Source organism: Sphingosinicellaceae bacterium, from assembly GCA_019285715.1.
GTDB lineage: Bacteria > Pseudomonadota > Alphaproteobacteria > Sphingomonadales > Sphingomonadaceae > Glacieibacterium.
Map to the genome: position 1 here is coordinate 2,490,636 of CP079108.1, position 57,671 is coordinate 2,548,306.

Genomic DNA, 57,671 nt, shown 5'->3' on the forward strand with positions numbered 1-57,671 from the left:
GCCGCGTGACGCGACCTGCGGGCTGTGGGTGACGATCAGGACCTGGGTGGTTTCGGCGAGGCGTGCGAGGCGGTCGCCGATGGCGCTGGCGACGGCGCCGCCGACACCGCGGTCGATCTCGTCGAAGATCAGCGTGCCGGCGGTGCCAGCCCCGGCGAGTGCGACCTTCAAGGCGAGCACGAAGCGCGACAGCTCGCCGCCGCTAGCGATCTTGGTCAGTGGCCCGAACGGCGCGCCGCGGTTGGTCGAAACCTCGAACTCGACACGGTCGCGGCCGTGCGCGCCCTCGCCGCCGGCATCGAGCAGTGCGATACCGGTCCGGAACCGCGCCGCGTCGAGACGGAGCGGCACCAGTTCGCCAGTGACTGCCGCGTCGAGCCGTAGCGCGCCCGCAGTCCGCGCCGCGGTCAGCGCTGCGAAGGCAGTATCATAGGTCTTGCGGGCGCGGCTCACGGCGACGTCGAGGCTGGCCAGCCCCGCCTCCCCGGCATCGAGCGCCTCGGCGCGCGCCGCCAGTTCAACCGCCAGCGCGGGCAGCGCCTCGACCTCGACGCGGTGCTTGCGGGCGACGGCGCGGAGCTCGAACAGCCGGGCCTCGGCGGCGTCGAGGCGCGCCGGATCGACGTCGAGCGCGCGTGCGGCGGCGGCGAGATGGTCCTCAGCCTCGCCCGCCTCGATGATCGCGCGGTCGAGACTGGCGAGCGCTTCGGCGAGGATCGCGTGTTCGGGGGCAATGCGGTCGAGGCGGCGCGCCGCCGAACGGAGGCGGGCGAAACCGCCGTCGGAGCCGTCGAGCAAGGTGCCGATCGTCGTCAGGTCGTCGGCGAGGCGGACGCCCTTCTGCATGGTCGCGCGGGCCTCGGCGAGCTCGGTTTCCTCGCCGGGCTGGGGGGCAAGCTTGTTAAGTTCAGCGACGGCGTGGGTCAGCCATTCGCGGTCACGCTGGGCCGCATCGAGCGCGGCAGCGGCAGCATCGCGCGCCTCGATCGCGGCGCTCCAGGCCGTCCATGCGGTGGCCGTCGCAGCGACCTCGGCACGGAGACCGGCGAAGGCATCGAGCAGCGCACGATGGCCGCGCGGGTTGAGCAGGCCGCGGTCGTCCTGTTGGCCGTGAACCTCGACCAAGCTCGCGCCGAGTTCGCGGAGCAGTGCGGCCGACACTGCGACGTCGTTGACGAAGCCGCGACTGCCACCGTCGGCCTTCAACTGGCGACGCAGGATGATCTGGTCTTCGGTACCGTCGAGGCCGTTGTCGTCGAGCAGCGCGCGCGCCGGGTGGCCCGGGCCGACCTCGAAGCAGGCGGTGACCCGGGCCTGCGCGACACCGCCACGTACCAGCCCGGGATCGGCGCGGCTGCCGAGCGCGAGGCCGAGGCTGTCGAGCAGGATCGACTTGCCCGCCCCCGTCTCCCCGGTAAGGACGCTGAGGCCATCGGCGAAATCGAGGCGCAGCGCCTCGATCAGCACCACGTCCTGGATATCGAGCGCGATCAGCACGCGGGATTGCCCCAAAAACTAGTATTGCCCGGGCGTCTGCCCGAGCGGGGAACACCGCTGCGCCGCGCCGCGGTCAGGTGGCCTTCGCCGCTTCGGCGGGCTTGTTGGCGACGGGCTTGGCAGCGACTTCCTTGGCCTTTTTGCCGATCAGCGCGAACGAGCGGTCGTACCATTTCGAACCCGGATAGTTGTAGCCGAGGACCGCCGCGGCCTTCTTCGCTTCCTCGGGGATGCCGAGCGACAGGTAGCACTCGACGAGGCGGTGCAGCGCCTCCGGGATGTGGCTCGTGGTGTCGTATTTCTCGACGACGGTACGGAAGCGCAGGACAGCGGCGAGGTACTGGCGGTTGTCCTGGTAGAAACGCCCGATCTCCATCTCCTTGCCCGCAAGGTGGTCGCGGGTCAGGTCGATCTTGAGCTTGGCGTCGGCGGCATAGTCGGTGTTCGGGTAGCGGCGGATCAGCTCGCCCATCGCGTCGAGCGCCTGCTGGGTGATCTTCTGGTCGTGGTCGACGTCGGAGATCTGGTCGTAATAGCTGACCGCGACGATGTAATAGGCGTATGGTGCCTCGCGGCTGCCGGGATGGAGCGACAGGAAGCGCTGCGCCGATTGGATCGCCTCGTTGTACTGGCGACCGACATAATAACTGTAGGCGCTCATCAGCTGGGCGCGGCGGGCCCACACCGAATACGGATGCTGGCGCTCGACCTCGTCGTACATCGCCGCCGCCTGCTTGTACTGGCGCTTGAGCATCGTATCGCGGGCAACATTGTACAGCGTCTCGACGTCGCGGGCGATGTAGGCGCGGTCCTTTTTGCCCTTCGACGACGCACAGCCCGTCAACACCAGCGCGGTGGCGAGCAGCGGCAACAGCAGTTTACGCAGGGACAATGAGGTCATAGGCGCCGCTCTTACCCGATGCCCCGGCGCGCGCCAAGCGATGAGCGCTTCAGCCGGCGGATGCGCTAGCGCCCCCGCAGCCGCTGGCGGAATTCGTCCATCTCCCACAGCTCCTCGCGGCTGAACGGCAGCAGCGGCGCGAGCATCGCCAGGGTCGTCCGGCCGAGCCGGTCGCGAAGCTCGCCGAGCCGCTTGAACAGCACGCGGTCGCCGTTGCCGAGCGCGTGCGCTTCGCCGTTCGCCTGATGCCCCATCATCTCCTCGGCGCGGAGCACGAGCTCGGTGTGAACCTCGAGATACTCGCGGATCAGCTCCGGCGGGGCGCTGCCGTTGGCCCGGCTGGCGAGCGCCTCGACCAGCCGGCCGCTGGCGGTATCAGGGAAGTTTCCGCCGCGCAGTTCATCGAGCGCGGCGCGGTGACTGACGGTTTCCTCGGCCAGCCATTTGCGCGCCTCGCGCTCGCCGAAGCGGAAGACGATGATGATGGCGGCGGGCAGCACGAGCAACGCGCCGACCATGGCGATCAACGGCCGGTCGGGGAACTGGTTGAAGGCACTGTGGATGGCGACTGCGACCAGGAACCCGGGCACGAAGCGGCTGGGACGGAGGTGCCACGCTGCCTCGTGGTCGCGCGCGAGGCCCTCGTTGAGCTGATGCGCCAGCACCGCGAACAGCGCGGTCGCACCACCGTGCATGACCGCGGTGCCAAGGCCGCGGACCATCCAGACGCCCATCGCATAATGCGCGTTGTCGGGGTTGGCGAGGTAGATGCAGTTCTCGAAGACCGAGAAGCCGGCACCGATCGCGAAGCCCGAGATCGCCGCGTCGAGCTTGAAGCCGATGCGGTTGCGGGCGAATAGCCAGACCACCATAGCGCCCTTCAGTGCTTCCTCGAGCCACGGCGCGACGAAGCGGCTGTAGACCGTGAAGCCAAGCGGCAGCGTGTCGAGGACGCGCCCGCTGATCGGGTAGGCGATGAGCCCGGCAATGACGCCGAGCGCGAGCAGCACTACGACAGCGCGGATGTGGATCAGGTGGAAGACGTCGAGCCACTCGAATGCCAGCAGCAGGAGCAATACCGGAGCAAGGGCAACGGCCCAGTTAAGCAGTATCGGCAGGTCCATACGGACCCGATACTAGAGTATCTTGAGCGACGCGAGCAGTTCGGTACGCCGGTAGTGGCCGTCACGGAACCCGCTAGCGGCCCCGAACGACAACGTCATCGGGAGGCGCAGCGCAACGGTAAAGTTGAAATCGACCTGCCCGCCGATCGACTGGTAGGTCTGCGAGCCACCGGACGCCCGGTCGGCGGCGAGGATGCCCGCGAACAAGGCGGTGCGCGCCGAGCTGAGGAACAGGCTCGGGGTGCCAACCTCGGCGAAGCGCACCGGCGGCAGGTTCCACTCGGCCATTGCCTTGCCGAAGGTGCGCGCATCGATGCCGTCGATGTCGAAGCCCGGGAAGCTTTCGAGTTCGCGGTAGCGCTTGACCTCGCGGTCATCGACGTAATTGTTGCGGAAACTGCCGAAGTAAAAGCTGCCGAGCGGGCTCAGCGCCTTGCCGCCGGCGACGCCGGCGCTGGTGTAGATCCACACCGATGAATTGTGGATCGGCAGCGGCACGCCGGCGTCGAAACCGGCATGGATGCGTGGGTAGACGTTGGACTTGGCATAGTCCGCGTCGGCGACGACTTCCCAGCCGATGCCCTTCTCGTGGTCGACGGCACCGAGCGACTTGGTGGTGTTGGTGTAGCGCGCGCCGAGTTCGGTAGAGAGCAGCGTCCTGAAATTGGACGGGACGTTCTGCGCCGTCGGGAGCTGGTCGAGGCCGAAATATGCCGCTGCGGTCCCGAACACGTCGAGCTGGCGCGGCGGGTCGTAGATCTTGGCTTTCTTGTAGTTGAGGATGAACGCGTCGCCCTTGCGGCTGCGCTCGACGGGTCCGAACAGGTCGTAGAAATCGGCGTCGTTGTGCCAGTAGCGGAAGCGCCAATCGAGCAGTTTGAGCTCGAGGTCGATGTGGAGCCGCTCAAGCGCTTTCATCTGGTTGTAGGGCGAGACGCTGATCGTCGCCTTGAACTGGCGGAACTGCAGCGGGTCCTCGAAATTGAGGTGATAGCCGAACGTGACGTCGCCCTTGTAGCCCTCGATGATCGGGTAGGCGGCGTCGAGCTTGAGCGCTTTCGACGGCACGTAGTGGCCCCGCTCGGTGACCAATGCGTCGAGGTCGATGCGCGACGGTGAGCCGACCCCCCAGGTCTTTACCTCGGCGCGCTGCCTGGCGATCTCGGTGCCGAGGAAGACGACGGTACCAAGGTCGTCGAGCGGCTTCGGCGTCATCCGCGACGGGGTTAGGCCCTCGCCGGTGTACTCGTCGACGATGAGCGTGCCATCCGCCATCGGGATCGGTCGGAACAGCCCGGTCGAGGAGTTGCTGACCGCCTCGCTCTTTCCGCTCGCGATGTCGAACCGGAAGATGTTGGAAACGCCGGTATAATAAGCGCTGCCGTAGAGCGCCTTTCCGTCCGGCGTAAAGACGAAGCCCTCGGGCGTCGACGGCGCGAGCACGAGCTTCGCGACATCGCTCGGCGGCTGGCCCGCGAGCAGGTCGGCGGTCCGCCACACGCGGACCGACTGCTCCCCGTTGATCTCGCCGACCGAGGCGGAGATCATCGTGCCGTCCGGCGAAATATCGAGGTCGAACGGCGTCGTGCCGTAGGCGAAGGTGTGGACCTGGTTGAAGCCCTGGTGGGGCATCGGGATACGGACCAAGGTCGCAAAGCCGTTCTGGTGGCGAATACCCCAGATCGACTTGTCGGCAGCGTTGACCACGAGGTCGCCGATGCGGGCGTCGCGCAGCAGCATCCGCCGCTTGCCGGTGTCGACGTCGACCTCGACAATGTCGCGGAGCGCGTAATTATCCTCGGTATAGAAGACCTTGCGCGCCGCTGGGTCGAACGCGATCGAGGTGACGCGGTACAGCATCATGCCCTTGATTTCGCCGAGCTTGCGGATCTTGCCGGTGTCGAGCGACAGCGACCCGACGAACCCGATGACACCCGGATAGCGGAAGGCGCCGATCAGGCTGTTGGTCTTGGCGTCGTAAAAGGTCCGCGACACCGACCCGAGGCCGTGCGGCACCAGATGCTCGATCGGGGTCAGCGGATATTTCGCCAGCGCCGCGAGGTTCTTCGTCTGGAAGCCGTGCTCCCACGTGATCCAGTCGCCCCAGACGGAATCGAGCGACTTGCCGTAGATCTTGCGGAAGGCGGCAGAGTAATAACCGGTGCTGCCCTCGTCGCGCCGCAGCCACTCGATGACCTTGGCGGGCGAATAGGTCAGCGCGAGGTAGCTGAAGAAGCGCGTGCCGTAGAGGTAGTCGTTGACTCCGACCTGGAAGTCGACCGACGTGCCCTCGGATTCGAGGCCCAGCGGCGAGTACAGTCGGGCGTTGTCGCGAACCTTGGCGCGGAACACCATCTCGTCGAAAGCGCCCTGCCCGCGCCCGAGCCCGCCCGCCATCCATGTCTCCATGAACACCGCGCTGCCCTCGAGCCACCAGCGCGGCACGTTCACCCGCGGCGTCGCGAGGTAATTGTACAGGATCGATTCCGGATGCTCCTGCACCGGCATCGGCTTGCCGTGCAGGAACTTGCGCCAGCCGGCGTCGTGGGTGTTCCACACGTCCATCGTCGCAACGTGCGCGAGCTCGTGGTTGGTCAGCGTGAAGAAGCGCTCGCCGGGCGAGAAGGTCTCGAAACTCAGGCTGAGCGGCGCGACGTCAAGCAGGATGGCGTTGTTCGGCGACGACCGCGCCGCCGCGTTGCCGTAGTCCGAAAAGTCCTTGAGCAGCGCGGTCGTGCGGTCCCACGGCTTCCAGTTGAACATCTTCTCGTGGAGCTGGATCGCGTTCTCGAAGCTGCGCGCGACGTAGGGCGTCAGGTACGTCTGGCCCGGGTCGAAATAGAGCAGCGACAGGTCTTTGGTCTCGAGTGTCGACAGGTCGATCGCCGGCGCGTGTCGCGGCTTGGCTGGCGCTGTGGCCGGGGTCACGACCGGGGCGTTCGGCGACGGTGCCGGATCGGCGACATCAGGTGCCGGCTGGACGACTTCCTCGTGGATCGTCGGGGTCACCGGAGGCGGCGGCGGCGTCCCCTCGACGGTCTGCGCGTCCGCAGCGACCGAAACGGCAATGGCGCACCCGGCAAGCAATGCCGGAATGCGCCATCCGTACCGCGTGTGCCCCCCGGCACACGTCACGCTAGAGTGACTTCACTGCGAAGCGAGCGCGGTCGAAAACGAAGGGCTGCGCAGCATCGCCCCGAACGCCGGGCTCGAGGCCAGCGCCGCGAAGGCGGGCTGATTGGCCAGTGCCTGGAACGCCGCACCGTGCCGGGCGAAAGCGGCGAAAGCTTGCGCGTTCCCGGCGAGCGCGGTGAACGACGCCGGGTTGGCGGCCATTGCCGCGAAGGCGGACGGGTTGGCCGCCATCGCGCTGACTGCCTGGGCGCTGAGCGCCTGGCTCGCCACGCCCGAAGCCGCCATCGAAGCGACGGCGGACTGGGCGCGGAACGCCTGGGCGGCGTTTGCCATCGCCGCGAGACCCTGGGCGTTCGACGAGGCAGCGCGGAAAGCCTGCGCGTTCGACGCCATCGCATCGAAGGCGTTGACCTTGGACGCAGCCTGGAAGGCATTGGCATTGGCGGCGAGCGCCTGGAACGCGGCCGCGTTCGAAGCCATTGCGCTGAAGGCCGAAGCATCGGCCGCAAGCGCCGACATCGCTGCCGCATCCCGCGACATCGCCTGGAAGGCAGCCGACTGACGCGCCATCGCACCGAAGCTCGCCGGGTTCGCCGCCGCCGCCTGGAAGGCCGCCGGGTTCTTGCCGAACGCTGCGAAAGCCGCCGGGTTGGCGGCCATCGCCTGGAACGCCACGGAGTGACGCGCCATCGCCGCAAACGCCGCCGGATGTGCCGCCATCGCAGCAAACGCTGCCGGCTGAGCCGCGAGCGCCTGGAACGCGCTGGCATGCATCGCCATCGCCGAGGCCATCTGAGCGTTGAGGCCCTGCGCCGCGCTGCCCCGCGCTGCCATCTGGGCGTTCATCGCGTTGGCGTTGTGCGCGTCGGCCGACATGGCGCTGCTGACGCGCGCATCCGCCGACATGGCGTTGCTGACGCGGGCATTGGCAGCCCCAAGCTGTGAGGCGAATGCGCTCGCCGAGGTGGCCATCGCGGACAGTGCCTGGGCATTGCCGGCGGCGGCGCGGAAGGCATCGGCGTTGCTCGCCATGGCCGACAGCGCCTGGGCGTTCGTCGCAGCGCGGAAGGCGCTGGCATCGCTGGCGAGGGACTGGAAGGCCTTGGCGTTGGACGCGAGCGCCGTGAACGCGGAGGCGTCGGCGGTAAGTGCGCTCATTGCCGCTGAATCGCGTGCGAGCGCCCGGAAGGCATCGGCCTGCCCCGCCATCGCGCTGAAGCTCGCGGGGGTTGCCGCAGCTGACTGAAAGGCGGCCGGGTTCTTGCCGAACGCCGCGAACGAAGCGGGGTTTGCGGCCATCGCCGCGAACGCCGCGGGGTGATTGGCGAGCGCTGCGAAGGCGGCCGGGTGAGCCGCGAGGGCAGCGAACGCCGCCGGCTGCGACGCCATTGCAGCGAACGACGGTGCGTGGCTCGCCATCGCGGCAAAGGCGCTGGCCTGGCGGGCGTTGGCGGCCGAAGCGGCTGCCGACGTTACCTGCGCCGCACCGAGCAGCGCCTGGAAAGCCTGCGGGTTGCGGCCGAGCGCGGCGAAGGCGGACGGGTTGGCGGCGATCGCGGCCATCGCGGCGGGGTTCTGCGCGAGTGCGGCAAATCCCGGATCGGAGGCGAGAGTGCGGAAGCTGGGGTTCTTGACCATCACTTCATAGACGTCGGTCTGCATCAGCTGCGGCACCGAGGTGTCGCCAAGCTGAACGTCGGCGCTGGTGATCTGGCTCGACACGTAACGGTTGGCGGGGGCGATGGTGCCGCTCATCGGACCCATCGGCGGATAGACGCGCCCGATCGAATAAGCCGACGCTGCAACAACGACCAGCGCGCCTGCAGCTAGCAAACCCTTGCGATTACTCGAGAGAACTGTGCTCATCTGGAAACTCCACGAGATTGAACTGGAAGGACGCTGTCTTTGACAAGATGTCGACGCAACGTACCGCCGGGGCACAGCCCAACCCGACTCGGTACAAAAACGCCTGCCCGATGATCAACTATGGCGCATTATGAGCCGAATGTGAACAGGAATCGTAATCTTGGGATCTTGACAGTAATTATTGTCAGGTGACGAAGCCGACCAACTCATGCGAAGCGGCACTTGCGATTTCGACCGTGAACAAGGTGGCCGCTGTAATGACCAATCGATGCCGATAGTTAGCACAACCTACGATGTCGTCATCGTCGGCGCCGGACACGGCGGCGCACAAGCTGCGATTGCGCTGCGCCAGGCCGGCTTCGGTGGCACCGTCGCGGTCATCGGCGAGGAACCTGAACTCCCTTACGAGCGGCCGCCGCTGTCGAAAGACTATCTTTCCGGCGACAAACCCTTCGACCGCATCCTGATTCGCCCCGCGAACTTCTGGGCCGACCGGGATATCGCGATGCTGACCCACCGCCGGGTCACCGTCGTTGACCCCGCCGCCCACACCGTCACCACCGCCGAGGGCGCGACGTTCAACTATGGTCACCTGATCTGGGCGACCGGCGGTGCGCCGCGGCGGCTCAGCTGCGTCGGCCACGACCTGATCGGCGTCCACGCCGTCCGCACCCGCGCCGATGTCGACCGGCTGGTCGAGGAACTCGCCGAAACCACCGAGGTCGCCGTCATCGGCGGCGGTTACATCGGGCTCGAGGCGGCGGCCGTGCTGACCAAGCTTGGCAAGCACGTCACCGTCCTGGAGGCGCAGGACCGCGTCCTGGCGCGCGTCGCCGGCGAGCCGTTGTCACGCTTCTACGAGGCCGAGCACCGCGCCCACGGCGTCGACATCCGGCTCGGCGTCATCGTCGACTATCTCGAGGAGCAGGACCGCCGCGTCACCGGCGTCCGCCTCGGCAGCGGCGAGACCGTGCCCTGCGAGATGGCGATCGTCGGCATCGGTATCGTCCCCGCCGTGCAGCCGCTGCTCGAAGCCGGCGCGGCGGGTGGCAACGGCGTCGATGTCGACGAGTTCTGCCGGACCTCGCTGCCCGACATCTACGCGATCGGCGACTGCGCGGCGCATCACAACGACTTCGCGGCGGGCGCGCGAATCCGGCTCGAGTCTGTGCAGAACGCCAACGACCAGGCCACCGTCGCCGCCAAGTCGATCGCGGCAAAGGCCGGGGCAGCAGCCTCGCCGCCCTATCACGCCGTGCCGTGGTTCTGGTCGAACCAGTATGACCTCCGCCTGCAGACCGTCGGCCTGTCGACCGGCTTCGACGCGACTGTCCTGCGCGGCGACCCCGCGGCGCGCAGCTTCGCGCTGGTCTACCTCCGCGCCGGCCAGGTCATCGCGCTCGACTGCGTCAACGCCACCAAGGACTATGTCCAGGGCCGCGCGCTGGTCGCCGCCGGGGCTCGCTTGTCACCCGACGCGATCGCGAGCGCCGCGACGCTGAAGGAACTGCTCCCCGCCTGACCGTTACTTATCCCCAACTAAATTGAAGCTATCCCCAGCTATCGTGCACCGTAGCTTGTGTCCCGATTGCACCGACCCACAAGCCCTTGCATAAATCCGTCATGACCGGGGGGCGAACGATGCTCGAGCGCTTACGCGGCGCCTTTCGCTGGGGCCGCCCCGTCATGCCCTCCGAGCGACCGTCCCGGTGACCCGCGACGTCCCGGACGACGCGCCCCTGACACGGCTGTTGCCACTCATCCTGCTCGCCTGCGTGACGTGGGTCGGCGTGGCTGGCGTACGCGGCTGGATGCACTGGACCGGCAGTCTCGGCGACGGCCTCGACATCGCCGCCGCCGTCCTCCCGCCGATCGTCGGCGCACTGTTTGCCGTCGCCCTGTTCCGCCGCGCCCGCCGCCCCGAGTACGCCGGCGTCGAGAACCGGCTCGCCGCTGCCGGTTCGGAGGCGATGGCCATCGAAGGCCGCCTGCGCGCGCTCGACGCGACGCTCGGCGGCAGCCTCGCGCAGGCCGAGCGCATGGCCGAAGCGGCGTCGGCACACGGCAGCGGCCTCGGCGCCAGCGCCACCGCACTCGGCCTCGCCGCAACCAGGCTCGTCGATGCCGGGGAGGACGCCGACCGCGCCGCCGCCCTCCTTGCCGAGCGCATTCCGGACCTCGGGCGGCAGGTCGGCGAGCTCGACGCGGTCCTGCGCCGCCTCGGCTCCGATACCGCGCAACAGATCCTCGCCATCGACACGCTGCTCGCCAAGGTCGGCGTCCGCAGTCGCGAAACCGGGGCCGAAGCCGGCGCGGTGATCGGCGCGATCGTGAAGCAGCTCGCCGCCGTCGACGAGCATTCGAAGGACACCACGAGCGCGCTCGCCAAGCGCGCCTACGCCCTCGACGCCGCCATCGACGGCGTGCTCGAACGCAGCGTCACCGCGCTCGACGACGTCGGCACACGCATCGCCGGGCACACCGACACCCTCGAGCAACGCCTCGGTGCCGTGCGTCTGGCGCTCGACGAGGCCGGCGAGCACGGTACCCGCGTCATCGGCGAGCGCCTCGACCGGCTGATCGATGCCGCCGACCGGCTCAAACAGTTGTTCGCGGCGCAGGAAGTGCACAGCGCCGGGTTGATCGAGCAGACCGACCTGCACCTGACCACCCTCCCCGCGCGCCTCGATGAGGCCCGCAGCGGCAGTGAAGCCGTGCTCGCCAGCCTCAACACCGGCATCGGAGCAGTGAACCGCAACCTCCAAGGGCTGCAAGGTCCGCTCGGGGCTTCCGGCACGGCGATCGGCGCGCTGGCCGAACAGCTCGACCTGCTCAGGCGGATCGCGGACGAGCTCGGGGTCGGCCTGGCGGGCCGCCTGCCCGCCACGGTCGCCGAACTGAGGAACGTCGACGCCGGGGCGGTCGCGCTCGTCCAGCGCGTCGACGGCCTGCGTGACACGCTCCTCGCCAGCAGCGAAGCGACCCGCACCATCCGCGAACTGGTCGGCGCGACCCGGCTCGAGATGGCGACGCTCGGCGAAGCGGACGCACGCCAGGTCGGCGAGCGCATCGCCGCACTCGACCTCGCCACCCGCAACCTCGGCGAGCAGATCGTCGCGCAGGGCGAGCTGAGCGCCCGCACCAGCGCCGGTGTCGTCGCCGACCTCGACGCGGTCCAGACCCGTCTCGGCGCGGCCAAGCTCGACGGCGACGCACGCCTGATGGCGCTTGCGGACCACATCGGCTCGGTCCACACCGCGATCGACGATCTCGGCCGTCCACTCGGCAGCGCGCGCACAGTGCTCGACGATATCGACGGCCAGATCGCGAACTTCAGCGGCAACCTCGCCGCGTTCGGCGACGGCCTCGACGCCCGACTGGCAAACTCGTCGAAGGCGCTCGACGCCCTGACCGCGGATGCGGGCGGCCTGCTCGAGCGCACCGACGCGCTCCATGCCGCGATCGGCCAGGGCGCTGCGGCGATCGGTGGTGCCGCCGAAGCCTTCGCGCGTGAACGCGGGCATCTTGCCGAGGGCGCCGAGGTGCTGGCCGGGCATTTCGACCGGGCGCGCGCGGTCCTCGAAGGCATCCGCACCGGGACCGCCAAGGCCACCGAGGACGCTTCCGAGCGCCTCGGCCCGATCTTCGAGCGCGCGCGCGGCCTCGCCGAACAGGGCGCGGCGGCGATGCACGACATGCTCGGACGGGTCGTCGCCGACGCCGAACGCGCGCTCGAACGCTCGAGCTCGACTATCGTCGAAGCGGCATTCGCAACGCCGATCCGGACCCAGCTCACGGCCATCGAGGACGCCGCGGCCCGGTTGGGCACCACCGCCGAAGCCGCGGTCGAGCGCGTCGGCGGCCAGACCCGCGCGCTCCACGAAGCGATCGAAAACGTCGCGGACAAGGTCGCCGAGATCGAGGTCCGCATCGAGGTCCGCGCCCGTGACACGCTGTCGGCGCGCTCGACCCGGCTCATCGAACAGCTCGGCGAGGCCTCGGTCGACGTGTCGAAACTGCTCGCGGTCGATGTCGGCGAGAACGCCTGGGTCGACTATCTCGGCGGCGACCGGAGCGTCTTCGCACGGCGCACGGTGAAGCTTGTCGACCGCGACATGGCCCGCAAGATCGCCCGTCACTACCAGCACGACGCGGCCTTCCGCGACGAAGCCTCGCGCTACCTCGACACCTTCGAGAAATTGACCCGCCGTATCCTCACCGACCCGGACGGCGACGCGCTGATGGCGACGATCGTGTCATCCGATCTCGGCAAGCTGTATGTCGCGATCGCGCGCTCGACCGGGCGCCTGACTCCGGCCGCAGCCGCCGCCTGAGCTACAACGCCGCGATCGGCCCGCCACCCGTCGCCCACACCCACCAGATCACGCCCCCGGCAATCGCCACCGCATAGGGCAGCGGCTCGCCGCGCCCGAGCAGCCGCGGGCCCTGGACCCCGGCGAAGGCCGCGCCGTGCCGCGCCAGCAGCAACACGACGGCGAGCACACCACCGCACAGCGAGATCGCGAAGAACAGGATCGGCAGCTGGAAGACGCCCGACCATCCCGCCAGCGCGGTCATCAGCTTGACGTCGCCGCCACCGAGCCAGCCGCGGCTGAAAGCCAGCAGCCCGAAGGCGAACATCAGCACCGGGGCGAGCAGGTGCGGCCACCAGACGAAGCCCGGATGGAGCAGTCCGTGGACGGCGGCGAGGACGATGATCGCCACCGATACCCAATCCGGAATCTCGAACCGCGCGACGTCGAAGGCTGCTGCACCGAGGACGATGAAGAAGGCGATCAGGGCGGGGGCGAGCGCGATCAACGCCGGCGCGTCGCTCGGCAAGACGCTCACTTCAGTGCGACGCCGGGATCGATCGGCTTGTGCGCGAGCTGCTTCAGATAGACCAGGTTATCCCAGGCGATGCGGTCGAACTGCGGATTGGACTGCATGGCGCGGGTGAAGAAGGTCTCGGCGATTCCGTAATCGCCGCGCGACATCGCCGCGAAACCGACGGTGTTGAGGTCGCGCGCCATGGTCAGTTTGGTCGAACCCTTGAAGGCGTTCTTGTAGTCGCCCTGCATCGCCTGCGCGAGCCGCAGGTTGTTGCGCGCCACGTCGGACTTCGGATCGATGGCGAGCGCGCGGGCCGAATCCGCCGCGGCCTCGACGAAGCGCCCGCGCAGCAGCTGCGAATAGCCCCGGTTGGTGTACGCCGACGCCGACGCCGGCTCGAGCGCCAGCGCCTTGGCGTAGGCGGTCTCCGCGTTCGGCCAATCGCGGCCACGGTCGGCGGCGACACCGCGCGCGATCCAGCCGCGCACCGAGCCCGGGTTGATCGCCAGCGCCGCATCGAGTGCGGTGATCGCCTGTGCGTTCTGCCCGAGGCGCAGCCGCGCCAGGCCGAGCCCCAGTTGCGCGTTCCCCCCGAGCACCGGGTCGCTGGTCAGTGTCGCGAAGCCGTTGGCGGCATCCTCAGGCGATCCCGATGCGAGAGCGTATTCGGCGCTGAGCCGGACGACCTGCTGCGGCGGCAAGGTCGCGGCGCTGCGCGCGATCAGGTCGCGCGCGACATCGAGCAGGTCGCCGGTGATCGCCGCCTCGATCCGGCCGATCAGCAGGTCTGGCGATGCCGGCAGCACCTCGACCGCGGGGACCGATGGCGCGACTGCAGCGCTGACCACCGTCGTGGTGAGCGCGAGGCAAGTGCAGGCCAAAAGCCGGGAAATCCTCATGCGACGACACCGCGCGAGTCGGCTCTCATGCGGGTCGCGAAGGCGTTGAGCTGGGCATCGTCGCTGTCGAACTCGGCGCGCGCGACGCGTCCACCGGTGGCGAAGGCCGCGAGCGTGCTGCCACCGACGTCGCCCGCACCGAGACGGCGCTGGTTGAGCGCGACGACCCGCGTCGCTTCGGCCCCGAGCGGCGCGCGCATCCGGGCCCGCGCGAATGCTTCGGCGACGTCGAAGCGGGATCCTGACGGCAGCCGGGCAGCGGCGGCGGGCGCGCTGGCCAGCATCGGCACGGCGAGTGGGGCGACGGCGTCGGCCGCAGGCTCGGCCGCGGCGAGTGCGGTGGCTTTGGCGAGTTCCGTCGCCTCGGCAAGTGGCGTGGCCTCGGCGCGCTTCTCGGCAACGACCTGGGTCAGCAGGGCGTGATCGTCGGCATCGGTCCAGGCGGCCGCGACCATGACTTCATGGGCTTCCGGAGAGGCGCCGCGCTGGCGCGGGCCATCGTCAAGCACGAGCCGCTGCTCGCCCGCCGTGGTGACCTCGATATGCGCGCTCGGAGGGGCTTCAGCGACCGTCGGGGCTTCGGTGCGGGCGGCCCGCAACGCCACTGCGATCAGTGCCAGCGTGTGCTGCGCCGACGCCGCCGAGCCAGCATCCTGCGAGCTCGCAGCCGCGCGCAACGGCTCGATCGCGGCGACCAGATTGCCCTGCAGATAGAGAGAATAGCCGAAGTTGTTGAGCAGCGTCGGCGAATCCGGCTCGAGTGCCAGCCCGGCCTCGTAATAGACCCGCGCGATGTCGGGGCGGCCGAGCCGATCGTAGCTCACCGCGACGCCATTCAGCGCGTCGGCAGAGTTCGGCATCGCGATGATCGCTTGCCGGAACTGCGCCAGCGCACCGCTTACGTCGTTGAGCGCGAGCAGCGACTTGCCCATCGCATAGGCATCGCCCTCGGGGACCGGTGTCGACGCGGCCGCGACGCGCACCCCCGCCATGACATCGAGCTTGGGCAGGCGGCCGCTGCCATGGGCGTGCGCGACGGCGACGTCGGCAAGCACAAAGCCGACCATCGCGCCGAGGCGGAGCCTGGCGGGCGTGCTGAGCCGGGCCGGGCTATTTGTTGTCACGCGCAACTCCCGCGAGGTTGGCTTTGACGTTGATGATCGCCGGCAGCATGAGCACCGACACCATGGTCGGCAGCAGGAACAGCACCAGCGGCACCGACAGCAGCACCGGCAGGCGCGCGGCCTTTTCCTCAGCGCGCATCCGGCGTGCCTCGCGCATTTCGGCGGCGTAGATCTTGAGCGCCTGGCCGACGCTCGAGCCGAGTTTGGCGGACTGGTTGAGCAGCGTCACGAACGCGGTGAGTTCGGGCAGCGCGGTCCGCCGCGCGAGATTCTTCAGAGCCACCTCCCGCGTCCGCCCGGCGCGGAGTTCGAGCGAGACGTTGGCGAGCAGTTCGGACAGCAAGGGGTGGGAGGTGACGATCTCGGATCCGACCCGCGAGAAGCTCGCGTCGATGCCGAGCCCGGCCTCGACGCAGACCAGCATCAGGTCGAGCGTGTCCGGGAACCCGTTGAGGATTTCCTTCTTCCGCTGCGCCGCCTTCGAACTGACGACCATGTTCGGGATATAGAGCCCGGCCGCCGCCGATCCGACGACGATCATGTACAGCTTTGTCGCCGGCGGCATTCCGACGGTGTACATCACCAGCAGCGCGAGCAGCGGCAGGACCAGTGTCAGCGTCGTCTTGATCAGCACGAACGCACGCACCGCGTACGACTGGGTATAGCCTGCCAGCATCAGCTTCTCGGCAAGCGCGTCGCCCTTGGTATCGGTCAGCGACAGGCCGCGCTTCTCGACCTGCTGGACCAGCCGTGCCCACATCGAGCGTGAATCGTCGTGGACGAGAGTCTGGCTGCCGGACTTCCCGGGGTTGCCCTCGATCGTCACCGCGGTCGTCGACAGGCGCTGCCGCATGTCGACCTTGCCGGCGAACATCGGCGCGACCGCCATCACGACGAGCACGACGATGCCGAACACCACCACCAGCATCATCGTCATTGCCAGATTGGGCAGCGCAAGGTCGGACATGGCGGTCATACCTCGATCTTGATCAGCTTGTTCATGATGACGATGCCGGTCGAGTACCAGCACACGATCGCCATCACGGACGGCAGGAAGATCGGGTCGTCGACGACGTTCAGGTAGAAGCTCGGCTGCGTCGCGAAGACGAAGCAGAAGGTCGCGACCGGCAGCACGCTGAGCAGGATGCCGGTCATCTTGCCCTCGCCCGCCAGCGCGCGGACCTTCAGGACCATCGAGGCACGGTCGCGGATGACTTTCGACAGGCCGTCGAGAATGTCGGCGAGGTTACCGCCGGTCTCGGCCTGGATCGCCACCGACACTACGAACATCTGGATGTCCTGGGTACGGACCCGTCGCGCCAGGTTGGAGAGGGCGCCGCGCAGGTCATAGCCGTAATTCATCTCGGCGATGACGATGCCGAATTCGGATCCGATCGGATCGGGAACCTCAGTCACCAGCAGTTCGAGCGCACTGGTCACCGGGTGGCCGGCACGGAGGCCGCGAACGAAGATGTCGAGCGCGATCGGGAACTGCGCCTCGAACTTGGCGATGCGGGCGCTCGCCTTGCGCGACAGCAGCCACAGCGGCATCAGGATGCCGAGCACCACCGCGAAGATGACGAGCAGCAGGTAGCTCGCCGCGGAGTGGAGCTGCCCGGTGATGCCACCGATCAGTGGGAACAGCAGGCCGATGGTCAGCGTCGCGCTGATCATCAGGACGATGAGCTGGTGGACCGGCATCCGCATCCCGGCCTGGGTCAGCCGGACTTCGAGGTAGTCGACGATCGACGGCGGCGCGAAGATCGAGCTCGCCTTGGGCCCGTCGCGGCGCAGCGTCGACAGCACCTGCTCGTTGCTGGCGCCCTCCTGCATCATCTTGACGCGCTTGTTGACGCGGTTGTGCGTGTTGTTGCGCTCGCCGAGATAGGCGAACAGCCCCTGGGCCAGCAGCATCGTCCCCAGGAAGACGACTGAGTAGAAGATCAGCTGGGGATCGAAATAATTCACGCCGCGCCCTCCAGCGAGCGGTACGGATCGAAGATGTTCGACGGCAGGTGGATGCCGCGCGCGCTCAAGATGTCCATGAAGCGCGGTCGCACGCCGGTCGGCTTGAGCTCGCCGATGACCATGCCCTCGTTGTCGATGCCCTTGCGCTCGAAGCGGAAAATTTCCTGCATCAGGATTGTCTCGCCCTCCATGCCGGTGACTTCGGCGAGCGAGGTCAGGCGGCGGCGGCCGTCGCTGAGGCGCTCGAGCTGGAGCACGACCTGGATCGCCGAGGCGATCTGGGCGCGCGCCGACTTCGGGCTGATGTCGATGCCCGACATGCCGATCATCTGCTCGACGCGGCTGAGCGCATCGCGCGCGGTGTTGGCGTGGACGGTGGTCATCGAGCCGTCGTGGCCGGTGTTCATCGCCTGCAGCATGTCGAACGCCTCGCCCGAGCGGATTTCGCCGAGGATGATGCGGTCGGGCCGCATCCGCAGCGCGTTCTTGACGAGCTCGCGCTGCGCGACTTCGCCGCGGCCCTCGATGTTGGCGGGGCGGGTCTCGAGGCGGACGACGTGACGCTGCTGGAGCTGGAGCTCGGCCGAGTCCTCGATCGTGACGATGCGCTCGGAACCGTCGATGGAGGCCGACAACGCATTCAGCATGGTCGTCTTGCCGGAGCCGGTACCACCCGAAATCAGCAGGTTGCGACGCGCCGTGACGACACCGCGCAGGACGATTGCGGCACTTTCGGGCATCGCGCCGAAGCTGACCAGCTTGTCCATGTCGATCGGAGTCTTGGAGAATTTCCGGATCGACAGCACCGGGCCGTCGACCGCCAGCGGCGGAATGATCGCGTTGATGCGGCTGCCGTCGGGAAGCCGTGCGTCGACCATCGGCGAACTCTCGTCCACCCGGCGCCCGACGTTGCTGACGATCTTGCCGATGATCCTGAGCAGGTGCGCGTCATTGGCGAAGCGCGTGCCGACTTCCTCGATGCGGCCGCGGCGCTCGACGAAGACGATGTTGGCGCCGTTGACCATGATGTCGGTGATCGACGGGTCCTTGAGCAGCGGCTCGAGCGGCCCGAGCCCGAGCAATTCGTCGAGGATGTCCTCGACCATCTGCTTGCGCTCGACGAGGTTCAACGCGTGGTTGACCTCCTTGAGCATGTCCGAGACGATCTCGCCGATCTCGCGTCCGACCTGGTCGCGGGTCATCGTCTCCAGCGCCGCGAGGTTGATCCGCACGATCAGCTTCTGGTGGAGATCGACTTGAGTTCGGTCATCTTGTCGAGGCGGGTCGCTTCCGGCGCGGCCTTGAGCTTTGGAGCCGGCTTTGGTGCAGCGGCGTCCGCAGCGCTATCGACCGCGACATCGGCGACGGGGACCCGGCGGCTCGGCCAGATCATAGCGCCGCCTTCTCCAGCAGGCTGGCCGCGAGCGACCCGACCATCGCGCGCAGGTCTTTCTCGACGCGGGTCTTCGCGGCGAAGGGCTTGCCGCGATCGATCGCGCTGCTGACGGTCGGATAGTCGTTGGCAATCGCGTAATCGATGCGGCGGCCCATCAGCGCCTGGGTGTCGCTGAGGTCGATCTTGCCGAACATCGGATGGGTGACGCGATTGACAACAACCCGCAGCCGGTCGCTCATGCCGTTGCCGTCGATGACCTCGGCTTGGCGCTTGGCCTGGTGGATGCCGGGCACCGACAGGCTGGTGACCATCAACGTCAGCTCGGACATCTCGATGACGCGGAGCGACCAGTTAGTCCACGCCGCCGGCAGGTCGACAAGGACGATGTCATAGCTCGCCATCGCCAGCTCGAGCATCTTCTCGACAAGCTCGGTCGACAGCATGTCGAGCGGCACCATGTCGGGCGGACTGGCGACGACGCTCAAGCCCGAGGCGTGCTGCTCGGCGATCGTCTGCAGCACCTCGGCGTCGAGCCGGTCACCCGCCTCGATGACATCGAAGACCCCGAGCTTGGGCTTGAGGTCGAGGTACAGCGCCGCATTGCCGAACTGCACGTCGAGGTCGATCAGGCAGACCTTGGCGCTGGCGGCCCAGATGATGCCGGCCTGCGTCGCCAGCGCGGTCGTGCCGCAGCCGCCGATGGCCCCCAGGAACGAAATGATCTTGCCGCGCTTCACCGGCTTGACCGCCTGCTTGGTCAGCGCCTGTTCGCGCGCCGGATCGACGGTGTGGGCGAACTCCTCGGCGGTGAAGGGCAGCGGCAGCACGTCGACGGCGCCAGCGCGGAGCACCAGGCGGGTCGCGGCCACGGTCAGGTCACGGACCCCGGCGATCACCGGCAGCTTGCCCGCATACTCGCGCGCAAAGGCTTCGAACTCGTCGAACATCACCGGGTTGAACGGGTCGACCTCGACGATGATGACCTCGGCGCGGCGCAGCCCTGGCGTAGTCGCGGACACCGCCTCGATGCCGATCGGCTCGACGCTGAGCAGATAGTCGCCGCGGGCGGCATCCGCGATGCCCGGGGAAGTCTTCGGCTCGAGGATCAGCAGCACGCGGGTCGGCGCAGCGCCGCCGGGCGCGACCACGCCGGGACGGATGGAATGAACCTGGCTCATGCGCGGTACGCCACTGGAAACACCTGGTTCATCAGTTCGGCGACCCCGTGCCGAGCAGCGGCACCATGATCGTCGGGGCGTCCTCGGCCCCGCCCTGCCCGCCGACATCGGTCTTGCCGTTGGTCTTGAGCAAGGGCTTGAGGTGCCCGGTCTCGTAGCGGATCATCGCGTCCGCGGAGCGCCGGCCGTTGCCCGAGGGTGGCGGCAGACCGGCGTAGTTCGGGTTCGGGTTGATGATCTGCGCGTCGCGGTTGTTGCGCACCGTCGCGCCGAACTCCGGATCGGAACCCGCCAGCGCCGGCACCGCGCCGAGGACGACCGCCGCCAGCGCTACCACATAAAGCTTGCTGTTCATCACTTCACCACATGGCCAAAGTCGGCGTCGAGCCCGCCCGGCTTGACCCCGTTGAGGAGCACCACCGGCCCGCGCTTTTCGGTCTTGCCGTTCAGGAACAGGTCGACATCGCTCGGCTGCTGGATGCGGTCGGTCGGCAGCGCGATCTGCACCGGGCGAACCGGCCGGACGATGTGCGGCGTCACCACGATCACCAGCTCGGTCTCGTTGCGGTTGAAGTAGGTGGAGCGAAACAGCGTCCCGATGATCGGCAGCTTGCCGAGCAGCGGGATTGCCTTGACCGTGTCGTTGAAGTCCGACTGGATCAGCCCGGCCATCGCGAAGGCCTCGCCGTCCCTGAGCTCAAGCGAGGTCTTCGCCCGCCTGACCTTGAGGCCCGGGATCTGGATACCGCTGATCTGGATGCCCGCGGTCTGGTCGAGCGAGCTGACCTCGGGCGCCACCGACAGGTTGATCAGCCCGTCGCCGATCACCGTCGGCACGAACGCCAGGCTGACGCCGAACTGCTTGAACTCGATCGACAGGCGCCCGAACGCATCGACGCCGGTCGGCACCGGGAACTCGCCGCCCGCCAGGAAGCTCGCGCTCTCGCCCGACAGCGCCACCAGGTTCGGCTGCGCCAGCGTGTGGATCAGCCCCTGCTGCTCGAGCGCGTCGATCTTCACCGAGATCGCCGGCCCCAGCAGGTTGACGATCGCGGAGATCGGGTTCGAGGCCGGGTTGATGGCGGGGGTCGTGTAGCCGCCGTTCGGGCTGACGACGGCCGGCGTCAGGCTCGAGTCCACGCCGACGATCGCGTTCTTGAAGAACGTGACGTTGCTGATCCCCAGCTGCTTGACCGTGCCGCGCGTCATCTCGGCGAAGCGCACCTCCAGCAGGACCTGCTGCGCCTGGTTGACGCTCATCAGGTTGAGCACCTTCTTCGGCGCATAGGTCTCGGCGATCGTCGCGATGCGCTCGGCGCTCGCGGCGTTCTCGGTGTTGCCCTGCAGGACGATGCTGTCGTTCGACACGCTGACCGAGATCGCCTCGTTCGGCATCAGGTCCGCGAGCTGGCGCTTCAGCCCCATCGCGTCCGGCCCGACGACCACGTCGACGACCGCGACCATGGCGCCCTTGCGGTCATAGATCGTCAGGTTGGTCGACCCGATCTTCTTGCCCATCACATAGATCGAGCTGATCGAGGTCGGCAGCACGTCGGCGATCTCGGGGTTGCCGATCAGCGCCTTGGCATAGGCCCGGTCGAGCCTGAGCGTCTGCGACTTGTTGAGCGGCACCTGCAGCACCGCGCCCGAGCGCCCCTCTGACACCGCTCCCGGGTCGGGGCTCGCGGCCGCGGCGGGCAGCGCGAAGCCGGCCAGCGCGGCGACGACAGCAAGGCGAAGCGGCGAATTGTGCATGATCATTGCCCCCCCGGGACCGCATAGCTCGTCGACGCGACACCGCGGACGATGGTCACCGACGGTGCCGCGGCATGCTTGACGGCCCTCCCGCCCCGGCGCGGCGAACTTACCGCCACCGCCGTCGCCGGCCCGTCGTGGAGGTCCTCGACATGCATCGACGAGATCGCGTTGCGGTCCTTGTCGGACAGCGGCCGCAGCACCAGCGTCAGCACCCCGACGCTCTGCCCGAGCGTGAGCTTCGACACCTGCACCGGCGTCACCTCGAGCGTCGCCGACTTCACCAGCTCCGGCTTCTCGGTGCTGACGTTGGAGTTCTGGCCGATCGCGAGGACACGGACGTCCTGGACCAGCAGGTCGGTGATCGGCGGCAGCTTGGTGTCCTCGCCCGCCGTGGCCGCGCGGACCAGCGTCGCCTGCGGGCCGCGCCGCGCGATCGGCTTGCCGTCGATCCCGATCGAGTTCGCCGTGACTGCATTGGAGGCGCTGTTGATGACATGACCCGCCGCGGCACCGAGGCCCGCTGCACCGGACGCGTCGGTCGACACCGACCCGCCGGGCGCGACGACGTCGAAGTGCGGCGCCTTTTCGGGCGGCGTCCGGGTTATATAGACGTCGACATGGTCGCCCGGAGCGATCAGGCCGCCGACCCCGGTCGCCTCGGTCAGCGTCACCGATATGGCGCGCATCGCCGGTCCGATGGCGCCGCTCGCGCTGAGCCGGTTGCCGGTCCCGGAGATTGCGCTCGGCACGATGACCTCGTTCGCCGCGATGGCGCGTTGCGCGACACGGGTGCCGTCGCCAAGCGCGGCCGGGATGGTGCGGAACGCGCCCTGCGGAATTGCTTCGGCCGGCAGCTTGACGAGCTTGAGATTGGCCGCGGTGAGCTTGTCACCGAAAGACATCGCGATGGTCGCGGCGGCGACGGAGGAGGTTTCCTGGACTACGGCCTGCTGCGGAGCCGACGGGCTCAACGCGACGCGGGCGATGAAGACGGCGATGACACCAAGGACGGCAGCACCGATCAACATTAGAAATGACGATCTACGCACACGCTTGCCCCCCTGTATCTAATCTACGCAAACGTTACACTCTATCGAAGACTGCTCGCCCTACGCGAACTAGTTCGGAGTCTGCATCTTCGGCGCGAATTCATTGAAGACTTGTTTTACGTTTGCACCTAGCGATGTTGCTCCGATCACAACAACACCAGCAATAAAGGCGATCATCAGTGCGTATTCCGCTGCTGATGCGCCGGAACGAGACAGTCTTGCTCGTTTTAGCCATCTGTTCATTGTACGCCCCCTGGCACCCCTGATTTGCCGTCAGAGGGTTCGTAAATCGAGGTGGACCCGCGCCCGGTTTGGGACGCGGGTCCAGTCACTCGTCAGGACGGGGTCTTAACCTTGGCTGCAAAGGTCGTGAAGACGGCGTCCATGTTGTTGCCGAGTGCCGTAGCGGCAACAACGATCACGCCGCCGATGAGGGCGATCATGAGCGCGTATTCGGCTGCCGAGGCACCCGACCTGTTCGCCTGCAGCTTGCAGTAGAGATTCAGAAGCTTCGTCATTTCAAGTACCCCTGTTGACCGGCACAAGGCCGGCGATTGCTTGCTCCACCGGGTCTGACCGGGGGAGGGAATGCGAAGCCAGCCGTGTGATGAACGGGCGCATTTACCATGCTCCCATCGACCCCTTGGTTCAGCCTCGTCTTGTTGGCTACCCGTAACGAATCAATAACGCAACATTATTTTTCATACATGCTTAAGGACTATTGTTGATGCGACACTGAAGACACACTACTGGCGGTAATTAATAGTTGTTAACAACAATGCGATAACTTATTCGGGGCATCATCGCGAGTTTCGAGCGTGGTCGTTTCTGTACGTCATGGCATCGATGCGCAGCCCCGAAGTTTGACTGGGCACGAATGGCCGATCGTTTCTGTGACAGTGTTACTAACGACCCGGTTTCGCTCTCTGGTTTGATGAGGGTTGCGCAGGCGAAACATATTAACTAAGGAATAGTTTACGTCGTGTTACTGGGCCAATTTACAGCGTGGGTATCATGAACAATCGAGACCGATTGAAGGGTATCAGGGAGCTGCTCGCGTCGCGTCGCGCCGCGAGCGCAGCCGAGTTCGCTTTGGTCCTGCCGCTGCTGCTGACGCTGATCCTCGGCACGCTCCAGGTCGGCGCGATGATGTATTCGTACAATCTGATGGCCAGCTCGGCGCGCGATACCGTGCAGGCGATGGCGGTGTGCACGATCACCACGATCGCCGATGCGAAGACGCAGGCGCTGAAAAGCCTGCCACCCTGGGTTCCAAAGGCGCACTGGGTGATCACTCCGGCGATCGGCACCGACGTCTCGATGCAGATCAGCGTCCCCGTCACCGACGCCGCGATCCTGTCTTACGTCCCGTTCACCCTCACCAACCTGACGACGTTCGTCACCATGCGGAAAGAACCGCTCGCATTCGGAGGCGGCTCATGCTGACCAAGACCGGACTGATCCGTCGCCTGCTCGGCGACAGGCGCGCCGTTGCCGCCGCCGTCATCGCGGTCAGCCTGCCCGCGATCATCCTCGTTACCGCTGCCGCTGCCGACGCCGGCCTGACCCAGATCCGCGTCTCGCAGCTCCAGTCTGCCGCGGACGCCGGTGCCAACGCCGGGCGCGAGGCGCTGATCGCCGCCAATCCCGGCAACCAGAGCCTCGCCACCACGACCGCGCAGACCTATGCCAACGCCAACATGCCGTCGTCGCTGGCCGCCGCGGACGTCGTCCAGGGCTGGTGGTACATCGAGAAGGCTCCCGACGATCCGACAAGGTTCGGCCCGCCGGTTCCCGGCCAGACCGGCGCGCTGTTCAGCAACGCCGTCCGGGTGACGACGCGGATGTCCTATCGCCCGGTCTTCCGGCAGCTGTTGGGCAACGATCCGATGAAGATTTCCCGATGGTCGACCGGCTACAAATGCTCGAACACCGATTATCCGCTGACGCTGATCCCCGACGATGCCAGCCCGCCGACCAAGCCAACGGTATGGCTGTCGTGGGCGACCCCCGGCAACGCCGCCAGCACCAGTTATTACTTCGCCAACCCGAGCGGCCGCACCAACCCGGTGATCAAGTTCTACTCGCCGACCGCCGGGGAGGACGTGTCCTTCGTCATCACCTTCAGCAACGGCACGCAGCTGCAGATGGACACCTATTGCAAGGGCACCTACCTGATCGTTCCCGACGCCTTCGACTGGAAGAACGTCAAGAACATCACCGCGACCGTGCTCCGCGGCGACACCAACAACAGCTTCCACCTCTACGCCGACCAGAGCAAATACCCGACGGTCTTCGCCAGCGGTGCCAACAGCTACAATCCCAACGGCACCGCCACCAAGCTGCTCGACGCACTGCGCCCGGCGGTCGTCAAGGTGACGCCGTACCCGAGCGCCAACGGCACGCAATACTGGGCCTCGGAAGGCAACCCGACCCCCGACCGCCGCACGGTCATGGTTCACTAGGGCCGCGAAACCAGCGGAAATCGGACATTCACCCGGCGCTGGGCCGCACGCCGGCCAGTTCGAGGGCGTTGCCGGTCGCCGCTCCCGACGCGGTGTTGTCGAAGATCGTCCAGCTCGGCACGCCCGCTGCCGCCAGCGCCGCTAGCCGCGCCCCGTGCGCCGCCAGCACCGCCGCAGGATACGCCGACCGATAGACATGCGGCGATCCGTGCCAGCGGAAATACGCCAGCCCCGGCCAGCCGCCCGGCGTCTCCGCTCCCGCCGCCCGCGCCGGGTCCGCCGCAACCCGCGCGACGCCCGCGGCCGTCAGCAGCGCGTCCGCCGCGGGGGTGAACCAGCTCGCATGCCGCGGTTCGCAGGCGATGCTGCCGCTCGGCCCCGCCGCCAGCTGCCGCAGGAACGCCGCCACGACGCCCGGGTCGAACGCCAGGCTCGGCGGCAATTGCAGCAGCAGCGGCCCGCGCCGGTCGCCGAGACCGTCGACCTCGGCGGCGAAACGCTCGATCAGGTCGCCGCAGTCGACCAGCCGGCGGTCGTGGCTGATCGTTCGGGGCAACTTGACCGCGAACCGGAAGCCGGGGCCGACGCTCGCCGCCCAGCGCGCGTAAGTGGCGCGCCGGTGCGGGCGGTGGAAGCTGGAGTTGATCTCGACCGCATCGAAGCGCGCGGCATAACGCTCGAGGTGGCTGGCACCCTCGCGTTTGCTGGGGAAACCGGTGTCATGAGTTTGCGGGATCGACCAGCCCGCTGTCCCGATTCGAGGCAGGATCACCGGAAACGAGGGATTTTCGCTCACATGCCCTCCGATTTTTCGCACGATATCGATGTTGTGGTAGCAGTTTCGCGATGCGATTCCTCGCCGTGACCGAGACGTGCGACCTGGTTTCGCTCTATATGCGCCTCGTCGGCGATGGCCACGAGGTCCGCGTCCACGTCAGCGACCCCGGCGCGAGCGGCACCGGTGCCGGCCTGTTCGACCGCGTAACCGACTGGCGCGCCCAGCTAAACTGGATCCGCGAGGCCGGGGACGAGGGCATCATCATCTTCGAGGCAGTGTCCGAAGGCTTCGGCGCGCTGCAGGACGAGCTCCGACTCGACGGCTTCAACGTCGTCGGCGGCAGCGCCGAAGGCGACCGCCTCGAAAACGACCGCGCCTACGCCCAGGCCGTCCTCGGCACCCTCGGCTTCCCCATCGGACACACGTGGGAATTCCATGACTTCGGCGCCGCCGATGCTTTCCTGGCCGACAACCCCGGACGCTACGTCCTCAAGTTCAGCGGGCCGGACTTCGCCTCCAGCGACAATTATATCGGGCAGCTGAACAACGGCCGCGACGTCCGCGCGGTCCTCGCCGCGCGCCAGGGTGCCGCTACCTTCATCCTGATGGCCTTCATCGAGGGTGTCGAGATCGGCGTCGGCGCCTGGTTCGACGGCGACAACTTCTTGATGCCGGCCTGCATCGACTGGGAGCACAAGCGCTTTTTCGCCGGCGACATGGGCGAACTAACGGGCGAAATGGGCACTGTCGCCACCTTCGAGGGCACGCAGCACTTCTTCGACCTCACCTTGGCCAAGGTCGCCGAACACTTCCGCGGGCATGCTCACGTCGGGTGGATCAACCTCAACTGCATCGTCAATGCCGCCGGTATCTGGCCGCTCGAGTTCACTTGCCGCTTCGGATATCCCGGGTTCGCGGTTCTCGAGCCTCTGCAGGTCACCCGCTGGGCTGAAATCTTTCGCGCGATGGTCATCGGCGCTCCCGCGCTGGAAACCCGTCCCGGCTTTTCACTCGGCGTCGTCCTGACCACTCCGCCCTTCCCCTACACTCGCAAGCAAGTCCCCGAGCCGGTCGGACTGCCGGTGCTGATCGACGCTACCGAGCGCGCGAACCTTCACTACGGCGAAGTCGGCCTCGACGCCGGCGGTGCGCTGGTGACGAGTGGCCTGTACGGCTGGACGATGGTGGTTACCGGAACTGGCGCTACCGTGATCGAGGCGCGCGACGACGCATATGCGCGGGTTCGCGGCGTCGTCATCCCGAACATGCGCTACCGCCTCGACATCGGCCAGCGCTTGATCGACCGGGACCTCGCGACGCTGAAATCCCTCGGATTGTTCGAGGCTTAGGCGAACTCGAAGGCGAAGCCCTCAGTGCGGACGGCATCGCAGATCGTCGTATAATCCGACGTCAGCTCGGTGCCGGCGGGGAGGTCGCCGACCGCGGTATCCTGCCCGAAAGCGATGCCGTCGGACGCGGTATTGGGGTTGTACGAATGGTTGAAGTGCCGACCGTTGTCACCGCACAACACCCACACCTGAGTCGCACTGTGCCAGGTCGAGTAGGTCTTCAGGAATTCGCGCGTGATGGCGGGCAGGCTGGCGACTTCATCGGTCGAATAGACCCGGTCGATGCGGGAATCGAAGCGCCAGATAACGGTGCCGGCAGTAACCGGCTCGGTCAGGAAAACACCGATGCCATGAATTCCACTCGGCCTGAGCTCCGTCTCCACCATCATCATCGGCACGTCACCTTGGCTACCGCGGTCGGGGGCTCCGCGACGGCATAACCGCGATGTTACGAGTTGGTTTCATACCGGTCTCACGCTGAAAGTCGCGTAGTCGACGGTCAACTCCTCACCCGCCGCAATATCCCGCAAGGCCCTCATTTCATAGCCTTCTCCGGCGGCGACATTGGCCGCCATGCCCGGCGTCGGCTGGTTCAGATACCAGCCCGTGCCGAGCAGTTCGAAGCTCGGCGGGCAGCCGATCCGGTCGCCCCGCCGGATGCCGAAGTCGACGTAGAAAAGGCGCTCGGGCGACCCTTCCGGCAGCGCATCGACCAGCGCCGCATCGACCCAGACGATCTCGCGCCGGTCGTTCGGGAACACGTCCGTGCCTGCCTCGATCGGGTGGATGGCGAACACCCCGACCCCGTGGACCGAGGAGACTCCGAGACGGGTCAGGACGCCGGTGTGAGGCGCAGGCGGGTTCACCCTGTCCCCCCGCTCGACCTCAGCGCGCCGAAGCGACCACGACCGGGGCAGGTCCCGCGGCGCTGACTCGCCACACCGTGTTGCCAACATCGTCCGCGATCAGCAGCGCGCCGGTCTTGTCGACCGCGAGCCCGACCGGCCGACCGAGGCTGCGGGCTGCCTTGCGATCGAGGAAGCCGGTGACCACGTCCTCGACCATGCCCGACGGCTTGCCGTCCTTGAACGGTACGAACGCGACTTTGTAGCCCGACGGACTGTAGCGATCCCAGCTGCCATGCTCGCCGATGAAGGCACCGCCCTGATAGTGGGCGGGCAGCGAGGTGCCGGTGTAGAAGGTCAGCCCCAGCGCGGCGACGTGGCTGCCGAGCGCATAGTCGGGCTTGATTGCCTTGGCGACGAGATCGGGGCGCTGTGGGCGGACACGAATATCGACGTGCTGGCCGTAGTAACTGTAGGGCCAGCCATAGAACGCGCCATCTTTCACCGAGGTAAGATAGTCGGGGACAAGGTGCGGCCCGATCTCGTCACGCTCGTTCACGACGACCCACAAATTGTTGGTACCGGGGTAGAAGTTCGGGCTGTTGGGGTTGCGCAGCCCCTTGGCAAACTCGCGGGCGCGGCCCGACAGGCGGTCGATCTCCCAGACGCTCGCCCTGCCCTTCTCGGCCTCGATACCGTTCTCGGTGATGTTGCTGTTCGAGCCGACGGTCGCGTACAGCCGTTTGCCGTCGGGGCTGACGGTCAGGCTCTTGGTCCAGTGGTGATCGATCGGACCGCCGGGCAGTTCGGTCAGCACCGTCCCCGGGCCGCTGATGCTGGTCTGGCCGGGTACGTAAGCGTAGCGCACGACCGCGTCGGTGTTCGCGACGTAGAGATAATTGTCGACCCAGACGACGCCGAACGGCGCGTTCAGATGGTCGAGCAGCGTCACCCGTAGCTCGGGCTTCCCATCGCCGTCGGCGTCGCGGATCAGGGTGATGCGGCTCGCGGGCTTTGGACTGCCGGGGTAGGAGGTCGCCTTGTTCTTGACGATGCCGACGATCGGGTCCTTCGGACGCTTGACCGGCTCGGCGGGCGGACCCTTTGCCTGGACTGCGAGGATGTCGCCGTTGGGCAGGACATAGACCATGCGGGGATGCAGCAGGCCGGTAGCAAGCGCCTGGATCTTCAGCCCCGGCGCGACGACCGGGGTCTGGCCCGGCTTCCAGCCGATACCCGGCGCGACCGCGACCGGGGGCAGCAGGTATTGCTGCGGCTCGGGCAACGTCGGGTTGGCACCGATCTGGCTCTTCTCGTCGAAGCTCGGATCGCTGCAGGCGGCCAGGGCGACCGCGGTCGCGAGAAGAAGTGCTCGACTGGCGAGGCGGTTCATTCTGCCACTCCCACGCGGTGGCGGTAGACCAGCGAGCCGCCCAGCCACGAGCTGACGCCGAGCATCAGCACGACGATGCCCGACAGGATCAGGCCCTCCGGCACCACCGCGGTCCAGCCGTCGCGGCTGTGGACGAAGGCGTTGACGAGCGACACGAGCATCGCAACGACGTTGAGCAGCATGTGCGGCGTCGCCGGGCGTTGGGCGCGCACTTCGCGGTCGCCGAAATAGTCGATAAAGCCGACCAGTGCCGCGAGCCCGCCCATGACGAGGCCGCCAGTGATCAACCAGATCGAGAAATACTGCCACATCAGGTTTTCGGTCTGCGAATAGACGATGTCCGTCACGAACGCCCCAATGAAGAAGGCGAGCGGGAACGGCACGATCATGGGATGGATCGGATGCCCGAAAATCTTGGCTGTCGATCGCGGGTTCGCGCGAGCATGGCCCAGACGCGGGTTCGCGCCGGCGGGATCGAGCCGCGAATGCGCGCGGGCGGTGTCGATTGCCATGAAGCTGCTCTCGGTAGGGTGCGGGCCTCTAAGTCCCGGGGCGACGCGATGTTCCGCCAGAGCAACAGCCTGCGACGTCCGGAACCTCGAGCTGGGCCGCAAACCCGGCGGGCATCGGCGCACAGGCACCAGGAGTCGCCGCGCACGCCCCGTCGCGTCCGCCCGACGTTGACCAGCCACGCACAAACGTGGCAATCGGCACTCGCTCCCGGCGGCGACGCTTCGGGACAGCGCGACGGTCGGGCCGGAACGCGGGTGTAGCTCAATGGTAGAGCTTTTGCTTCCCAAGCAAGTGACGAGGGTTCGATTCCCTTCACCCGCTCCACGCCTCAGGCGTCGGTAGCGCCCGCCAGCCTGTTCGCCGATTCCGATCTGGAGTGGACCACCATCGCGGGCGCCCGCCGTCACTTCACGGCGACACCGCCCTTGATGACGTGATCGACATGCTCGAGCACCGACACATCGGCGAGCGGGTCGCCGGTCACCGCGATCAGGTCGGCGAAGTGGCCGGGCGCCAGCGAGCCGACGTCCTTCGACTTGCCCATCAGCGCGGCGGCGTTGATCGTCGCGGCCTGGATCGCCTGCATCGGGGTCATGCCATAGCGGACCATGTACTTGAACTGGCGCGCGTTTAGGCCGTGGGGGAAGACGCCCGCATCGGTGCCGTAGGCGAGCTTGACCCCGGCGCGGACCGCCTTGCGGAAGCCGACGCGCTGGGCCTCGGTGGTGTCGGTGTTCTTGCGCAGGATGTCGGCGGGCCAGCCGTCACGCTTGCCAACCTCGTCGATGAAGTCGCCGTTGTAGACGTCCATGACCAGCCACGCGCCTTTGGCCTTGGCGAGCGCGATGCCCTCGTCGTCGATCAGCGAGGCATGCTCGATCGACCGTACCCCGGCGCGTAACGCCATCTTGATGCCCTCCGCACCGTGGGCGTGTGCGGTGGCGTAGCTGCCGTTGCGGGCGGCTTCGAGTACGGCGGCGTGCATCTCCTCCTCGCTTAGCTCGGGCGCACCGGGCTCGGTCCCCGCGGCGAGGACCGCGCCGGTGGCGATCAGCTTGAGGAAGTTGGCGCCGTTCTGGAACATCGTCCGCGCCTTGACTGTCATGTCGGCGGGGCCAGTGATGACCCCCATCCGCATGATCGCCGGGACGACGACATCGGGCGCGAGGCCGGTGACCTCGCCGCCGCCGCCGGGCACGGTCAGATAGGCACCGGCAACGCTCATCCGCGGCCCCTCGACCTCGCCGCTGTCGATGGCGTTGCGCAGCGAGACGTCGCCGAACGCGCGGAAGGTGCCGACGTCGCGGACGCTGGTGAAGCCCGCCTCCAGCGTGTCGCGGGCATGCTTCGCCCCCAGCAATGCGATGTCGGCACCGGAGTGGAGCAGTGGCTCGGCGGCATTATTCGTCTGCTCGGTGTCGGCCAGGTGCGTGTGCATGTCGATCAGGCCGGGCAGGACCGTGTAGGCGCTCCAGTCGATCGCGACGACGCCGGCCGGGCGCGAAGCATAGGGCATGATCGCGGTGACCCGGTCGTCGTCGATGCGGATCAGCTGGTCGCTGAGGACGGTGCCCTTCTCGGTATCGACCAGCCGGCCGGCGCGGACGTACTCGGTCTTGGCCAGTGCCGGCGCACCCGCCAGCACCGCCATCGCTGCCACCGCCAGGAGCCGCACGAGCAATGTTCGTGTCATCCGCTGTTCCCCGATCGAGCCTCAGAATGCGCGACTATTATACACTCGTCAAATAGTAAAGACGTGACAAATCGGGTTGTACCCTCGTAACGGTTGTTATACAGGTGTCTAACAATTGGGGATCCTCTCGATGGCAAGCAGTCCGGCGCCGGTGACCGCGCGTGACCCGCAGGAAGGCTGGAGCCTGCCTGCCTGGACCTATTCCGACACCGACTATTTCGCGGCCGAGATGGCGCGAGTCATCCGCCCGAGCTGGCAAATCGTCTGCCACGTCAGCGACGTGCCCGCGACCGGCGACTGGCACACCCTCGACTATGCCGGCGAGAGCGTCCTCGTCATCCGCGGCGACGACGGCGAGGTCCGCGCCTTCACCAACGTCTGCCGCCACCGCGGCTCGCGCCTCGTCGACGGTGCCGCGGGCTGCGCGAAAAAGCTGGTCTGCCCGTACCACGCCTGGACCTACCAGCTCGACGGCAGCCTGACCGGCGTCCCCGGCCGCCGCGAATACCCCGAGCTCGACATGGCGAAGAGCGGCCTCGTCCCCGTCGACATCGAGCTTTGGCACGGCTTCATCTTCGTCCGGCTGGAGGGCGGCGGACCCTCGGTCGCGGCGATGATGGCGCCGTACGCCACGGAGATCGCGCCCTACCGCTTCGAGGATTTGCGCGCCGTCGGCCGGGTCACGCTGCGACCGCGCACCGTCAACTGGAAGAACGTCGCCGACAATTATTCGGACGGCCTGCATATCCCGGTCGCCCACCCCGGCCTGACCCGGCTCTTCGGCAAGGGCTACGGCATCGAGGCCGAACCGCACGTCGACCGCATGTGGGGCGCGCTGATCGACAAGCCCTCCGCCAACCTGTCGGAGCGGATGTACCAGCAGGTCCTGCCCCCGGTGCCGCACCTGCCCGCGGCGGCGCAGCGCCTGTGGCTGTATTTCAAGCTGTGGCCCAACGTCGCTTTCGACATTTATCCGGACCAGATCGACTTCATGCAGTTCTTGCCCGTCTCCCCGACCGAGACGCTGATCCGCGAGATCAGCTATGCCCTGCCCGACGACCGTCGCGAGATGCGGGCGGCGCGCTACCTCAACTGGCGCATCAACCGGCAGGTCAATGCCGAGGACACCATGCTGATCCAGCGCGTCCAGGACGGCATGGCGTCGAAAAGTTTCACTGTCGGCCCGCTCGGCACCAGCGAAGTCTGCCTGCGCGGGTTCTGCCGCAAGATGCGCGACCTGATCCCCGAATCCCGGCTAGAGCGCGCGCCTGCGCCCGGTTGGAGCCACCGTTCCCCAGTTAGTGCCGCCAAGTGACCAAGAATTACGACGCGGTGATCATCGGCGGCGGCCACAACGGCCTTGTCTGCGCCTTCTATCTGGCGCGGGCCGGCCTCAAGGTCCGCATCGTCGAGGCCCGCGACACCGTCGGCGGCGCGGCGGTGACCGAGGAGTTCCACCCCGGTTTCCGCAACTCGGTGGCGAGCTACACGGTCAGCCTGCTCCAGCCCAAGGTCATCGCCGACATGAAGCTGGTCGACCACGGCTACCGCGTCATCGAGCGGCCGATCTCCAACTTCCTGCCCCAGCCCGACGGCGGCTATCTCAAGCTCGGTGGCGGCCTCGAGCGCACCCAGGCCGAGTTCCGCAAGTTCTCGAAGCACGATGCCGACGTGCTCCCCGCTTATTACTCGGCGCTGGAGAACGTCGCCGAGGTGCTGCGCGGCCTCGCGCTGAAAAGCCCGCCCAACATCGGCGACGGCCTCAAGACGCTGATCGACGGCGCGCGCCAGGGCCGCTCGCTTTCGAAACTGTCGCTCGAGCAGCAGCGCGACGTGCTCGACCTGTTCGTCAAGTCGGCGCGGACCTTCCTCGACAGCTGGTTCGAGAGCGAAGCGGTCAAGGCGGCCTTCGGCTTCGACGCGGTGGTCGGCAACTACGCCAGTCCCGACACGCCCGGCTCGGCCTATGTGCTCCTCCACCACGTTTTCGGCGAAGTGAACGGCAAGAAGGGCGCATGGGGCCACGCGATCGGCGGCATGGGCGCGATCACCCAGGCGATGGCCAAGGTCTGCGTCGCCGCCGGCGTCGAGATCAGCCTCGAGAGCCCGGTCGCGCGTGTCCTCGTCGACGGCGACAAGGCGGTCGGCGTGCGGCTGACCGGCGGTGAGGAGGTCATGGGTGACGCCATCATCGCCAACGTCGGGCCAAAACTCCTTTACGAAAAGCTCATTGATCCGGTCGACCTCGGGCCGACCTTCCTGAAGCGCGCCAAGGCCTTCAAGGCCGGCTCCGGCACCTTCCGGATGAACGTCGCGCTGTCGGAGCTGCCACGCTTCACCGTGCTGCCCGAGCCCGGCGAGCACCTGGAGAGCGGCATCATCCTCGCGCCGACGCTCGACTACATGGACAAGGCCTTCGTCGACGCCAAGGCGCACGGCTGGTCGAAGCAGCCAATCGTCGAGATGCTGATCCCCTCGATCATCGACGACAGTCTCGCCCCTCCCGGCCAGCACGTCGCCAGCCTGTTCTGCCAGCAATTCGCGCCGGTCCTGCCCGATGGCCGCGACTGGGACGACGAGGAAGGCGCGGCGGTCGAGGTCATCCTCGACACCGTGGAGGCACAGGCCCCGGGCTTCCGCGCCTCGATCCTCGGCACGATGGTGCTCAGCCCCAAGGGGCTCGAGCGCAAGTTCGGGCTGGTCGGCGGCGACATCATGCACGGCCACATGTCGCTCGACCAATTGTGGGCGGCGCGCCCGGTGCTCGGCAACGGCGCCTATCGCGGGCCGCTGAAGGGCCTCTACATGTGCGGCGCCGGCACCCATCCCGGCGGCGGCGTCACCGGCGCCCCGGGGCACAATGCAGCGCGCGAGATCCTGGCGGACCGCAGCTTCTTCGGGCGACTGGTCAGGGGCCGCTAGGCCGGGCCCAACCGCTGCAACGCCCAGGCCGTCGTGACGCGGCGATAGGTTTCGCTGATTTGGCCGTCGTCGAGCAAGGCCAGCGCCCTGCCCCGCGCCTCGGCCCGGTCGACTGGCGCGACCTCGTCGAGCCGCGCCCGCACCGCGGCCCGCCAGCGCAGGTGATCGGCGAGGCGGACCGGATCGGCCGAGCGCTCGGCGTCCACCGGCTGGTCGAGCAGGACCTCCGGCCACAGGGTGTCGTGCATGTTCTCGAGCGTCACCGGGTCATCGCTCGACAGTGCAATATCGGCATCCGCGGTTTCGCCCGACGGGCTGTAGGCGAAGCACAGCTTGAGCCGGTCTTGCGCCGCCTCGGGCTCCTTGAAGTCGTGGACGACCGTGTCGACCGGGCCGTCCGGGATCAGCAGGTGAGTGATGCCGTGGCTGTTGAGGGCTGGCAGCACGGCGCGGGCATCGCCGGGCAGGAAGATATCACGACGGCTCGGCCAGAAGTCGAACAGGCTGAAATCGCCCCAGCGGCCACCGACGTGGAACAGGTAGATTTCGGCATACCAGGACGCAGCGAGCCGCCGGCCCCCAGCATGCGCGGCGTGGCAGGCGATCGCCAGCTGGATCGCCAGCGACGCACCGAGCGCCCCTAACGGCGTCGTCATCACGACGCCAAGCCGATCGTGCGACTGCCAGTCGAGCAGAGTCTCGACCGGGACCGCCGCGCCGTCGACCTGCAGCGCGAACATCGCCGGCTTCAGTTGCGCGACGGTGTGCATCCGGGCCCCCTCAGAAGCGCTGCCCGACCTTGATGCCGAACAGCTGCGGCTTGACCGGATAGGCCCGGTAATAGACCCCGCAATAGGACGGCGCGCAGGCGGTGTTGCGGCTGAGCTGGCCACGCTGGTCGAAGGCATTCTGGATGAACATCTCGATCGACATGTTGCTGGTCAGCTTGGTGCCGAGCGAGAAGTCGAGCGTGGTGAACTGCTTGGTGTAGCCGACCACGTCGGCCTCGGTATCGAGCAGGAACGATCGCGTACCGCCCTGATGGTTGACGCTGGCCTGGACAAAGCTCTCGGCGCTGCCCGTGGCGAAGGTATAGCGCGCCGTCGCATTGCCTTTGAAGCGCGGCTGGACCGGCAGGCGCGTGCCCGACGGCGTGCACTGGATATCACCCGAGAAGTTCTGCTCGCAGAACGGTGTCGTCGTCTTGGCGCGTAGGTAGGTGCCCGACGCCGACAGCTCGAGGCCACGCGTCTTGTAAAGCACGTCGCCCTCGATGCCCTTGACCTCGGCACCACCGACGTTGGAGATGCTGGTGACGCCGTTGTCACCGGGCCGAGCCAGCCCGAACTGCATGTCCTTCCACTTCTCGTAGAAGATCGCACCGTTGACGCGCAGCGGCCCCCAGCGGGTTTTCCAGCCGAGCTCGAAATTGCTCAGCGTGTCCGACTTGTACGGGCCGTAACGCGGATCACGGTTGTTGCCGCCGGGGCGGAAGCCGGTCGAGTAGGTCGCATAGACCATGCGTTCCGGATCGATCTTCCAGCTCAAGCTGGCCTTGTGGGTTTCTCCCGCCTCGCTGATGCGCTTGTTGACGTTGACGCACGGCAGGTCGGCACGCGTCGTCGGGACGCAATTGTTGGCGAGTGCGCTGTTAAAACCCGAGAAGCCGTAGAGCGAGTTCTGCGCGATGAAGCCGCGGATACCGGCGGTCAGCGTCAGCGTCGGCAGAATATCGAAGCTCGCTTCGCCGAACATCGCATAGTCGCGGTCGACGCGGTCGAGCCGCTTAACATACACCGCGTCGCCAAAGCCCGGTATCGGCGCAAGATTGGGTAGGTCGTCCCGTGGCACCGAACCAAGACCAGGCACCACATATTTGGCGTCGATCGCGTTGGTCTGGCGCTGGAAAAACGCCCCGGTTGTCAGCCGCAGCCGATTTTCGCTCGGCGAGCTGACCCGCAGTTCCTGGGTATGCTTGGTGTAGTCGTACTTGACGATCTGACTTTGCGTCGGATTGAGAAAGCCACCCTTGCCGTCCGGGAAGTTCGTGTAGAAATACCCTGGCGTGTCGTAAGCCACGGTATAGTATGAATAATCTATCTGGTTGTTGATCTTGCGCTGGAAATAGCCGCCCGAATAGACCAGGTCCCAGTTGCCGACCTTGCCCTCGATGGTCAGCGCCGCCTGGTACCAGCGGTCGAGGTTCTCGTCCTTGGTGAAGTCGTGGACATTCAGGTCACCCGCGCGCGGGTCGTACAGGAACGTGCCGTTGGCCTTCTGGTGCTGGTAGACGATCGACGGAGTCACCGTCCAATTGTCGTCGAGGTCGACCTTTAACGCGGCACGACCGCCGTAGCTGTCGACGGTGTTGAAATTCTTCTTGACCTGGTCGGCGTTGGTCACGGTCAGGTTGGTGGTCTCGTCGAGGTCGCCGAGTGTGAAGGTGCGCTGGCCGAGTGTGTTGTCGATGTAGCCACCGTCGTGGTCGTAGTAGCCGACCAGCCGGATCGCGATCGTTGGGGACAGCGGGATATTGACGAAGCCCTCGCCGCTGCCGCCGACGCCACCCTTGCCGAACTTGTTAAGCTGGAGGTCGTAGCCGGCCTCGAACTTCGACGGATCGGGCTTGTTGGTGATGATCCGCAAGGTACCCGACAGCGAACTCGCGCCGAACAACGTGCCCTGCGGTCCAGCGAGCGCCTCGACCCGGGCGATGTCGTAGATGTGCAGGTCGACCGCGCCGCCGATCGTCGTGACCGGGGTTTCGTCAAGGTAGATTCCAGTCGCGGGCAGCGAGCCGGCGTCGAGGCCGTCGCCGCCGCTGGATATGCCGCGGAAGAACAGCTGCGACTGGCTCGGGCCGAACGACTGAAAGCTGACGCTTGGCAACAGCTTGGCGTAATCGTCGAAAGACGTGACCTGCTTCTCGTCGAGCGTCTCCTGGCCGAGCGCCTGGATGCTGATCGGCACTTTCTGCAGGCTCTCGTTGCGGCGGGTCGCGGTGACGATGATGTCGCCATTGGTGTCGGCTTGGGCGACCTGGGTTTCCTGCGCCGTCGCCGGCATCGCCACGGCGACCGCGGTGGTCGCCAGGAGCAGACCCGCGAGGCTGCGAGTGCTGCCGCTCGTGCGTGCGTCGCCGCGTCTCATCGAAAACCCCTCTGCCCGAACGGCGCCGACATCCGGGTATTCCCGTGACGTCGCGTCGCAGGCTCACGCTTTATTGGACAGTTGTCAACTGTATGCTGGCTGCACGGCTTCAGGCGGATCGAAACGGGTCGTATAATCGTCCAGCACGGTCCCCAGCGCGCTTCGAAGTGGCCCGAGATACGGACCGAAGCGCTGCCACTGGTCGAGGCCCTCGCGGTAGATCGGACGGCGCACCTGTTCGGAGCTGGCGGTCCGCACGGCGCGCCCGGATTCGTGGAAGCGCAGGCATGCCGGGTCGAACGGCAAGCCGAGCGCCGCGAGGAGGCGGCGCACCTCGGCCTCGGTATGCTCGATCATCGCTTCGTAGTGCACGCGGTGAATGCGGCCCGGCAGGACGGCGTCGACGTGGTCCATCATCCGGACATAGTCGGCGTAGTAACGGCCCATGGTTTCCAGGCTGTATGAGAAGCTCTGCCCGCGCGCGAAATGCTGCTTGAAATTGGAAAAACCGCAGCCGAGCGGATGCCGTCGCGTGTCGATAATCCGGGCGTTGGGCAGGATCAGGTGGATCAGTCCGACGTGCGCCCAATTGTTGGGCATCTTGTCGATGAAATACGGCCGCCCGGTCTTGCGGTGCACGCGGGTGCGCTCGAGATACTCCTCGCCGAGCGCCTGCAGCCGCGCTGCCCCGAGTTCCTTCATCACGCTGGGATAGGCATCCTCGTCCTGCCCACCGAGCCGGCCGGCGAACATCTGGATATCCGGCAGCTCCTGCGTCCCCTCGACGAGCGGATGGCTGGCGAGGATCTGTTCGACCAGCGTCGACCCCGAGCGCGGCATCCCGAGCACGAAGATCGGGTCGGGGGCCGGGCAGCCCTGCCCGGCGCGCGCCGCAAGGAAGGCGGGTTGCAGTAGCGCGATCGAGCGGTCGACCCGGTCACTCGTCGCGGTCGGATCATAGTCGAGCGCCGCCAGCCGCAGGCGATTACCCTCGGCATAATGGCCGAACGCCGCCGCCACATCGTCTGCATCTTCATGCGCCTTGCCGAGCGCGAAGTGCAGGTGGAAGCGGTCCTCGTCCGTCAGGCCGGGCGCGGCCAACGCCGTCGTCATCGCGGCGATGTCCGCGGATTCCAGCCGCACGGTCTTGAGGTTGGCGAGGCTCCACCACGCCTCGCCGAAGCCCGGTTCCAGCCCGATGCAGCGGCGATAGGCGGCGACGCTGTCGCCCTGCCGCCCGAGTGTCTTGAGGGCGTGGCCATAGCTCAGCCAGATCTTCGCGGCGTCGGGCTGGCGTGCCAGGACATGCTCGAAATGCACGACCGCCTCAGCGACGTCGCCGACCCGCCCGAGCGCCGCAGCGGCGAGGTTGCGCGTCGCGAAATTGTCGGGGTCGGCCGCCATCAGCCGATCGAGTTCGACCAGCGCCTCGGTGTTGCGGTTCTGCCGGTACAGCACGGTCGCGAGGTTGAAGCGCGCCGGCGCAAAGCCCGGCGCAAGCTCGACCGCCCGCCGCAGCAGGTTCTCGGCATCGGCATAGCGCCCGATCCGCCCGGCCAGTTCGGCGAGCATTCGGATTGCCGCGACATCGGTCGGATGCTGCTTGAGGTGCCCCTTGAGCAGCGGCTCGGCGACGGGCAGGTTGCCCTCGCACAAGGCCACCGCCGCAGCGCGCAGCACCGGGTCGCGAACCGAGCTGCGGATTTGCTGCGCATAGGCGTAGTCGGCCCCCGTGCCGTCGCCGACGAGTATCATCTGGTCGCCGAGCGCCCGCCACGCGTCGGGAGATTCGGGGTCCCGGGTCGTCGCCGCGACCAACGCGGCGATCGCCTCGCGCGACCGGCCCAGCGCCGCGAGGGCGAGGCCGTGCAAGGTCAGCGCCTCGGGCTGGCCGGGCACCGCCCCCAGGATTTCGCGGGCCTGCTCCTCGGCAAGTCTGGGCGACCGCACCAGCAGCGTGCGGGCGTGGCCAAGCGCTACCGCCAGACTGCCCTTCGGATCGGAAGTCGCAACTGCCATGGCCGCCCTTCTAGGCCGCCGCGCGTGTCATGACGATGCCTCGATTCGCGCCTTGGCGGAGGCCTCGATCCGCGCCTTGGCGACGAGCCAGTGCCACAGATAATCGGCGCTGAACCGCTCGACCGCGATGCACGCAGCCTCGCCCGACGCTCGCCCCCACCGGATCGTGACGCGCAACGCTGCCAGGCGCGTCGTCAGTTCGCCCTCGGCACCGTGGGTGATGCCGGCGACCCCGAGCAGATCGAGCGTGCCGACACCCGACACCTCGATGTGCGCCAAGCCTGCGGCCGGGTCTAACTTTCCCTCCATCATGGCAAAAACCCCGACCTCGAACTCGCGGCCGCCGAGCGCGCTATGGGCAACTAGGTCAGCCATTCAGGCGCGCTCCCTGCGGGTCGAACGCGACGGGGTCGGTGACGATCGCCGGCCAGCTCCGCCCCTCCGACCAGATCTGGACCCGCTCACCGTGCTGCGCGCGGCCGCCATCGAGGAGCGCGAGCGACAGGCCCCGCGCCAGCGTCGGGCTGAAGGCACTGCTGGTGACGATGCCACGGCTCGGATGCGGATCGCCGCCGATGATGTGCGCGCCGATCGGCAGCACGATGCCGGGGTCGACCGGCTGCAACCCGACCAGCTGCGCGCGCCCCGGGGCGGTCGCCGACGCGTGCTGGAGCGAGCGCTTGCCGACGAAGTCGGACGCCTTGCGGCCGATCGCCTTGCCCCAGCCAATATCGGCGGGCTGGGTGCGGCTGTCGGTGTCCGACCCGACGTGGATGAAACCCTTCTCCAGCCGCAGGATGTCGAGCGCCTCGAGTCCGAACGGCACGATGCCGTCCGCGGCACCGCACGCCATCAGGTGTGCGGCGAGGCTCTCGCCGTAGTCCGCCGCGACGGCGATCTCGTAGCTCGCCTCGCCGGTGAAGCTGACGCGCTGGATGCGGGTCGCGACCCCGGCGATGTGCCCCGAGCGGACACGGTTATGGGCAAAATCGGTGAGATCGATGTCGCAGCCGGCACGGTCGAGGACGGCGCGGGCACGCGGTCCAGCGAGGGTCAGCACCGCCCAGCGCGCCGTCGCGTCGTCGATCACGACATCGAGCGGCCACTCGCATTGCCGCCACTCCTCCAGCCAGCGGTAGACGCGCTCGGCGTGGCCGGTGCTCGCGGTCATCAGGAAGTGATCGTCGGCTAGACGCGCGATGACGCCGTCGTCGAGCAGGCTGCCGAGCTCGGTGCACAGCAGATTGTAGCGTACCGCGCCGACGGGAATCGTGCTTGGCGACCCGACCGACATCAGGTCGAGGAAGCGGCCCGCCTCGGGGCCGCGCAACTCAAATTTCCCGAACGATGAGGTGTCGATCAGCCCGACGCCGCCACGCACGGCCAGCGCCTCGCGCTGCGCCGCGTGCTCGATCGTCTCGCCGGCACGCGGGTAATGCGAGGGGCGCAGCCAGCCGTAATCCTCGAAGACCGCGCCCTGCGCAAAGTGCCAACGGTGCGCCGGCAGGTGCTTCCACGGGTGGAACAGCGCGCCGAGCGGACGGTCCGCGGCAACTGCGCCAAACGCCACCGGCGCGAACGGCGGGCGAAATTTCGTGGTGCCGAGCGCGCCGGGCTCGAGGCCCTGCAGCGCCGCCAGCACCGCGACGCCGTTGACCGCGCCGAGGCGGCCCTGGTCGGTGCCCATGCCCCAGACCGTGTAGCGCTTTACATGCTCGACCGAGCGGTAGTTCTCGCGCGTCGCCTGGCGCAGGTCGTCGACGGTGACGTCGGTCTGGAAGTCGACGAAGGCCTTGGTGCCGGGTGGTGGCAGCTGCAACGGTGCGCGGCTGTCGGCGGCAATGGCGGGGGTTGCGCTGTCTTCGCCGGTCGCCGCCCACAGGCCGGCAGCGGTGCCGTCGGCGCGGCAGTCCTCGAGAGCGAAGATCCCCCGCGCCGCGCCGCACGAGCGCTCCGCCTGGACCGAGCGGTCGGGAACGAAGGCACCGATGCGGTCCTCGAAGCGCAGGCTGCCACCGGACTGGGTGAACAGCTGCACCGCGGGGCTCCAGCCGCCGCTCATGCCGATGACGTCGCACGCGATCCGGCTGCGGCGGCCGGTGGTCTGGTCGACCAGTTCGGCTGCGCGGACCGCCTTGCGACCGACCGCGCGGACGAGCCTGTGGTTGACGAACAGCGGGATGCCGAGCGCGTCGGCCTCGGCGGCGACAGCACCGGCGACCGGGCGCGCGTCGACGACGGCGACCTCGAGCCCGGCGTGCCGGGCAGCGATCGCGGCGCGGTAGCCCTGGTCGTCGACGACCGCGAACAGCGGACGGTTCCCGGCGGCGACACCGTGGCGTTCGAGATAGTAGCGGATCGAGTCGCCGAGCATGACGCCGGGGCGGTCGTTGTCGCCGAACAAGAGCGGCCGCTCGAAGGCTCCGCAGGCCAGCACGACGCGCTTCACGCGGATTTTCCAGAAGCGCTGGCGCACGACCGGACCGTCGATCTCCTCGACCGCAGTGACGAGCTTGTGATCGTAATAGCCGGTCGCCGTCGTCCGCTTCAGGACGCGCAGGTTGGGCAGGTCGGGGAGCACGAGGTCATCGCCGAGACCGCCAAGCCGGTCCTCCGCCTCGACCAGCACGACCTCCGCGCCCTGCGCTGCTGCCTCTCGTGCCGCTGCGACTCCGGCGATGCCGCCGCCGACGACCAGCACGTCGCAGGAGTGGCTGCGCGCGGCGTAGGCATCCGGATCGGGCAGGGTCGGTGCGCGTCCGAGGCCGGCGAGGCGGCGGATCAGGGGCTCGAACAGGTGCCAGCTCGGCCACATGAAGGTCTTGTAGTAGAAGCCCGTAGACAGCAGCCGCGACGCCAAATCGTTGAGGCCGCCGAGGTCGAATCCGACCGAGGGCCAGCAATTGACGCTGGTCGCCGTCAGGCCGTCCCGAAGCGGCACCCGCGTCGCCACCGCGTTCGGGACCGTCCGGGCGCCCTCGCCAAGTTGTACGAGCGCGTTGGTCTCGGCGAAACCGCTGCCGACGACGCCGCGCGGGCGGTGGTACTTGAAGCTGCGCCCGACCAGCGTCGCACCGTTGGCGATCAGCGCGGCGGCCAGCGTGTCGCCCTCGCGGCCCTGATAATCCCGTCCATTGAAACGGAAGCGCACGACGGGTGCCGAGGCGCGCGGGTGGCCGGCCAGGCGGAGGCCGCTCAAGCCGGAAGCTCGGGCCGGTCGTCGATCGCGTAGGTCAGGGCGATGCGGTGATCGGCAGTGTTGCGCACCGCGTGGAACCAGCGCCGGCAGCCGAAGGCGTGGAGCCAGCGCTCACGCAAGGGCCCGCGCGGATTGTCGTGGAAGAACAGGTAGTCCGCCCAAGCTGCATCGCTTACCGTTTCGGGCGGACCCGGGCGGTCGACGTGCCCTTCCCCGCCGTTGACGAACTCGGTCTCGTCGCGCTCGCCGCAGGTCGGGCAAGTGATGATCAGCACGGCGATGCCCTCAATGCTCGATCCCGGCGGCAGCGGCTTCGTCGACCAGCGCCAGCTCGCGGAAACGATCGAGCGAAAAGGCTTCGATCAGCGGGTGCGGGGCGCCGGTGGCGAGCGTGTAGGCAAAGGTCTCGCCGCCTGCCGGGATCGCCTTGAACCCTCCGCCGCCCCAGCCACAGTTGAGGAACAGGCCCGGCACCGGGCTGGCCCCGAGCACCGGCGAGCTGTCGTGCGCATAGTCGACGATACCTGCCCATTGCCGCAGCATCTTGACCCGGCTGAACGACGGGATGAACTCGACGAGCCCGGCGCAAACGGCCCCGGCGGTCGGGATGTTGCCGCGCTGGGCGTAGGAGGCATAGGCGTCGGCATTGCCGCCGAGCACCAGCCCCCCCTTGTCCGACTGGCTGACATAGACGCCGAGCACCGCCGACGAGGCGACAATGTCGAGGACGGGCTTCAGCGGCTCGGAGACGAACGCCTGCAAGGCATAGCTGCGCAGCGGCAGGCGGAACCCGGCCATGTCGGCGAGCACCGTCGAATGGCCCGCGACCGCGACTCCCAGCCGCCCGCAGCCGATCGCGCCGCGCGTCGTCTGGACGCCGGTCACCGCGCCCGACACTGGGTCGCGGTCGATACCGGTGACGCCGCAATTTTGGATGATGTCGACGCCGAGCCGATCGGCGGCGCGGGCATAGCCCCAGACCACCGCGTCGTGGCGCACGGTGCCGGCCCGGCGCTGCAGCATGCCGCCGAGGATCGGGTAGCGCGCCGTCGCCGAGAAATTCATGATCGGGCACAGCGTGCGCGCCTGCTCCGCGGTCACCGTCTCCATGTCGATGCCGTTGAGCACCATGCCGTTGACCAGCCGGCGCTGGAAGTCGACTTCGCCGCGGCTGTGGGCGACGGTCAGCATGCCGCGCTGGCTGAACATGATGTTGAAGTTGAGCTCGCGGCTCAGCCCCTCGTACAGGCTGACCGAGCGATTGAAGAACGCCGCGCTCGACGGGTAATAATAATCGGAGCGGACGATCGTGGTGTTGCGGCCGGTGTTGCCGCCGCCGATCCAGCCCTTCTCGAGCACCGCGACATTGGTCATGCCGTGGTTCTTGGCGAGATAGTAAGCTGTCGCCAGCCCGTGCCCGCCGCCGCCGACGATCACCGCGTCGTAGTGCGCCTTGGGCTCGGGCGAACGCCAAGCCTTGTCCCAGTCGCGGTTGCCGGTCAGCGCGCCACGCAGCAGCGCCAGCGCCGAATAATTGCGGCTCATCGCTGGCGGTCGGCGACGTAGCGGCGGATGTCGAGGCTGTAGTCCTCCATCGGCGAGTAATAGCCGAACTGGTGGACGCGTGCCGACATGCCGCGCTGGACGCGCTCGCACACCGCCCAGTCCTGGCGGTTAACCAGATCCCAGAAGTCGACCGCGTCGGACGGGTCGAATCCGGGCTTCGCGATCGCGTCGGGGTGGAACAGGAAGCGGCACTCGACGCGGGTCCGGTCGGCTGCCGTGGGCCACAACAGGAAGGCGGCGGCGTGGTCACTGGCGACGCTCAGCATCAGGTTGGGGTACAGCAGTTCGCCCTTGTGGCGGACCTTCTCCTCCTCGCTGAGGCCAGGGAAGACATCGCGGTCGGTGGTGCCGCTCATGGTGTACGTAGTGGCACCCTCGCGGTGCGGGATGCCGAGCTCCCAATCCAGGTGGATTCCACCGTTGTTGCGGAACTCCGGGACCACCGCGCACAGCTCCGGATGCACCGGGCCGCAGTGGTAGCATTCGTTGTAATTCTCGAGCGGCAGCTTCCAGTTCGCCGCAACGTCGTAGCTGATGATCTGCACGGTGCGCAGCGCATCGAGCGGATAATTGCCGAGCCGCCGCGGCGCCTGGCCCAAAGTTGCCGCGAAACCGGAAGCGCTCTCAGGTGTCAGGTTGAGGAAGACGAAGCCGCCCCATTCGCCGACGCCGACCGGGTAAAGACTGAAGTCAGCCTTGTCGAAGTCCTCCGCGACGGAGAGGTTAGGTGCCGCCAGCAGCGCCCCATCGAGGCTGTATGCCCAACTGTGATAGGGGCAGCGGATGACCCCGCCGATGACGCCACCGGCCAGCGTCAGGCCCCACTTGGCGTCGTTGCCGGCGTCGCAGATGCGGGCGCCCCGATGGCGGCAGACGTTGTAGTGGGCACGCAGGTCGCCGGCCTTCGTGCGGACCAGCAGGATGCTTTCGCCCGCTACGTCGAGCACGACATGGTCGCCGGGCTGCGGCACGTCTTCGATGCGGGCGGCGCAGAACCATTCGCGGTCGAGGATCGACGCCTTGTCGGCGGCCCAGGCCTGCGGCGTCAGGTAGGCGCTGCTCGGCAGTGAACGCTCCATCGTTCCTGCGCTCCCCGACTCGATCATTGCCGCTCCGCTTATTAGACAGTTGCCTCATAACCCGCTTTGTGTCACTCGTGAAGCGGGAAACTTGAACGGCGCGCGGTGCCGGACATCAAAGGGGTAATCGTTTGGCGCAGCTTGCCGGTCCCGTGCAGCGGTACGACGCCATCGTCGTCGGCGCGGGCCACAACGGGCTGGTCGCCGCCGCCTATCTCGGCAAGGCCGGGCTCAAGGTACTGGTCGTCGAGCGCCGCGCCATCATCGGCGGTGCCTGCGTGACCGAGGAGGTCATCCCCGGCCACCGGGTCTCCTTTACTTCGTACTTCGCCTCGATGCTGATGCCCAAGGTCATCCGCGACCTCGAACTGGCGCGCCACGGCTTGCGGATGGTGGCAAGCGATCCGCTGCTGACGGTGCCGGTCGGCGAGGGCCGGATCATCCGCTGGTGGGCGGACGGCGAGCGCACCGCCGAGGAAATCCGGCGCTATTCGGCCAGGGACGCCGAAGCCTTCCTACGCGTCGACCGCGAACTGAAGGCGCTTGCTGCCTATCTCCAGCCGTTCTTTCTCGAGCCGCCACCAAACCTCGCAGCGCGCGGCCTCGACCGGATCAGCGAGGCGGCGCGGCTGCTCAGGCGGTTCCGCAAGATCAAGGGCAGCGAAGTCTCGCAGCTTATCACCTTCCTGACCGGCAGCCTCGGCGAATATCTCGACCGCCACTTCGAGAGCCCCGAGGTCAAACGCATGTTCCTCGCGAACAATGTCTACGGCAAGCACGGCGGACCCTACGAGCCGGGGTCGGCGGTCGGGCTGCTGTTCCACCTGCTGTCGGGCGGCGACGACAGCGTCCAGGGCTTTGCCGGTCACGTCATCGGCGGCATGGGCGCGATCACCGACGCCATCGCCGCGACCGCGCGCGAGCATGGGGTCGAGATCCGGACCGACGCGCCGGTCGCCTCAATCACGGTTGTGGGTGGCCGGGCGACCGGCGTCGTGCTTGCCGACGGAACGGTCATCGCCGCGAACACCGTGCTTTCGAATGCCGACCCGAAGCGCACCTTCCTCAGCCTGATCGAACCTGGCGCCCTGCCCGAGGACTTCCGCCGCGACATCGCCGCGATCAAGATGGCGGGGCCCTCGGCCAAGCTCAACCTTGCGCTTAGGGGCGAGCCAACGGTGACCGGGCGGCCCGCCGATGCGGACGCACGCGAACGGTCATTGCTGTCGATCGCACCGACGCTGGCCGGAGCGCAGCGCTGCGCCGACATCGCACGGATGGGCGACATCCCCGACGAACTGTGGATCGACTGCGTCATCCCGAGCCTGGTCGACGACAGCCTATGCCCGCCCGGCAAGCACATGATGACGTGCTTCATCCAGTACGTGCCGTTCGAGTTGCGCGAGGGCAATTGGGACGACCGACGCGAGGCCTTTGCGGACTCGATCATCCGCCAGATCGCGGCGCACATGCCCGACCTTCCCGGCCTGATCGAAGGTCGTGTCGTGCTGACCCCGCTCGATCTGGAGCGCACCTACGGCCTGACCGAGGGCAATATCTTCCACGGCGACCTCAATCTCGGCCAATTGTTCTCGATGCGCCCGACCCCGAAATACTCGCAATACCGGACGCCGGTCGCGGGCCTGTACCTCTGCGGGGCCGGTGCGCATCCCGGCGGCGGCGTCACCGGTGCGCCCGGCCATAACGCGGCGGCGCAGGTCCTGCGCGACCGCAAGCGCGGCAAGGCCCGGGCATGAGCGGCGCTGTCGATACCGTCCATCCGCCGCGGGTGATGGGGTTCACCGACGTCACCTTGCTGTACATCGTCACCGGGGTCAGCCTGCGCTGGATCGCCACCGCGGCCGCCGCCGGGCCCGGATCGGTGTTGATCTGGATCGGTGCTTTCCTGCTTTTCTACGTGCCGTTCGCGCTGGCAGTGCTCGAGCTGTCGTCGCGCCACCCCGACGAGGGCGGGCTGTATGCCTGGACACGGCGGGCGTTCGGCGACTTTCCGGGCTTCATCGCGGGCTGGTGCTACTGGACCAGCAACCTGCCCTACTTCCCCGCCGTCTTCTATTTCGCCGCGAGCAACGCACTCTACGTGGGCGGCGCATCGTGGATGGGGCTGGGCCATTCCACCGGCTACTTCATGTGGTTCGCCTTGCTATCGCTCGCCCTGATTGCGGCTCTCAACATCGTCGGTCTGAAGCATGCGCGCTGGCTCCACAACATCGGTGCCTACGGCATGTGGATACCGGTCGCGGTGGTCATCGTCATGGGCGTCGTCTCGTGGGACCGGTTCGGTTCGGCGACCCAGTTCACCGCAACGACGATGGCCCCCAGCTTTCACTTCAAGGACATGGTGTTCTGGGCGTCGCTGGCATTCGCCTTCTCGGGCTGCGAGACCGCGTCGTTCATGAGCGGCGAGATCAAGGACGCGCGGCGGACGATCCCGCGCGCGCTGGTGGTCGCCGGCTTCGTCGTCGCCGCCTGCTACATCCTCGGCACCATCGCCGTGCTGGTCGCGCTGCCGGCGGGGCAAGTCGACAGCCTCGCGGGGCTGATGCAGGCGATCACCGCCACCGCCGCCAAGCTCGGCTGGGTGTGGATCGTGCCCGCGGTCGCGCTGCTGATCACCGTCGGCAACCTCGGTGCGGCGGGCGGCTTCCTTGCGGCGACCTCGCGCATCCCGTTCGCGGTCGGTATCGACAAGATGCTGCCGCCCGCGTTCGGCAGGCTCCACCCGCGCTACGGCACACCCCACGTCGCGATCCTGACGCAGGCCGGGCTGGGCGCCGTCTTCGTCTTCCTCGGGCAGGCCGGGACCAGCGTGAAGGGCGCCTACGACGTGCTGGTCAGCATGGGCATCATCACCGCGTTCATCCCCTTCGTCTTCGTCTTCCTGGCGCTGATCCGCCTGCAGCGCGAACCGGCGGGGCCCGACGTCATCCGGATCCCGGGCGGGCGACCGGTAGCGATCCTGCTCGGCTGCGTCGGGCTGGCAACGACGCTGTGCGCCATTGGCCTGGCGGCAATTCCGGCCGCGGACGAGCCCAACAAGCCGCTAGCGGTGCTCAAGATCGTCGGCCTGACCGCGATCCTGCTCGGCATCGGCTGGACCGTTTACGCTTCATCGAAATGGCGCGCCGCGCGTGCAGCGGTCGCTGCGGCCTGAGCGCGCCTTGTCGACAGCCGCCACGGTTGCGATATCCAGCTGTGTTAAAAGGATAGGCATGGACGACGCAAAGCAGCCGCGACGGCGGGCCAGCCGGCAAGCCCCCGAAGTCCGGCGGCAGGATCTGCTGGCGGTGACGATCTCGTGCCTCGCCCGGCTCGGTCCGCGCGGCACCACGGGGCGCGAGATCTGCCGCCAAGCCGGCGTTTCCCACGGCCTCCTGCGCCATTATTTCACCAACCCGAGCAACCTCCTCCTCGAAACCTACGAGGAGCTTTGCGACAATTTCATCGCGCGCTTCCAGCAGGAACTCGAGGTTCCGCATCCCGATCCTTGGGAAGGCCTCGACAGCTTTTTCTCAGTGCTGTTCTCCGATGAATGGGCGAGCTCCGATATCCTGGGCGCGTGGATGGCGTTCTGGACGCTGGTTAGAAGCAACGAGGAGTTCGCGAGGACCAGCGAAAACTTCAACGGGCGGCTGCGGCAACTGCTCCTGGCCGCCGTCGCGCGCCTGCCCCCGGCGCGCGTTCCGAACGCCGACGTGGCCGCGATTCTGTCGGCGGTGATGGACGGCCTGTGGCTCGACTATTGCCTGTCGCCCGGCCGCCTGCCGCGGGAGCGAGCGCTCGCACTGTGCAGCCTGACACTGCGCCAACTGGTCCCGGAGCCCGCGCGGGTGAAGTTGAACGCAACCGCCTGATGCCGTGACCCGCCGCTCGAACGTCGCGGGGAACGGCAGCGCATTTCAATGTTCGTTGGCATTTCCACCCGCGGAGCTTGTAGCAAGCGAGCCTGTTGATGGAGTGTTCTCACGATGCTTGAGGTGTTTGCGGACGGGTTCGAGCTTCGCCTCGGCGGACAAGTGCTGCTGCGCCACCGCGTCGACTCGCCGTGCCTGTACGCGGGGCGCGGCCGGGCGGACATCACCATGCATCGCGGCCACTTCGACATCGAGGATCACGTCGACGAGCGGGTGGCGCTGCGCCACGTCGAGGTTCAGGCCGACGGCGAGGACTGGATCCTGCGGTTTGCTCCGTTCCAAGGCGTACCGTGGCAGCTCGAACTGCGTCTGTCGGGTGACGCCGACGACGCGGTCCTGCACCTCACCGCACTCGACACGGCGCTCGACCGGCTGTGGCTGCGGGTCGCGGCGGAGCCGGGCGAGCACCTGTTCGGCGGCGGCGAGCAATTTTCGCACCTCGACCTGGCGGGGCGACACTTTCCCTTGTGGTCTTCAGAGCCCGGCGTCGGGCGCGACAAGTCGACCATGCTGACCTGGCAGGCCGACCAGCGCGGCGGCGGCGGGGGGGATTACTACACCACCAACTACCCGCAGCCGACCTGGCTCAGCTCGCGCCGCTACGCCGTCCACGTCGACACAACCGCCTACGCGGCGTTCGATTTCCGCAACCCCGCGTTCCACGAAGTCGAGGTCTGGGGCATCCCCGAGCGCATCGAACTGTGGACGCGAGCCAGCCTGCCGGAGCTGGTGACGGCGCTGTCGACGCGCTTCGGCCGCCAGCCGCCGCTCCCGGACTGGTTGCTCAAGGGCGCTGTGATCGGCCTCAAGGACGGCGCGAACAGCTTCGAGCGGCTGGAAACCTACATCGATGCCGGGGTCGCCGTTTCCGGCCTATGGTGCGAGGACTGGGTCGGCCTGCGCGAGACGAGCTTTGGCAGCCGGCTGTTCTGGGACTGGCAATGGAACGCGGCGCGCTACCCCGACCTGCCGGCGCGCATCGCCGGACTGGCGGCGCGCGGCATCCGCTTCCTCGGCTACGTCAATCCCTACCTCTGCACCGACGGACCGCTGTATGCCGAGGCCGAGGCGGCGGGCTACCTCGTCATGCGACCCGATGCCGACACGGTCTACATCGTCGACTTCGGCGAGTTCGATTGCGGCCATGTCGACTTCACCAACCCCGCCGCTGCTGAATGGTTTGCCGACACGATCATCGGCGGCAACATGCTCGACTTCGGCCTGTCGGGCTGGATGGCGGACTTCGGCGAGTATTTGCCGACCGACGTGCGCCTGGCCAGCGGGCTCGACGGCAGCCTCGCGCACAATGCGTGGCCGGTGCTATGGGCAGAGGTCAACGCGAAGGCCATCGCGTCGCGTGGCAAGACCGGGGAGGCGCTGTTCTTCATGCGCTCGGGCCATGCCGGGGTGCAGCGGCACTGCCCGATGCTGTGGGCCGGGGACCAGGTCGTCGACTTCAGCCGGCACGACGGCATCGGCACGGTGATCTGCGCGGCGCTGTCGTCGGGCCTGCTCGGCAACGCCTATCATCACAGCGATATCGGCGGTTACACCAGCCTGTTCGGCACGGTGCGCACTCCCGAACTGGTGATGCGCTGGGCCGAGATGGCAGCGTTCACCTCGATGATGCGCAGCCACGAGGGCAATCGCCCCCGCCTCAACGTGCAGATCGACAGCGATCCCGAGGTCCTCGCGCATTTCGCCCGGATGACGCGGATCTTCGTGCATCTCGCGCCGTGCCTGCGCCGGCTGTCCGATGCCGCGGTCGCGACCGGCCTGCCCGTGCAACGCCCGTTGTTCCTGCATTTCGAGGACGATCCGCGCTGCTTCGCCGTCCAGACCGCGTTCCTGTACGGTCCCGACCTGCTGGTGGCTCCTGTCCTCGAGGCTGGCTGCCAGACCTGGCCGGTCTACCTGCCCGCCGGAGCGGACTGGATCGAGGTCTGGACCGGTGCGGCGCACACCGGCGGGCAGGACATCGTCGTCGACGCCCCGCTCGGCCGGCCACCCTTGTTCTATCGCGCCTCGGCAGCGGACGCCGTGTTGTTCGCGGACATCGCGGCGGTCATGTGATCACACCAGCGGACCGTGGTCGATGCGCGGCAGGACGTGGCGCGCGAACAGGTCGGCCTCGGCGGCATGCGGATAGCCCGACAGGATGAACGCCTCCATACCCATGGCGCGGTAGCGTTCGAGCTTGGCCAGCACCTGGTCGGGATCGCCGACGATCGCGGCGCCGCAACCCGAGCGCGCCCGGCCGATGCCCGTCCACAGGTTCGCTTCCGCGTAGCCATCGTCGCTGGCACCCTCGCGCAAAGCCGCCTGCGCCTTGACCCCGACCGAGGCGGCGTCGAGCGACTTGGCGCGGATGGTTGCTCCGGTGGCGGCGTCGAGTTTCGACAGCAGGCGATCGGCCGCAGCGCGCGCCTCGGCCTCGGTATCACGGACCACGACATGCGCGCGGTAGCCAAAGCGCAGCGTCCGGCCGTGCTTCGCGGCGCGCGCGGTCATGTCGGCGATGATCTCGGCGACCACCGCTTCCTTGTCGGGCCACATCAGGTAGACGTCGCAACCCTGCGCTGCGGCTTCGCGCGCGTCGGGCGACAGGCCGCCAAAATAGAGCAGCGGCGGCTCGCCCGACAGCGTGCCGATGCGGGGCGGATCGACCTTGAGCTTCCAGAATTCGCCGTCATGGTCGAGCGGCTGGCCAGCAAGCAGGGTCTTCAGGATCTGCATCGCCTCGAGCGTGCGGGCATACCGCGGCGCCGAGGCGAGGGTCTCGCCGGGCATCTCCGACGAGATGATGTTGACCGTGAGTCGCCCGCCCAGCAGCCGGTCGATGGTCGCGATCTGCCGCGCCAGCTGCGGCGGCCAGCTCTCGCCGATCCGCACCGCCATCAGCAGCCGCATGCGCTTGAGCAGGGGCGCGACGGCGGCGGCGAAGGCCGTGGTGTCGATGCCCAGCGCATAGCCCGAGGGCAGCAGGATGTTGTCGAAGCCGCCGGTCTCGGCCTGCATGACGATGTCCCGGCAATGCTCCCAGCTCGACTGCAGCTTGGTGTCGGGGACGCCCAGGAACTCGTAGTCGTCGTCGCACAGCGCGGAGAACCAGCTGATTTCGCAGGGCTTCATGGCAGCGTCTCCTCCATCGAGGCTTGCAGCACCGCATACCACTCTGCGCGGGTCCAGCGGGGCTTCAGCGCCAGCGGGATCTCGGCGATACGCGCGACGTCCTGCGTCCCGACGATCGGGATCGGGGCGGCCGGATGCGCCATGATCCAACTGTAGGCGACGGCAGAGCGCAGCACGTCGTACTCGGCTGCCTTGGCGTCGAGCAGGGCCACGACGGCCTGGCTGCGCGCGTCCTTGGGGGCAGCGAGCCGCCCGCCGGCAAACGGCGACCACGCGAGCACCGCCATGTTCGTCGCCATCGCCTGGTCGAAGATCCCGTCGAATAGCGGGTCGAGCGTCAGCGCCGAGAATTCGGGCTGGTGGCTCGCCAGCGGCAGGCTGAGATGCGCCGCGAGTGCCTCGGTCTGGGCGACCGTATGGTTCGAGACACCGACCGCCGCGATCTTGCCGGCGCGGTGTGCGTCCTCGAGCGCCCGCGCGACCTCGGCGGGATGCGTCAGCATGTCGTGGCGATGGATCTGCCACAGGTCGAGGCGCTCGATACCGAGGCGGCTCAGCGACGCGTCGATCGCGCTTTTCACGTAGGCGGCGCTGGAATCGTAGGGCGTGCCGATGACGATGCCGCCCTTGCTGGCCAGCACGATGCGGTCGCGCAGGCCCGGCGCCTCGGCGAAGACGCGGCCGAGCAGGGCTTCGGCGGCACCGAACGCTTCACTGTTGTCGGGGCCATAGATGTCCGCGGTGTCGAACAGCGTCACGCCCGCCGCCAGCGCCGCCTCGACCCGAGCGCGGGCAGCACGGGGGTCGTCGCCGGCAAAGCGCCACATGCCCCACGCCAGCGGGGCGACCGAGGCGCCGTCACGGCCGAGGGTGCGCTGTGCGGGTGCGGGAAGTTGTGCAGTCATGTCGTCTCCATTCAGTGTGCCAGCATCGCGGGCGCATCCGCGTCCGGGGCTTCGTCGATCGGCGTTATGCGCGGCATGACGAGGTGGATCGCGAGCAGCGCGACGAGGTACGAGCCGGCGCAAATGTACAGCATCGGCGCGTAGCCGTGCCCCGTCTGCAGCGACCAGCCGGCGAACTCGATCATCGCCATGCCGCTCAAATTGCCCGCGAACGCCGCGATGCCGATCGCCGACCCGACGATCCGCGCCGGGAACAGGTCCGTGCTCAGCCCGAAGATGTTCACCGAGAAGCCCTGGTGCGCAAACAGCGCGACACCGAGTAGCAGCGCCGCGGTCCAGGCGTCACCCGCATACAGCACCAGGGGCACCGGCAGGATCAGCAGCGCATACAGCAGCATCGTCGACTTGCGCGCGACGTTGAGGCTGACGCCCCGCGCGATGAGTCGCGACGGCAGATAGCCGCCGGTGATCGCGCCCATCGCCGCGAGCACGTAGACGAAGGCGACCGGCAGCCCGAGCGTGCCCTGGCTCAGCCCGAAGACGCGGTGGAACAGGTCGGGCATGAAGAAAAGCAGGAACCACCAGACCTGATCGGTCAGCGCCTTGCCGACGATCAGCGTCCACTGGCGACGATCCCGGAGCAGCGCCGCCCAGGCAATCCGCGGGTTGCCACGCTCGCTGTCGGCACCCGGCACCGCCGGCAGGCGCACCACAAGCCACGCCACCACCCAGACCAGCCCGAGCCCGCCCGCGAGCAGGAAGGTCGACCGCCAGCCGTAGGCCACCGCCATCAGCGGGATCAGCAAGGGCGTGAGGACCGCACCGACGTTGGGCGCGGTGTTGCCGATGCCGATGACCAGGCTGCGCTCGCGGGCGCTGAAGTAGGTCGCGGCTGTCTTGACCGCGGCCGGGGTCCCGATCGATTCGGCGGCCCCGAGCACGGCGCGTACGCCGACGAAGCCCGCGACGCTGGTCACCAGCGCATGCGCCATCGCGGCAAGGCTCCAGATGCCGACCCCGAGCGCGAAGCCGCGACGCAGGCCGACGCGGTCGATGAACCAGCCGGTACCGAGGAAGGCCAGCGCCGCCGCGAACTGGAAGGCCGAGGCCATGTGGCTATAGTCGCGCTCGCTCCAGTCGAACTCGGTTTGCAGCGTCGGCTTGAGCAGCGCGATGATCTGGCGGTCGACGTAGTTCAGGACGATCGCCACGAAGACGAGCACCACGATCAGCCATCGTCGCCGGTCGGTCATCGGTCTCGTCGCCATTCGTACCCCCCGCTAGGATTATTGTTACCAACCTGATATCGATATCAGAGGCCTTTTGACAGGGCTAAGTTTGGGGGAACGCACGTGCTGGGCGCCGTCTCGAAAAGCCGGCCGCCGACAGCCGCGGACCTCTACGGCGATGTCGGCCCCGAGCTGGGATGGCGGAGCTATGTTCCCGGGCTGGCGGTCACCGCGGCGGCAGCACTGGCGGCGGGTTATCTCGCCGATCACTACCGCGCTCCGCTGACGCTGATGGCGTTGCTGATCGGGCTGGCGCTCAATTTCCTCAACGCCGACGCACGCCTCGCGCCAGGGCTGGCCTTTGCCTCGCGGACCTTGCTCAGGGTCGGCATCGTCCTCGTCGGGTTCCAGGTCACCTTCGGCCAGATGATTGACCTCGGGCCCGGTGCGCTGGTGGCGATCGTGGTGATCGTCGCGCTGACGATGGCAGTGGCGCTGGTCACCGCGCGGGCGCTGGGGTTCAGCGCCGCCTTCGGCACGCTGGCCGGCGGCGCGGTCGCGATCTGTGGCGCGTCCGCGGCGATGGCCCTGGCGACACTGCTCGGCGAGCGCCGGATCAGCCAGGCGCAGCTTGCACTCGTGCTCGTCGTCGTCTCGGCGCTGAGTTCGCTGGCGATGTTCTTCTATCCGATCATCGCAGCCCAGTTCGGGCTCAGCGACGTTGCCGCAGGCTTCCTGATCGGCGCGTCGATCCACGATGTCGCGCAGGCCCTGGGGGCGGGCTACGCCTATTCGCACCTCGCCGGGCAGACCGCCGCGATCGTCAAACTGACGCGCGTCGCACTGCTTGCACCGGTGCTGGCGATCGTCGCGATGGCCTTCCCTTCGGAGCGCCGCAAGGGCCTCGCCGGGCTGGCACCACCATGGTTCGTGCTCGGCTTCTTCGCCGTCGCCGCGCTCAACTCGACGATCGACTTTCCCGCGGCGGTCGGGACCGTCACCCGGTCCGGCACCGCGGGGCTGCTGGCGTGCGCGGTGGCGGCGACCGGCATCCGCTCGCCGATGAAGAGCCTGCTCGGCACCAGCATGCGCCCGATGGTGGTGCTGCTGGTCGCCACCCTCGCCGCGCTGGCATTGGGCAGTGCCGTCGCGAAGTTGGTGATCGACTAGGCCGACGGCGGCGCGGTCGAGGCGCGGACGATCAGTTCGTGCGACTGCCGTCGCTCCTCGGCGACCTCGCCGGGGTCGAGCAGGAGGTCGGCGGCGGCATAGCCCAGCGCCCACGTCGGCTGCCGGATCGTGGTCAGCGATGGCCAGACGAAGCGCGCCAGGTCGATATCGTCGAAACCGGCGACCGACAGCCGCTCGGGCACCGTGATACCCCGGCGATGCGCGGTGGCGAGCACGCCCGCGGCCATCTCGTCGCTGCTGGCGAAGATCGCGGACGGTGGTGTCGGCAGGTCGAGCAGGGTTTCCGCGGCATCCGCGCCCGACTGGAAATCGAACTTGCCGCCCTGCACGAGGTCGGGCTCGAAGGTGAGGCCGGCGCGCTCGAGGGCCCGGTGATACCCGGCCAGCCGCTGTCCGGTAACGCCGTAGTCCGGGTGGCCGAGGATCATCGCGATGCGGCGGTGGCCGAGCCCGGCGAGGTAGGTCGTCATGTCGTCCGCCGCCTGGACATTGTCGATGCACGTCGACGCGGTCGCCCCGGGATCATCGCCCGGCTGGATGCGGACGAAAGGGATGCCGCGCCGCGACAGCATCTCGGTGACCCGCTTCACGTCGCAGACGGGCGGCGTCAGGATGATCCCGTCGAGGTCGCCCTGGTCGATCAACCCCATGATATCGGCGACCAATGTCGGCGAATACACGTCGCAGGGCTGCACGATCATCCGGAACCCGCCCGCCTCGCAGCGCGCGCGGACGCCCGCCTGCATGCTGTAGACATAATACGGGCTGGGGTTGTCGTGGATCAGCCCGATCTGGAAGGAGTGCCGCGCGCGCAGGGTTCGCGCCGCGTGGCTGGGGCGGTAGTTCAGCAGCGCCACCGCATCCTGGACGCGGCGGCGCTTGTCCTCGCTGACGTAGCGCTCGTCGTTGAGCACCCGCGACACGGTCTGGACCGAGACGTCCGCGGCCGCCGCTACATCCTTGATCCGAATTCGGGCCACGCCGGCAATCTTCCACAATCTGAATTCGCATCTGGGAGCCGGTGTTTGACGCGATAGGCCGGCTTTGCGCAATGCCGGCGAGATGTGTAGCGGGGCCTGCCAATGTCAGGCTCCCCTCCCTTCGCCCTCGGTCTCGATTTCGGCACCACCAACTCCGTCGCGGCGATCGCCCGCGACGGCGTGTCGACTCTCGCCACGTTCGACACGCCCGGCGTCTCCGAGACCGCTTTCCGCTCGGCGCTGTGCTTCTGGGAGGAGGAAGCGGTGCGGGGCGGCATCGCGGTCGAGGCCGGGCCATGGGCGATCGCCGAGTATCTGGAGTTCCCGCAGGCCAGCCGCTTCCTGCAGTCCTTCAAGTCGGTCGCCGCCAATGCCGGCTTCGAGCACGCGACGATCTTCGAGCGGCGCTACAAGTTTGAGGACCTCGGCCGGACCTTCCTCGCGAAGATGGCGGCCCGCGCCGGCGGTGCCCTCGACGGCGCGGCGCGCATCGTCGTCGGACGGCCGGTGGTCTATGCTGGCCATGCCCCCGACGAGGCGCTGGCGCGGCGACGCTACGACGCGATGTTCGACGGGCTCGGGGCCGACCTGCACTATGTC

The 57,671-nt window shown here is 67.8% G+C and carries 49 protein-coding genes and 1 tRNA gene (2 of these 50 cut by a window edge); 14 read left to right on the plus strand and 36 right to left on the minus strand.

Annotated features, from left to right (window positions below; translation table 11 throughout):
- From recN to KX816_11675, 5 genes are all read right to left on the minus strand, one after another.
- Nucleotides 1–1,497, minus strand: the 5' portion of a protein-coding gene (recN, locus tag KX816_11655; GenBank protein ID QXQ08532.1) for a DNA repair protein RecN. Its footprint begins 171 nt before the window's first position; 1,497 of the gene's 1,668 nt are visible here — the first part of the coding sequence; it begins with the start codon at nt 1,495–1,497; its stop codon lies off the left edge, out of view.
- Nucleotides 1,498–1,570: 73 nt separating this feature from the next.
- A complete protein-coding gene (locus tag KX816_11660; protein QXQ04949.1) occupies nt 1,571–2,398 on the minus strand; it encodes an outer membrane protein assembly factor BamD in 828 nt (275 codons plus the stop codon).
- Nucleotides 2,399–2,463: 65 nt separating this feature from the next.
- Nucleotides 2,464–3,522, minus strand: coding sequence for a PrsW family intramembrane metalloprotease (locus KX816_11665; protein ID QXQ04950.1), 1,059 nt, complete (start codon nt 3,520–3,522; stop codon nt 2,464–2,466).
- 12 nt (nt 3,523–3,534) lie between these two features.
- Nucleotides 3,535–6,609, minus strand: a complete 3,075-nt coding sequence (locus tag KX816_11670) for a hypothetical protein (protein ID QXQ04951.1) — start codon at nt 6,607–6,609, stop codon at nt 3,535–3,537.
- A gap of 60 nt (nt 6,610–6,669) precedes the next feature.
- Entirely contained in the window at nt 6,670–8,523 is a 1,854-nt protein-coding gene (locus tag KX816_11675) for a hypothetical protein (GenBank protein ID QXQ04952.1), read from the minus strand.
- Between the two features lie 268 nt (nt 8,524–8,791).
- On the opposite strand from KX816_11675, the gene KX816_11680 reads away from it, so the two are divergent.
- Together KX816_11680 and KX816_11685 are read left to right on the plus strand one after the other, a co-directional pair.
- Complete coding sequence (locus tag KX816_11680) at nt 8,792–10,045, plus strand: FAD-dependent oxidoreductase (protein QXQ04953.1); 1,254 nt, start codon at nt 8,792–8,794, stop codon at nt 10,043–10,045.
- 187 nt (nt 10,046–10,232) lie between these two features.
- Entirely contained in the window at nt 10,233–12,857 is a 2,625-nt protein-coding gene (locus KX816_11685; GenBank protein ID QXQ04954.1) for a hypothetical protein, read from the plus strand.
- A gap of 1 nt (nt 12,858) precedes the next feature.
- Here KX816_11685 and KX816_11690 read toward each other — a convergent pair whose 3' ends face one another.
- From KX816_11690 to KX816_11750, 13 genes are all read right to left on the minus strand, one after another.
- On the minus strand, nt 12,859–13,374 hold the full coding sequence (locus KX816_11690; protein QXQ04955.1) for a prepilin peptidase: 516 nt from the start codon (nt 13,372–13,374) through the stop codon (nt 12,859–12,861).
- The gene (locus KX816_11695; protein QXQ04956.1) at nt 13,371–14,255 is read right to left on the minus strand and encodes a tetratricopeptide repeat protein; all 885 of its coding nucleotides are present in this window, start codon (nt 14,253–14,255) and stop codon (nt 13,371–13,373) included. The genes KX816_11690 and KX816_11695 overlap by 4 nt, the downstream gene beginning before the upstream one ends.
- On the minus strand, nt 14,252–15,379 hold the full coding sequence (locus KX816_11700) for a tetratricopeptide repeat protein (protein QXQ04957.1): 1,128 nt from the start codon (nt 15,377–15,379) through the stop codon (nt 14,252–14,254). Before KX816_11700 ends, KX816_11695 begins: the two co-directional genes overlap by 4 nt.
- On the minus strand, nt 15,366–16,355 hold the full coding sequence (locus tag KX816_11705) for a type II secretion system F family protein (protein ID QXQ04958.1): 990 nt from the start codon (nt 16,353–16,355) through the stop codon (nt 15,366–15,368). Before KX816_11705 ends, KX816_11700 begins: the two co-directional genes overlap by 14 nt.
- Complete coding sequence (locus KX816_11710; GenBank protein ID QXQ04959.1) at nt 16,352–17,347, minus strand: type II secretion system F family protein; 996 nt, start codon at nt 17,345–17,347, stop codon at nt 16,352–16,354. The genes KX816_11705 and KX816_11710 overlap by 4 nt, the downstream gene beginning before the upstream one ends.
- Nucleotides 17,344–18,549 (minus strand): CpaF family protein, encoded by a 1,206-nt coding sequence (locus KX816_11715; protein ID QXQ08533.1) that lies wholly within the window; start codon nt 18,547–18,549, stop codon nt 17,344–17,346. Before KX816_11715 ends, KX816_11710 begins: the two co-directional genes overlap by 4 nt.
- Nucleotides 18,550–18,581: 32 nt before the next feature.
- The gene (locus KX816_11720) at nt 18,582–18,740 is read right to left on the minus strand and encodes a hypothetical protein (GenBank protein QXQ04960.1); all 159 of its coding nucleotides are present in this window, start codon (nt 18,738–18,740) and stop codon (nt 18,582–18,584) included.
- Nucleotides 18,737–19,921 (minus strand): AAA family ATPase, encoded by a 1,185-nt coding sequence (locus KX816_11725; protein ID QXQ04961.1) that lies wholly within the window; start codon nt 19,919–19,921, stop codon nt 18,737–18,739. Before KX816_11725 ends, KX816_11720 begins: the two co-directional genes overlap by 4 nt.
- Nucleotides 19,922–19,952: 31 nt before the next feature.
- Nucleotides 19,953–20,276: a hypothetical protein gene (locus KX816_11730; protein ID QXQ04962.1), complete on the minus strand. Its 324-nt coding sequence runs from the start codon at nt 20,274–20,276 to the stop codon at nt 19,953–19,955.
- The gene (locus tag KX816_11735) at nt 20,276–21,676 is read right to left on the minus strand and encodes a type II and III secretion system protein family protein (GenBank protein QXQ04963.1); all 1,401 of its coding nucleotides are present in this window, start codon (nt 21,674–21,676) and stop codon (nt 20,276–20,278) included. Before KX816_11735 ends, KX816_11730 begins: the two co-directional genes overlap by 1 nt.
- Before the next feature lie 2 nt (nt 21,677–21,678).
- Nucleotides 21,679–22,707 carry a Flp pilus assembly protein CpaB gene (gene cpaB, locus KX816_11740; protein ID QXQ04964.1) on the minus strand — a complete coding sequence of 343 codons (1,029 nt, stop codon included), beginning with the start codon at nt 22,705–22,707 and terminating at the stop codon, nt 21,679–21,681.
- Nucleotides 22,708–22,797: 90 nt separating this feature from the next.
- On the minus strand, nt 22,798–22,971 hold the full coding sequence (locus KX816_11745) for a Flp family type IVb pilin (GenBank protein QXQ04965.1): 174 nt from the start codon (nt 22,969–22,971) through the stop codon (nt 22,798–22,800).
- A 92-nt stretch (nt 22,972–23,063) separates the two neighbouring features.
- Nucleotides 23,064–23,246, minus strand: coding sequence for a Flp family type IVb pilin (locus tag KX816_11750; GenBank protein QXQ04966.1), 183 nt, complete (start codon nt 23,244–23,246; stop codon nt 23,064–23,066).
- Nucleotides 23,247–23,742: 496 nt separating this feature from the next.
- Here KX816_11750 and KX816_11755 point away from each other — a divergent pair, with 496 nt between their 5' ends.
- A complete protein-coding gene (locus KX816_11755) occupies nt 23,743–24,174 on the plus strand; it encodes a pilus assembly protein (GenBank protein QXQ04967.1) in 432 nt (143 codons plus the stop codon).
- A complete protein-coding gene (locus KX816_11760) occupies nt 24,168–25,193 on the plus strand; it encodes a hypothetical protein (GenBank protein ID QXQ04968.1) in 1,026 nt (341 codons plus the stop codon). The genes KX816_11755 and KX816_11760 overlap by 7 nt, the downstream gene beginning before the upstream one ends.
- Before the next feature lie 28 nt (nt 25,194–25,221).
- Here KX816_11760 and KX816_11765 read toward each other — a convergent pair whose 3' ends face one another.
- Nucleotides 25,222–25,950, minus strand: coding sequence for a DUF72 domain-containing protein (locus KX816_11765; protein QXQ08534.1), 729 nt, complete (start codon nt 25,948–25,950; stop codon nt 25,222–25,224).
- A gap of 89 nt (nt 25,951–26,039) precedes the next feature.
- On the opposite strand from KX816_11765, the gene KX816_11770 reads away from it, so the two are divergent.
- Entirely contained in the window at nt 26,040–27,320 is a 1,281-nt protein-coding gene (locus KX816_11770; protein QXQ04969.1) for a hypothetical protein, read from the plus strand.
- On the opposite strand, the gene KX816_11775 is transcribed toward KX816_11770, so the two are convergent.
- From KX816_11775 to KX816_11790, 4 genes are all read right to left on the minus strand, one after another.
- Nucleotides 27,317–27,712, minus strand: coding sequence for an SET domain-containing protein (locus KX816_11775; GenBank protein QXQ04970.1), 396 nt, complete (start codon nt 27,710–27,712; stop codon nt 27,317–27,319). The genes KX816_11770 and KX816_11775 overlap by 4 nt on opposite strands.
- 69 nt (nt 27,713–27,781) lie before the next feature.
- Entirely contained in the window at nt 27,782–28,186 is a 405-nt protein-coding gene (locus KX816_11780) for an SET domain-containing protein (protein ID QXQ04971.1), read from the minus strand.
- Nucleotides 28,187–28,205: 19 nt separating this feature from the next.
- A complete protein-coding gene (locus KX816_11785; protein ID QXQ04972.1) occupies nt 28,206–29,558 on the minus strand; it encodes a sorbosone dehydrogenase family protein in 1,353 nt (450 codons plus the stop codon).
- Nucleotides 29,555–30,070 (minus strand): DUF2231 domain-containing protein, encoded by a 516-nt coding sequence (locus tag KX816_11790; protein ID QXQ04973.1) that lies wholly within the window; start codon nt 30,068–30,070, stop codon nt 29,555–29,557. Before KX816_11790 ends, KX816_11785 begins: the two co-directional genes overlap by 4 nt.
- Before the next feature lie 251 nt (nt 30,071–30,321).
- Between KX816_11790 and KX816_11795 the strand changes: the two genes are divergently transcribed.
- Nucleotides 30,322–30,395: transfer RNA gene (locus tag KX816_11795), tRNA-Gly, on the plus strand.
- 79 nt (nt 30,396–30,474) lie between these two features.
- Here KX816_11795 and KX816_11800 read toward each other — a convergent pair.
- Nucleotides 30,475–31,764, minus strand: a complete 1,290-nt coding sequence (locus tag KX816_11800) for an amidohydrolase family protein (GenBank protein ID QXQ04974.1) — start codon at nt 31,762–31,764, stop codon at nt 30,475–30,477.
- A 130-nt stretch (nt 31,765–31,894) separates the two neighbouring features.
- Between KX816_11800 and KX816_11805 the strand changes: the two genes are divergently transcribed.
- The gene (locus KX816_11805; protein QXQ04975.1) at nt 31,895–33,079 is read left to right on the plus strand and encodes an aromatic ring-hydroxylating dioxygenase subunit alpha; all 1,185 of its coding nucleotides are present in this window, start codon (nt 31,895–31,897) and stop codon (nt 33,077–33,079) included.
- On the plus strand, nt 33,076–34,686 hold the full coding sequence (locus KX816_11810) for an NAD(P)/FAD-dependent oxidoreductase (protein ID QXQ04976.1): 1,611 nt from the start codon (nt 33,076–33,078) through the stop codon (nt 34,684–34,686). The genes KX816_11805 and KX816_11810 overlap by 4 nt, the downstream gene beginning before the upstream one ends.
- Here the strand turns inward: KX816_11810 and KX816_11815 are convergent.
- The 8 genes from KX816_11815 to KX816_11850 form a co-directional block, all read right to left on the minus strand.
- Nucleotides 34,683–35,456, minus strand: a complete 774-nt coding sequence (locus KX816_11815) for a hypothetical protein (GenBank protein QXQ04977.1) — start codon at nt 35,454–35,456, stop codon at nt 34,683–34,685. The two genes, KX816_11810 and KX816_11815, sit on opposite strands and share 4 nt — an antisense overlap.
- Before the next feature lie 10 nt (nt 35,457–35,466).
- On the minus strand, nt 35,467–37,836 hold the full coding sequence (locus KX816_11820; protein ID QXQ04978.1) for a TonB-dependent receptor: 2,370 nt from the start codon (nt 37,834–37,836) through the stop codon (nt 35,467–35,469).
- Nucleotides 37,837–37,920: 84 nt separating this feature from the next.
- Entirely contained in the window at nt 37,921–39,855 is a 1,935-nt protein-coding gene (locus KX816_11825; protein ID QXQ04979.1) for a sulfotransferase, read from the minus strand.
- A 27-nt stretch (nt 39,856–39,882) separates the two neighbouring features.
- On the minus strand, nt 39,883–40,230 hold the full coding sequence (locus KX816_11830) for a hypothetical protein (GenBank protein ID QXQ04980.1): 348 nt from the start codon (nt 40,228–40,230) through the stop codon (nt 39,883–39,885).
- The gene (locus KX816_11835; protein QXQ04981.1) at nt 40,223–43,054 is read right to left on the minus strand and encodes a (2Fe-2S)-binding protein; all 2,832 of its coding nucleotides are present in this window, start codon (nt 43,052–43,054) and stop codon (nt 40,223–40,225) included. Before KX816_11835 ends, KX816_11830 begins: the two co-directional genes overlap by 8 nt.
- Nucleotides 43,051–43,329, minus strand: a complete 279-nt coding sequence (locus KX816_11840; GenBank protein ID QXQ04982.1) for a sarcosine oxidase subunit delta — start codon at nt 43,327–43,329, stop codon at nt 43,051–43,053. The genes KX816_11835 and KX816_11840 overlap by 4 nt, the downstream gene beginning before the upstream one ends.
- Before the next feature lie 10 nt (nt 43,330–43,339).
- Complete coding sequence (locus KX816_11845; GenBank protein ID QXQ04983.1) at nt 43,340–44,599, minus strand: sarcosine oxidase subunit beta family protein; 1,260 nt, start codon at nt 44,597–44,599, stop codon at nt 43,340–43,342.
- On the minus strand, nt 44,596–45,699 hold the full coding sequence (locus KX816_11850; GenBank protein QXQ04984.1) for an aromatic ring-hydroxylating dioxygenase subunit alpha: 1,104 nt from the start codon (nt 45,697–45,699) through the stop codon (nt 44,596–44,598). The genes KX816_11845 and KX816_11850 overlap by 4 nt, the downstream gene beginning before the upstream one ends.
- Before the next feature lie 131 nt (nt 45,700–45,830).
- On the opposite strand from KX816_11850, the gene KX816_11855 reads away from it, so the two are divergent.
- From KX816_11855 to KX816_11870, 4 genes are all read left to right on the plus strand, one after another.
- A complete protein-coding gene (locus KX816_11855; protein ID QXQ04985.1) occupies nt 45,831–47,456 on the plus strand; it encodes an NAD(P)/FAD-dependent oxidoreductase in 1,626 nt (541 codons plus the stop codon).
- Nucleotides 47,453–48,874 (plus strand): APC family permease, encoded by a 1,422-nt coding sequence (locus KX816_11860; protein ID QXQ04986.1) that lies wholly within the window; start codon nt 47,453–47,455, stop codon nt 48,872–48,874. The genes KX816_11855 and KX816_11860 overlap by 4 nt, the downstream gene beginning before the upstream one ends.
- Nucleotides 48,875–48,932: 58 nt before the next feature.
- Nucleotides 48,933–49,574: a TetR family transcriptional regulator C-terminal domain-containing protein gene (locus KX816_11865; GenBank protein ID QXQ04987.1), complete on the plus strand. Its 642-nt coding sequence runs from the start codon at nt 48,933–48,935 to the stop codon at nt 49,572–49,574.
- 114 nt (nt 49,575–49,688) lie between these two features.
- A complete protein-coding gene (locus KX816_11870) occupies nt 49,689–51,707 on the plus strand; it encodes an alpha-glucosidase (protein QXQ04988.1) in 2,019 nt (672 codons plus the stop codon).
- Here the strand turns inward: KX816_11870 and KX816_11875 are convergent, their stop codons facing one another.
- From KX816_11875 to KX816_11885, 3 genes are all read right to left on the minus strand, one after another.
- On the minus strand, nt 51,708–52,766 hold the full coding sequence (locus KX816_11875; GenBank protein QXQ04989.1) for an LLM class flavin-dependent oxidoreductase: 1,059 nt from the start codon (nt 52,764–52,766) through the stop codon (nt 51,708–51,710). It abuts the gene before it with no gap.
- Nucleotides 52,763–53,593, minus strand: a complete 831-nt coding sequence (locus KX816_11880; GenBank protein QXQ08535.1) for an aldo/keto reductase — start codon at nt 53,591–53,593, stop codon at nt 52,763–52,765. The genes KX816_11875 and KX816_11880 overlap by 4 nt, the downstream gene beginning before the upstream one ends.
- Before the next feature lie 89 nt (nt 53,594–53,682).
- Complete coding sequence (locus KX816_11885) at nt 53,683–54,924, minus strand: MFS transporter (GenBank protein ID QXQ08536.1); 1,242 nt, start codon at nt 54,922–54,924, stop codon at nt 53,683–53,685.
- Nucleotides 54,925–55,026: 102 nt separating this feature from the next.
- Here KX816_11885 and KX816_11890 point away from each other — a divergent pair, with 102 nt between their 5' ends.
- On the plus strand, nt 55,027–56,070 hold the full coding sequence (locus tag KX816_11890; GenBank protein QXQ08537.1) for a putative sulfate exporter family transporter: 1,044 nt from the start codon (nt 55,027–55,029) through the stop codon (nt 56,068–56,070).
- Here KX816_11890 and KX816_11895 read toward each other — a convergent pair.
- Entirely contained in the window at nt 56,067–57,071 is a 1,005-nt protein-coding gene (locus KX816_11895) for a LacI family DNA-binding transcriptional regulator (GenBank protein QXQ04990.1), read from the minus strand. The genes KX816_11890 and KX816_11895 overlap by 4 nt on opposite strands.
- A gap of 102 nt (nt 57,072–57,173) precedes the next feature.
- Here KX816_11895 and KX816_11900 point away from each other — a divergent pair, with 102 nt between their 5' ends.
- Nucleotides 57,174–57,671, plus strand: partial view of an Hsp70 family protein gene (locus KX816_11900; protein QXQ04991.1) — the 5' portion only. Its footprint extends 798 nt past the window's final position; the window shows 498 of its 1,296 coding nt (coding positions 1–498); it begins with the start codon at nt 57,174–57,176; its stop codon lies off the right edge, out of view.

Coding starts and splice junctions, on each gene's coding strand:
- KX816_11660 (QXQ04949.1), bottom strand. CDS start 2,398: ATGACCTCATTGTCCCTGCGTAAACTGCTGTTGCCGCTGCTCGCCACC.
- KX816_11665 (QXQ04950.1), bottom strand. CDS start 3,522: ATGGACCTGCCGATACTGCTTAACTGGGCCGTTGCCCTTGCTCCGGTA.
- KX816_11675 (QXQ04952.1), bottom strand. CDS start 8,523: ATGAGCACAGTTCTCTCGAGTAATCGCAAGGGTTTGCTAGCTGCAGGC.
- KX816_11680 (QXQ04953.1), top strand. CDS start 8,792: ATGCCGATAGTTAGCACAACCTACGATGTCGTCATCGTCGGCGCCGGA.
- KX816_11695 (QXQ04956.1), bottom strand. CDS start 14,255: ATGAGGATTTCCCGGCTTTTGGCCTGCACTTGCCTCGCGCTCACCACG.
- KX816_11705 (QXQ04958.1), bottom strand. CDS start 16,355: ATGACCGCCATGTCCGACCTTGCGCTGCCCAATCTGGCAATGACGATG.
- KX816_11715 (QXQ08533.1), bottom strand. CDS start 18,549: ATGACCCGCGACCAGGTCGGACGCGAGATCGGCGAGATCGTCTCGGAC.
- KX816_11720 (QXQ04960.1), bottom strand. CDS start 18,740: ATGATCTGGCCGAGCCGCCGGGTCCCCGTCGCCGATGTCGCGGTCGAT.
- KX816_11725 (QXQ04961.1), bottom strand. CDS start 19,921: ATGAGCCAGGTTCATTCCATCCGTCCCGGCGTGGTCGCGCCCGGCGGC.
- KX816_11730 (QXQ04962.1), bottom strand. CDS start 20,276: ATGAACAGCAAGCTTTATGTGGTAGCGCTGGCGGCGGTCGTCCTCGGC.
- KX816_11735 (QXQ04963.1), bottom strand. CDS start 21,676: ATGCACAATTCGCCGCTTCGCCTTGCTGTCGTCGCCGCGCTGGCCGGC.
- cpaB (QXQ04964.1), bottom strand. CDS start 22,707: ATGTTGATCGGTGCTGCCGTCCTTGGTGTCATCGCCGTCTTCATCGCC.
- KX816_11745 (QXQ04965.1), bottom strand. CDS start 22,971: ATGAACAGATGGCTAAAACGAGCAAGACTGTCTCGTTCCGGCGCATCA.
- KX816_11750 (QXQ04966.1), bottom strand. CDS start 23,246: ATGACGAAGCTTCTGAATCTCTACTGCAAGCTGCAGGCGAACAGGTCG.
- KX816_11755 (QXQ04967.1), top strand. CDS start 23,743: ATGAACAATCGAGACCGATTGAAGGGTATCAGGGAGCTGCTCGCGTCG.
- KX816_11760 (QXQ04968.1), top strand. CDS start 24,168: ATGCTGACCAAGACCGGACTGATCCGTCGCCTGCTCGGCGACAGGCGC.
- KX816_11770 (QXQ04969.1), top strand. CDS start 26,040: ATGCGATTCCTCGCCGTGACCGAGACGTGCGACCTGGTTTCGCTCTAT.
- KX816_11775 (QXQ04970.1), bottom strand. CDS start 27,712: ATGATGATGGTGGAGACGGAGCTCAGGCCGAGTGGAATTCATGGCATC.
- KX816_11785 (QXQ04972.1), bottom strand. CDS start 29,558: ATGAACCGCCTCGCCAGTCGAGCACTTCTTCTCGCGACCGCGGTCGCC.
- KX816_11790 (QXQ04973.1), bottom strand. CDS start 30,070: ATGGCAATCGACACCGCCCGCGCGCATTCGCGGCTCGATCCCGCCGGC.
- KX816_11800 (QXQ04974.1), bottom strand. CDS start 31,764: ATGACACGAACATTGCTCGTGCGGCTCCTGGCGGTGGCAGCGATGGCG.
- KX816_11805 (QXQ04975.1), top strand. CDS start 31,895: ATGGCAAGCAGTCCGGCGCCGGTGACCGCGCGTGACCCGCAGGAAGGC.
- KX816_11815 (QXQ04977.1), bottom strand. CDS start 35,456: ATGCACACCGTCGCGCAACTGAAGCCGGCGATGTTCGCGCTGCAGGTC.
- KX816_11820 (QXQ04978.1), bottom strand. CDS start 37,836: ATGAGACGCGGCGACGCACGCACGAGCGGCAGCACTCGCAGCCTCGCG.
- KX816_11825 (QXQ04979.1), bottom strand. CDS start 39,855: ATGGCAGTTGCGACTTCCGATCCGAAGGGCAGTCTGGCGGTAGCGCTT.
- KX816_11830 (QXQ04980.1), bottom strand. CDS start 40,230: ATGGCTGACCTAGTTGCCCATAGCGCGCTCGGCGGCCGCGAGTTCGAG.
- KX816_11845 (QXQ04983.1), bottom strand. CDS start 44,599: ATGAGCCGCAATTATTCGGCGCTGGCGCTGCTGCGTGGCGCGCTGACC.
- KX816_11850 (QXQ04984.1), bottom strand. CDS start 45,699: ATGGAGCGTTCACTGCCGAGCAGCGCCTACCTGACGCCGCAGGCCTGG.
- KX816_11860 (QXQ04986.1), top strand. CDS start 47,453: ATGAGCGGCGCTGTCGATACCGTCCATCCGCCGCGGGTGATGGGGTTC.
- KX816_11865 (QXQ04987.1), top strand. CDS start 48,933: ATGGACGACGCAAAGCAGCCGCGACGGCGGGCCAGCCGGCAAGCCCCC.
- KX816_11870 (QXQ04988.1), top strand. CDS start 49,689: ATGCTTGAGGTGTTTGCGGACGGGTTCGAGCTTCGCCTCGGCGGACAA.
- KX816_11875 (QXQ04989.1), bottom strand. CDS start 52,766: ATGAAGCCCTGCGAAATCAGCTGGTTCTCCGCGCTGTGCGACGACGAC.
- KX816_11880 (QXQ08535.1), bottom strand. CDS start 53,593: ATGTGGCGCTTTGCCGGCGACGACCCCCGTGCTGCCCGCGCTCGGGTC.
- KX816_11885 (QXQ08536.1), bottom strand. CDS start 54,924: ATGACCGACCGGCGACGATGGCTGATCGTGGTGCTCGTCTTCGTGGCG.